Origin of the sequence: Aestuariivirga sp. (assembly GCF_046093005.1) — a bacterium.
Lineage (GTDB): Bacteria > Pseudomonadota > Alphaproteobacteria > Rhizobiales > Aestuariivirgaceae > Aestuariivirga.
Genome location: NZ_JBJTER010000079.1, coordinates 1 through 48,312, shown reverse-complemented (window position 1 = coordinate 48,312; position 48,312 = coordinate 1). Strand labels below are relative to the sequence as shown.

The window sequence follows — 48,312 nt, the reverse complement described above, 5'->3', positions numbered from 1 at the left end:
GGGATTTTGAAAAAACTCCCTCGCCCCGCGCCAGCGGGGAGAGGGTTGGGGCCCATTGCGCCAGCAATGGGAGGGTGAGGGGTGCCGCAGCCTGGGAAACGCCTTCATCACGCCACTCATGACGCGGGTCCGGTTCAGGTTTACGCCGGTCTGGCGGCTGAGCCGGTATTGTTGAGGTAGAGCGCAGCCATCAGCACGGCGAGCGAGACGAACAGCCAGATATCAGCCCCGCCATAAAGCGCCAGCGCGATCACCACCGCCGAGGGTGTCGCGAGATAGACCGCCTGCACGGTGAACACCGCGCCCTTCTCCTTGATGAGCGTGAAGAAGGCGATGCGCTCCAGCGTCCACATGGCGATGGCAAAGACCAGCGAGCCGTAAGCCGCGGCGGAGATGGGGGCCGCCGCCCAGGGCGGCGCGAACAGCAGCAGCACCGGCAGGGCGAGAAGACCGGACCAGATCGATTCCGCCACCCCGGCCGCCATGGCGTGAACGCGCGGCGGCCACCAGATGGCGGCGAACCAGTTATAGGCCGCATAGAGCACCGGCAGCAGGAACGAGGCCACCAGCCACCACGACACCTCGCCCGACAGCATGCCCTCGCGGGTGATCACCAGGATGGCGGTGGAGAGAAAACCCAGAAGGATGGCCAGCAGCCGCCGTGAAGTGGCGCTCTCCCGGCGGGTGACCAGGGCCACCAGATAGTTGACGATCGGCGCGGTGGAAATGATCAGCGCCAGCTCGGTGGGCGGCACATGGCGGGCGAACCACAGGCCCAGCCCGAACGGCACGTTCATCAGCGCCGCGCAGCCGAGCCCGAACAGCTGCAGCCGCCGGCCGCCCCACCAGTCAATGCCGCGCCACTGGCAGATCAGCGCCAGCGCCACCCCCACGCCGAGGCCGGTGATCACGATCACATGGGTGACCGCCACCCCCGCCTCGCCCCAGTAGCGGTAAAGGCTGGGGGACATGCCCCAGAACAGGCCAAGGGCGACGAACAGGCTCAGGTGCCGGGGGGTGGTCATGCCGCCTCTTAGACAGGAGTCTCATTGCAGGCTATAGATCATGCCGTCAGAAGACACCCCAAATTCGGCATGTCTGGGAGGAATGCGCCTATGTCCGAGAAAGTCTATCCGGTCCCGGCCTCGTGGAAGAAGAAGGCCTATGTCGACGATGCCGCCTACAGGAAAATGTATGCGGACTCGGTCAAGGACCCCGCCAAGTTCTGGGCCAGGCACGCCCGGCGCATCGACTGGTTCAAGGCCCCCACCAAGATCAAGAACACCAGCTATCAATATCCAAACGTGTCCATCAAATGGTACGAGGATGGGGTTCTCAACGTCTCCTACAATTGCATCGACCGGCACCTGAAGAAGCGCGGCAACCAGGTGGCCATCATCTGGGAGGGCGATGACCCCTATTACGACAAGAAGATCACCTACAACGAGCTTTACGAAAATGTCTGCCGCTTCGCCAATGTGCTGAAGAAGAACGGCGTCAGGAAAGGCGACTGCGTCACCATCTACCTGCCGATGATTCCGGAAGCCGCCTATGCGATGCTGGCCTGCACGCGGATCGGCGCCATTCATTCGATCGTGTTCGGCGGCTTCAGCCCGGATTCGCTGGCGAGCCGCATCAACGACGCCAATTCGAAGATGATCATCACCGCGGATGAGGGCCTGCGCGGCGGCCGCAAGGTGCCGCTCAAGGCCAATACCGACGAGGCGCTGAAGCGCTGCGCGGGCAACGAGAAAGTGCTGGTGGTGCGCCGCACCGGCGGCCAGGTGGCGATGACCCAGGGCCGCGATGTCTGGTATCACGAAGAGGCCGCCACGGTTCCCGCCGAATGCAAGCCCGAGAAGATGAAGGCGGAGGATCCGCTGTTCATCCTCTACACCTCGGGCTCGACGGGCAAGCCCAAGGGCGTGCTTCATACCACCGGCGGCTATCTGGTCTTCGCCTCGATGACCCACCACTATGTCTTCGACTATCACGACGGTGACATCTACTGGTGCACGGCGGATGTGGGCTGGGTGACCGGCCACAGCTACATCGTCTATGGGCCGCTCGCCAACGGCGCCACCACGCTGATGTTCGAGGGCGTTCCCAACTATCCCACCAATTCGCGGTTCTGGGAGGTGATCGACAAGCACAAGGTCAACATCTTCTACACCGCGCCCACCGCCATCCGCGCGCTGATGGGCGCGGGCGAAGGCCCGGTCGCCAGAACCTCGCGCAAGTCGCTGCGGCTGCTGGGCTCGGTGGGCGAGCCGATCAATCCGGAAGCCTGGGAATGGTATCACCGCGTGGTGGGCGACGGCCGCTGCCCGATCGTCGACACCTGGTGGCAGACCGAGACCGGCGGCATCCTGATCACGCCCCTGCCGGGCGCCACCAGGCTCAAACCCGGGTCCGCGACGCGGCCGTTCTTCGGCGTGAAGCCGGCGCTCGTCGACGACAAGGGCCAGATTCTCGAAGGCGCCACGGCGGGCAATCTGGTGATCCTCGATTCCTGGCCGGGCCAGATGCGCACCGTCTATGGCGATCATGACCGTTTCGTGCAGACCTATTTCTCCACCTACAAGGGCATGTATTTCACCGGCGACGGCTGCCGGCGCGACGCCGATGGCTATTACTGGATCACCGGCCGCGTCGATGACGTGATCAACGTCTCCGGCCACCGTCTGGGAACCGCGGAAGTGGAATCAGCACTCGTGGCGCACCCGAAAGTCTCGGAGGCCGCGGTGGTCGGTTACCCGCATGACATCAAGGGCCAGGGCATCTACTGCTATGTGACGCTGATGGCCGGCGAGGCGGGCGGCGACGATCTGCGCAAGGACCTGGTGGCCCATGTGCGCAAGGAAATCGGCCCCCTTGCCACGCCCGACAAGATCCAGTTCGCGCCGGGCCTGCCCAAGACGCGCTCGGGCAAGATCATGCGCCGCATCCTGCGCAAGATCGCCGAGGATGATTTCGGCGCGCTGGGCGACACCTCGACGCTGGCCGATCCGTCGGTCGTCGACGATCTGGTGGCCAACCGGCAGAACAAGAAGGGTTAGCGACCCGCCCGGTTGCATTTCGTTCACCACTTGCCGTTATCATCTCCCCCTGAGGGAGACATGGTTGGTAAATGGTGAACACAACCGCGCCACGCCACTGGGGTTTGTTCTGGATCGCCGCCGCCATGGCATTGCATGCATTGGTGGTGGGCGGGATGCTGCAGAGCCTGTTCTTCCTGATGGCCTTCTTCTGGGGCTGGGTCGCCGTGGCGGCGCTCAGGGACAAGCTCGAGGCGGCGCAGGCGATGGCGGTGGTGATGACCGCCCTGCTGCTGGCCGCCGCCGGCCTTTCGCTTCAGCAAGGCGGCGGCGGGCCAGCCGATGTCGCCTATTACACTTTCGCGCTCTACCCGGCGCTGGTGAGCTGGGTGTGCGTGTTCTTCTACATCCGCTTCCTGATCACCAAGGACAAGGCTCCAAAGCCGTCAGGCGCGGCGCGGGGGCCGAGGCCTCGGACCGCGAGGCCGTCTCAGTCCGCGCCCGCGGCGGGTGCATCGCCGCCTTCCACGTCGCCGGTGCGCCAGGCGCGCAGCAATTCATAGGCGACGGCGAGCAGCGTCGGCCCGACGAACAGGCCCAGAAAGCCGAATGACATGAACCCGCCGAACACGCCGAGCAGCACGAGGATGATCGGCAGTGTCATGCGCGCGCCGATGAGCATGGGCTTCAGCGGACTTTCGATGAAGACGACCAGCAGGCCCCAGACCACCACGAACCAGAACGCCAGCCCCATGCCCGACTGGGAATAAACCCACCAGGCGGCACCGCCCCATACGAGATTGATCAGAATGCTGCCAACCTGGCTGAGGGCCAGGATCAGCGTCACGAAGCCCAACGGCGCCGCCGCCGGTACGCCGGCCATGAACAGGCCGATCATCATCAAGAGGCCCTGCGCCGCCGCGGTGCCCATGATGCCATAGAACACGCCGCGCACCGCGTTGGCCGCCACATCCATGAGGCCCGCGAGATTCCGCCCGCCCAGCTGCGTCAGGCTCGCCGACATGACCCGCGCCATCTCATCGCCGCTGGCCCAGAAGGTGGTCGCCATGAAGACGGCGATGCCCAGGTTGATCAGGCTGCTGGCAAGCTCTTCGGCCGCCGCGATCAGGAACTGCCGCGCCGCTTGCGCATAGGGCGCCACCACCGACTTGGCATCTGCGGTGCTGTTGAGAAGCGTATGCCAGGTGGAAGCAATGCTCTCGCCAACCAGCGGCAGGCCGGCAAGCCAGGCGGGCACCGGTGGCGAGGACTGAACCCAGACTTCAACACGCTCGGTGACCCTCTTCACCTCCGCCGCAAGGTCCGGTGCTGAAACAAAGACCGGCACCAGCACAACCAGCAACAAGGTGAGCAGCAGCAAACCGGCGGCCAGTTTCGGCGACAACCCCCTCGCCACCAGCCGGCTCCGGATGGGCCAGGTGGCGATGGCCAGAATGCCGCCAAACACCAGCCCCAGCACGAACGGCTTCAGAACGAGATAGACGCCCAGCAGCAAGAGGCTGAAGAGCACCAGAAGCGCGAATTTCTCGATCAGCGGGGCATGGCCCCGCTCAGCCCGCGGTGCATCATTGGCGTCGTTCATGCTCTTCACTCCTCCCGTGGCGCAAAACCACGTTAGCACGAAAGGAAGAGTGGAGATATGCCGGCGTCCGGCCTGTTTCGGATTGCCGGGTTGCCGCCAGCCAGGCGGCGCTTCAGTTAGGACCCTGTTTCCCGTCCCCCCGCCTCGCGATCGCGGAGTTCACCTGCTCCAGATTGTCGGAGATATCTTGCCAGCCGCGCTTGCGAGATTCCTCCATGAGGAAGTTCACCAGGCCCCTGAAGAGCGATAGCATCGAAGCGTCGGGCACCGCGCCCAGGTCATCCTTGTCTGTCATGCCGCTATTCCCAAGCCAGAGATCCGGGTCGTCAAGATTCCCGTCCTCCCGGATCGTTCCTACAGAGTCCGGCCGGGCAGCGACACGGGTAGAAATACTGATTCCCCGTCCATGTTGGGAATCCGAGATTGGAGCGGTCATTGCCAGCCCCTCTGTCTTTCCGCCAGACTCCAGTTTGGCCGGTTCTGCTTCCTGCAGGATGGTCATGTTGTCCCTCGTTCAAGCCCCAGTTCTAGACGACCCCGGTTTTGCATGAAGCGCCCTGACAGCTTGCTGATAATCCGGCGTCTGACGTTCACGCCCTCACAGTTTTGGCGGCACGATAGTATCAAACGCGCAGGAAAATCAGTTTCAGGTTGCACCGAGAATTCTAATACAACTTATAAGCCAGTGTGCGCAGCCATGAACGGCCTTCAGGCCTCCTGCCGCGCGAGTCCGCGCGGCAGGAGCACCGGGCAGCCATTTTGTGAATCTCAAATTACGCAAGGCTCATCATGCCCGGACGTGATGCGGGCCTCCTTTTGCCGCCGCCACGAAGAGGCTTGCCCGGTCGCGCCGGGCAATGATGAAAGGTTTGCCTGGAGCACCCGAGTTCAAGTCATCGCCCGATGCCCTGATGCCCGGGCTTCTGGCGCCGGCGTCCGCAAACCAAAACGCCCGCAGCCCCAGAGCGAGGCCATGTTGACATGGCCTGGCGTCAAGTTCTCACCCCCCGCGCTGAATGCGTTGTGGCCAAGCCGCGGTCAGGGCGGAGATTTTTCCCAGGGAATGCCGTTCCGGCCCATCTCGAAGCCCAGCTCATAAAGGGCCTTCATGTAGGCGGTGTCGAACGGGCTGGGCTCGGTCTTGGTGAAACTTTCGGGAATCCAGATGGCGCGGAAGGCGATGCCGTCGCGCTGGGCGTTGGCATAGAGGCGGTAGAGATCGCCAATACCCTGGGTTTTGATCAGTGTGCTGATCGACCGCGAGACGATCGAGGCCAGCCTTGGCTTCACCTGGGTGAATTCCGGCGTCACCTTGCCGTTGCGGATCACGAACAGTTCGCGCTTCAGCTTGCCGCGGTTGAACCGGCGGTCGTTGTCCTTGACCGAGAAATTGGACGGAAACAGAAACGCCTGGTTGCTCGTGCCGCCATCGACATGCATTTCGTCGAAAGTCTGGCCATCGGCCACAACCTTGATCTTGACCGGCGGAAACGCGCCCGGCACCGACGCCGAGGCGATCAGAATGTCCTGGATCAGCTGGCGGCGGCTGGCCTCGCCGCTGCTGGCGATGGCTCCGATATCCCAGATCACGGGACGTCCGGCGTCGAGATTGGTGGTGCCGACCAGCAGGCGGCGGCCACGCTTATGTTCGCGCGCGACGTCGGCCACCATCTGGTCGGTCACATAGAGTTCCACCATATGGCGGAGCGGGGTGTTGTCGGCGACGGAGTCCGAACTGACAAGGCCGAGAAAACCTCTTTTGCGGTAGATGTCCTCGCCTGAAACCCGGGTATAGGCCTTTGTCAAGTTGCTGTCGTACGGCGGCCCCAGAAACGCGAAGGTGGCGATCAGGGCGCCGGTGCTGACCCCGGTGACGATGGCGAATTCGGGCCGCGTTCCTGCCTCCGTCCAGCCAGTCAGCAAGCCCGCGCCGAAGGCGCCGTTGCTGCCGCCGCCGGAGATGGCAAGAAAGCTCCGCTCCGGCGACGTCATGCCCGCCGCCTTCTGCTGGGCGAACACTTCGGCCACCACGTCCGGCGATATGCTTTCATCCGTATCGCCCCAATAACGTATGCGGCTGTAGCCCGGAACGACCGTATTGTTCACCAGCGGCTCGGGCACCGGGTCGCGCAAGGAATCGACCGTGGGCCCGGCGCACGACAACAGCGCCAGGCTCACCGCCATCAACAGGAACATCTGAACGCGCTTCAAGAAGAGGAATGCCTTTCTCTGACCGGGCTGAAATTTCGGCCTAACATCATGTCTCGGCGGCCATGCCCGCGATCAGAACTGGAAGACCGCGGCCATCACCGGCCCTTTTTCGACGACATCGTAAACGAAACCGTCGCCGCTGTAATCAACGCTCGCCGCCCGGTAGCCGGCGAACACCGAGACGTTATCCGTGAATTTGTAGCCGGCCCCGGCCATCACGTCCCACATCAGATCCGATCCGACGCCGAACCCCCCGATGAAAGCCCAACCCGTGGCATAGATATCGGGCGTCAGGTTCCAGCGCAGTTTGGCGCCCGCCAGGGGGTCGACCCAGCTGGCCCCGTCATCCGCCTCAATGCCGTCGAGCAGACCGCCGTTCAGGGCGAAATCATTCTGCACGGACCACAAACGCCCGCCGGCAAACAAATCGATGCCCAACTCATCCGTATCGAGCACGGCATAGCCGGCCGCGCCCGTCACCATCCACGAGGTGACCGTCACATCGACCGTCTGGGCCAGAATGCCGAACGGGGTTGCGGGGTCGGCGCTGAGCTTGCTGTAGGTCACGTCCATTCCCAGCACGAACGGGCCCTTGCGCGCCTCGCCAATTCCCATGATCGCGAAATCCAGTTTCTCCCAGATATCGGCGAAACTGATGTCTACGTCCTGGGGCGGAAACCCGAATACCCCGGTCTGGCCGCTGAGACCCGTGGCCCAGAGATAGGCGCTTGCCGTAAACCTCCAGTCGGATGACGGCTCCGGCGGCGCCATATCCGCCGCCCTGGCGGGCGGCGGCTGGGCGGCGGCCGCAAGCAGCGCGATGGCAAGAGCGGTGATCGTTGCCTTCATTTTCCGAATCTCCTTACCAGTCACGGCCAATACACCATGGCCGCGCTGGCGGGAACATGTATCCAGCTGCAATCCTTTGGGCCCCCAAGACCGCCAGGAGAAGTGCTGGCCGGGCGGGCCCAGGTCTGGAAATTGCCATGTTTCACGTCTATCTCTGGTTTAACACCAAGGAGGTCATCATGACGCTTCGGTATGCACAAATAGCCATTGCCTCCGCTCTGTTGATTGTTGCCGCCGGCTCCGGTCAGGCCGGTCAGCGTTCACCGGCGGATCAAGCACTTTATCAAAGAGCCATGAAAGACTGCAGCAGTCCCAAGTGGCCTGATGGCGCGCGCCCGCACATCAATTATGCTGGCGGCTGGTACCGTTGCGTCGAACCTAAACGGGGCTAAATACCGGCCTATCATGCAGGCGCCATTCACGCCGCTCGTCGAAACGCTCCCGTCTTCGGTGCCCTTCGTGGGGCCGGAGGCGCTTGAGCGGCGGACCGGCCTTCTGTTCCGCGCCCGGCTCGGCGCCAATGAAAGCGTTTTCGGCCCCTCGCCCAGGGTGGTGGACGCGATGCGCGCGGCCGCCCCGGAGATGTGGCGCTACTGTGACCCGGAAAACCATGAGCTGCGCCACGCCCTGGCGCGGCACCTTGGCGTGGCGCCCGCCAATGTCATGGTGGGCGAGGGGATCGACGGGCTGTTCGGCTATGCCGTGCGGCTGTTCGTCGAGCCGGGGGTGACGGTTGCCACCTCGCGCGGCGCCTATCCCACTTTCAATTTCCATGTGCAGGGCTATGGCGGCAGGCTGGTGATGGCGCCCTATGTCGAGGACCGCGAGGACCCCGCCTCGCTGCTCGATCTGGCGCGCCGCGAGAACGCCCGGCTCATCTATTTCGCCAATCCCGACAACCCAATGGGCGGCTGGTGGAACGCGGAGGCAATCTCAACCATGATCGCCGGCTTGCCGGCCGGAACGCTGCTGATGCTGGACGAGGCCTATGGCGAGTTCGCGCCGCCGGGCACGCTTCCGCCTCTGGATGTCGAAAACCCGCAGGTCTTGCGGTTCCGGACCTTTTCCAAGGCCTATGGGCTGGCCGGCATGCGGCTGGGCTATTGCATCGGCCATGCCGGCGTGATCGGCGCCTTCGACAAGATCCGCAATCATTTCGGCATCACCCGCATGGGGCAGGCCGCGGGCGTGGCGGCACTCGCCGACCAGGACTATCTGCAACAGGTGGTGCGTCAGGTGGCCGAGGCCCGCGAGGAGATTGCGGCAATCGCCCGGAGCCTCGGGCTCACGCCATTGCCCTCGGCGGCCAATTTCGTGGCCATTGATGTCGGTCGGGACGGGGCCTATGCCCGCCGGGTGCTTGAGGCGCTGGCCGCCGCCGGCATATTCGTTCGCATGCCAGGGGTGGAACCGCTCAACCGCTGCATCCGCATCACGGCGGGTTCGGCGGCGGACTTGCGCATCCTCGCCGCCGAACTGCCGCGTGCCTTGAAGGCCGCGCTGTAGCCGCGCCTATTTCCTGGCCAGCTTGGCGGCGATTTCCGCCACATGACGGCCCTGGAAGAGGGCGCCGTCAAGCTCATGCTTTGCAGGCTGGCGGCTGCCGTCGGAGCCGGTGACCGTCGTGGCGCCATAGGGTGAGCCGCCGCGGATCTCATCAACGCCAGACTGGCCGGCCCAGCTATAGGGAAGGCCGACCACCACCATGCCGTGATGCATCATGGTCGGGATGAAGCCGAGCAAGGTTGATTCCTGGCCGCCATGCTGGGTGCCGGAAGAGGTCATGGCCGAGCCGACCTTGCCGAGCAACGCCTGTTTCGCCCACAACGCGCCGGTCTGGTCGATGAAACTGCGCATCTGCGAGGCCATGGTGCCGAACCGCGTGCCGCAGCCAAAGATGATCGCATCATAGTTGGCGAGCTCCTCGGGCGTGGCGACCGGCGCCTTCTGGTCGAGCTTGAAGTGATAGGCCTTCGCGACCTCCTCGGGCACGAGTTCGGGAACCCGCTTCACATCGGCCTCGGCGCCCGCTTCCCTGGCGCCTTCAGCGGCGGCATAAGCCATCTGCTCCATGTGGCCCCAGGAAGAATAGTAGAGCACGAGCACTTTCGTCATCATTGTTTCCTTTCCGTTTGGGTTTTGAGAAGATCGTCAAGGTCAAGCCGGCGCGTGAACATGGCGAGGCTGCCATCCGGGTTTCGCGGCCACTGGCTCTCCGGCCTGTCCCAGTAAAGTTCGATGCCATTATGGTCGGGGTCGTGGAGATAGAGCGCTTCCGACACGCCATGGTCGGCGGCGCCGTCGAGCGGCAAGCGGTGGGCAATCAGCCGGGCCAGGGCGGCGGCCAAGTCGGCGCGCTCCGGGTAGAGAATGGCCACATGAAACAGGCCGGTGGCGCCGGGCGGCGGCGGCGCGCCACCCGCGCTCTCCCAGCTGTTGAGCCCGATGTGATGGTGATAGCCGCCAGCTGACACGAAGGCCGCCTGAGCGCCATACATCTGCTGCAGATCGAAGCCCAGCACGCCACAATAGAAATCCAGCGCCCGCTGGACGTCCGAAACCTTCAGGTGAACATGGCCGATGCGGGTTGCGGCCGGAATGGAACTATTTCCGGACATGGCGCTCCTGGTTGCTGGAGAATAGTGAGCGCTGAAATAGCGATTGCGGCATGGCCATACAAGCAATGGCTTGAACCGAGACCCTAAATCAGTGGATGGCTGCCGTGCAGGCTTGAATTCCCCGGTCTCATTCCGCAAAACAGCGGGCGGGTCCAGAAGGAGACATGTCATGGCCGAGGCAGCGCTTCCGAAAACGCTCGTGGTGGTGGACCACCCGCTGATCCTGCACAAGCTGACGCTGATGCGCGACAAGAACACGCCGTCCGCCGTGTTCCGCCAGCTGCTGCGGGAGATCAGCCTGTTGCTGGCCTATGAGGTGGCGCGCAACCTGCCGATCACCACCCAGACCATCGAGACGCCGCTGGCCGAGATGGAGGCCCCGATCCTCAAGGGCAAGAAGCTGGTGATCGTCTCGATTCTGCGGGCCGGCAATGGACTGCTGGAAGGCATGCTCGATCTGATGCCCTCGGCCCGGGTGGGCCACATCGGCCTTTACCGCGACCCCAAGACCCTGCAGCCGGTTGAATATTACTTCAAGGTGCCGGCCGATATCGGCGAACGCCCGGTGATCGTCGTCGATCCGATGCTCGCCACCGGCAACTCCGTCGCCTATGCGATCAAGAAGCTGAAGGACCGCGGCGCCAGGGACGTGCGCCTTGTTTGCCTGCTGGCGGCGCCGGAGGGCATCAGGCGGGTGGCGGCGGAACACCCCGACGTGCCGATCTACACCGCGGCCGTGGACAGCCATCTCAACGATCATGGCTATATCGTGCCGGGGCTTGGCGACGCCGGCGACCGGATGTTCGGCACCAAGTAAAAATTTACCAACCGGGCGGCGGCCCGCCGGGCCCACACCAATTAAAAACCTTTCGCCGCTAGCGTCAGAATCCGGCAGAAACGGATCGGATCTGATGATGGCGCCACCGGCGGCGAGCAGTGCAAGCGCAGGACGGACTTCGCTGAAGCTGCTTGGGCCAGATGGGCGGCGCCCGAGGCTTCTGCTCGCCGAAGACTGCGACCCGGTGCGCATCGTCACCGGCGCCATGCTGAAGGGCATGGGCTGCGACGTCGACATGGCGATCCACGGCGAACAGGCGGTGAAGAGCGCCGCTGAAAACTCCTTCGACGTTATCGTGCTCGACATCGAGATGCCGGTGATGGATGGAATCACCGCCGCACGCTCAATACGCAGGCTTGGCGGGCCCTCGGCGGCCGCGCCGCTGATGGCGCTCTCGGCATTTCTCGCCGATTCGATGCGGGCCGGGGACTGGCGCGAGACCTTCGACATCGCGCTTTCGAAGCCCGCCAACCGTAACGAACTGCATCAGGCGCTGGCCAGCGCGCTGGCCCGGATCAGGGCCAGGCCCGCGGTGGATCTGGTTCCGCCCTTGTTCGACGAATTGCGCTTCGCGGAGCTGCGCCGGGGCCTTGACGAGCAAGTGTTTCGGCAGCTTGCTGAAATCGCTTGCAGGGATATCGAAACCGGTATTCGCCAGATCGAATACGCGCGCGCTAACCGCCGGGAACATGCGCTGTTGGGCCATGCCGCGAAACTGGCGGGCGTCGGGCGGGCCTTTGCAATGACCAGGCTGGTGTGGATGGTACGGGCGCTTGAAGCTGCGCGTTCGGAAGCGGAAATCTACGAGGCGCTCGGCCCCATGCTGGGCGCCGCCCGTGAAACGGTCAGCTTTCTTCGCGGTTAGCGCGCCGCAGGCTTCGCTTCAAGCGACTTCAGCAGGTGCAGAAACTCGCGGAGCTCGGGGCTTACCGCGGCCGGCTTGCGCTCCTCCGGCTTGGTCTGTGTGCTTTGCTGAACAGGCATGAAAACTTCCCCTGACTCCTGGAATTGGAAACTCATTGTGAATGGCCGCGCTTAAGGACTTGCTAATTGCTCTTATAGGCGCGGCCTGGGGCGGTCTGTTGGCCCGATAGAGGCGGTTCCGTGACGGGGCGGCGGCAAAAAGCCGATGGAAAGTTGCCCGCATAAAGTTTAAGGTTTGATGATTCAGATGTTCTGCAGACAGGAGAGAGACATGGGTTTCAAATCGCTTTCGACACTGGTGACGGCGGGTGTGCTCGCTCTGGCCTTTGGCTCATCCGCCATGGCTGAAGCCAACCCGATCGAGGCCCGCCAGGCCTGCATGAAGGCCAATGTCAAGATGATGAAGGTCATGGTGCCGGTCCTGAAGGGCGAGAGCGCCTATGACAAGGCGGCGATCGACGCCGCTGTCGCGGAAGCCGAACAGGCCTGCGCCGGCTGGGACAGCTGGTGGGGCCAGGACACCAAGCCAGGCGGCGCCGTGAAGACCGAGGCGAAGGCAGAAATCTGGACCGACAAGGCCGGCTTTGATGCCGCCGCGGCGGACTATGTGAAGGCCTTCACGGCGGTCAAAGCATCGGCTGACGAAGCATCGTTCAAGGCGGCCTTCCCGGCGCTCGGCGCAACCTGCAAGAGCTGCCATGAGAAGTTCCGCCAGGCGGATTAGGCAGCAAGATTTTTCGCGTTGCAGGCTCTTGCGGACATGGTTTGCGCATGATGCAGACCGTGTCCGGGAACACAGTCATGCCGTGAAATCAGCTGTCTGCCACGAGTGAGAGGTCGCGGCCGTCTATTTCGCCTCGCTTCAGCCCGTGGCGCCGATGGCGCTCCTCCAGTCCGGCTTGAAACCCAAGACCATGGAGGAATTCGGAATGTTCCGGTTGAAGGCGCGGGCGTGCCACAGGCTGAATTCGCGGTCTTCATCGCCAGCGGGGAGCTGGCGGACTTTGGCGAACATCCTGTAACTTTGATTATACTGAGAGAAGTCGAGCAGCACTTCCTTAAGCTTGACCATCCGCGTCGCCAGTTCTGATCCCGGCGCGAATACGGCGGTCATTTCATCCCGGAACAGCTCCGGCAGCTGATAGAACTCGCCCGCGAAGTAGCTGACCACCGCATTGCGGGTCTGGTTATGGTCGGGCGTCTTCTGAACCTGGAAGCGCAGGAAGGCCAGAGACGGGCCCGCCTCTTCCGGCACCAGCAGTAGCGTCAGGGCAGGAGCCAGAACCTCGCCCTTCCGCGTGGAAACCCGGGGGCGCATGGCAGGCATCGGCATGCCTTCATGATTGCGCACCGCCATCTGCCGGATACGGCATTGCCATCCGACAAACTCCTGCTGCAGTGCAGTATTGTTCAATTGCCGCATGCTTTTCCGTCCAAAAGCCACTTTACAGATTGGTATAGAGTTCGCCTAATATGGTTGCAATTGGTTTCCCCGCTTCCGGGCAGACCATCAGCTTGGGAGGATTTCCATGACGCGCGTAGCAGTAATCGGAGCTGGCCCGTCGGGCCTTGCGGCGCTGAGGGCTTTTCAGTCAGCCAAGAAGAAGGGCGCCAAGATTCCGGAGGTGGTGTGCTTCGAGAAGCAGGACGATTGGGGCGGGCTTTGGAAATATACCTGGCGGACCGGGCTCGATGAATATGGTGAGCCGGTGCATTGTTCGATGTACCGCTACCTGTGGTCCAACGGACCAAAGGAGTGCCTCGAATTCGCCGACTATACGTTTGAGGAACATTTCGGAAAGCCGATCCCCTCCTATCCGCCGCGCGCCGTGCTGTGGGACTACATCGCCGGCCGCGTCAAGAAGGCTGGGGTGCGCAAGTGGATCAGGTTCAACACGCCAGTGCGCATGGTGAACTGGAACCAGAAGAAAAAGAAGTTCGAGGTCACCGTCCATGACCGCCCGAAGGACAAGATGTGGACGGAAGACTTCGACTATGTGATCTGCGCCTCCGGCCACTTCTCGACGCCGCATGTGCCGTTCTTCGAGGGGCTCGACGGGTTCAACGGCCGCGTGCTGCACGCCCACGATTTCCGCGACGCGCTGGAGTTCAAGGGTAAGAACGTGCTGATCGTCGGGCGCAGCTACTCGGCGGAGGACATCGGCTCGCAATGCTGGAAGTACGGCGCCAAGTCGGTGACGACCACGTACCGCTCGCGGCCGATGGGCTTCAAATGGCCCAAGAACTTCGAGGAGCGTCCTCTGTTGCAGAGGATTGTCAACAAGACGGTTCACTTCAAGGACGGCAGCACCAAGGAGGTCGACGCGATCATCCTGTGCACGGGCTATCAGCATTACTTCCCGTTCCTGGCGGAGGAGCTGCGGCTCAAGACCACCAACCGTCTGTGGCCCGCCAACCTCTACAAGGGCGTGGTCTGGCAGAACAATCCGCGGCTCTTCTATGTCGGCATGCAGGACCAGTTCTATACCTTCAACATGTTCGATGCCCAGGCCTGGTATGTGCGCGACATCATCATGGGCCGCATCAAGCTGCCCAAGACGGACGCGATGAAGAAGGACTGGACCAAGTGGCTGAAGCGCGAGGAAAAGCTTCAGGACGCTGAGCAGATGATCTGGTTCCAGGGCGACTATGTGAAGGAGCTGATCGCGGCTACCGATTATCCGGACTTCGACATTGAAGCCGTGAACAAGACCTTCATGGAGTGGGAACACCACAAGATGGAAGACATCATGGGCTTCCGCAACCACGGCTATCGCTCGGTGATGACCGGCAACATGGCGCCCAAGCACCACACGCCGTGGAAGGACGCGCTCGACGATTCGATGGAGGCCTATCTCGCCGTGAAGTGAAGCGGCGGCCGCTAGGAGCGGGGCCGCAGCTTGTCCGGATCGTAGTGCGGGAAGCGCACGATCCGGGCCGGCAGGCGCTTGGCATGGCCGTCCAGCTTGCCGATCTCCACTTCGGTGCCGATGGCGGCGTTCAGCGCATCGGCGCGCGCCAGCGCGATGGTTTTGCCGAGCAGCGGTGAGCGCATGCCGCTGGTGACGATGCCCACCTGAGCCCGGCCCATATGCACGCAGTCGCCATGGCCCACCGCCTCATTGGCGTCAATCTCGAGCCCGACGAGCTTCCGGCGGGGATGCTCCTTGCGCTCAACCAACGCTGCGCGGCCGATGAAATCCTCGGTCTTGCTCTTGAGCGGCACGGTGAAGCCGATGCCCGCTTCGAACGGATCGGTCTCGGAGTTGAACTCATAATTTGCGAAGATCAATCCGGCCTCGATACGGACCATGTCCAGCGCTTCGAGGCCCATGGGCCTGATGCCGCGCGTCTGGCCGGCCTCCCACACGGCATCGAACACGGCACTCGCGTCCTTCGGGTGGCAGAAGATCTCATAGCCCAGCTCGCCCGTGTAGCCGGTGCGGGACACGACAACCGGCGGCCCTTCGAAATGGCCGATGCGGCCGATGCAGAAGCGGAACCATTCCAGTTCGCCGATGGCCGTCTGCGCCGGCGATGTCCAGATGATTTCCTTCATCAGCTCGCGGCTTTCCGGGCCCTGCACGGCAATGTTGTGCAGCTGGTCTGTGGATGACCGCACCCAGGCCTTGTAGCCCATCTTCTCCGCCTGTTCGCGCAGCCACACGCCGCCGTAGTCATCGCCGCCGATCCAGCGGAAATTGTTGGCGCCAAGGCGGAACACCGTGCCGTCGTCGATCATGCCGCCATTGGGATAGCACATCGCGGTGTAGACCACCTGGCCCACGCCCAGCTTGCGGATGTCGCGCGTCAGGCAATACTGCAACAGGGCTTCGGCATCCGGCCCCAGCACCTCGAACTTGCGCAAGGGCGAGAGATCAAGCACCACGCATTTCTGCCGGCATGCCCAGTATTCGTCGATGGCGCCACCGTTGGTGAAGCGGCTCGGCAGCCAGTATCCGCGATACTCGACGAAGTTCCGCGTCATCGCGGAAAGGCGCGGGTGAAAGCCGGTTTCCTTGGTCATCTGCGGGTCGGCATCGGGTGTCATGCGATAGGCCACTGCTCTGGAGAAGGTGTTGTCGGCGCCATAGGTGCGGACGTGAATGTCGGTGGGGTTCCAGCCATTGCCGGGGTCGACATCGTCCGGGCAGGAAGAACTCACACAGACGAGATCGGTCAGCGCGCGGAGCAAAACATAGTCGCCCGGGCGCGACCACGCCTCGTCCGAGACGATCTGGTCGGCCGCGTCCATGCGCGTATTGTAGAAAAAGTTGAGCGCTTCCCAGCCCCGGCGCCTGGCGATGCCGTAGGGCTCGAGCGCGCGGTTGAAATTCTCGGTGCAGTTCACATGGCCCGGATAGCCGATATCGTCATAGTAGCGGGCGTTACAGGCGGTGGCAAACGCGTCATGGCGGCCCACCGTATCCTGGACGACCTCCACAAGCGGCTCGAAATCAAAGCCAAAAGCCTTGGACGGAAGCCCTGGCACGGGAAGCGCCCGGCCGGTGAGCGTGCGGGTAACGGTGGCATCAAGCGCGTTCTCAATTCCCTTGTCCAGCTTGCGGGCTGAGAAGCACTGGAAATCCGTCATCTGGCGCCCGTCGACATCGATGATCTGGATGAATTCGCCGGCCTTGACGGTAAATGCGCGGGCGGTTGCCGCCCTCACGCGGATGTCCTGCAGCGGATCACGCAAGGGCTCGGGCAGGGGCGTCAGGCCCGACTTGTATTGAACCGGGTTGGCGCGCACGACGAACAGCAGAAGGCCGGTTGCCGTGTCCTGGCGGGCGAGGTCCATGGCGCTGCCGGGAGCGGAGACCCTGAGCAGCCCGTCGCGCTGGACGGTGAATTCGCAGGCCTCGCCGGCGGGTCCGCTGCCGAACACCCGCAGCATGGGCTTGCCACCCGGCACGCCCAGAATGGCGCAATCAGCGCTGCCATCGCCACCCGTTGCCACCAGTTCGGCGGGTTGCAGGCCTTCGATGTCGACAAGTTTGAGCCGGTCTCCCGCGGCAATCCTGACAGCCAGGGAACCGCCGCCTTTCACCACATAGCGCTCGGTGCCGAAGGGCAGGCTGCGCAGCCCTGGACGGAGGATCGTGCTTGGGCGCGGCGGCGGGAGAATGGCCAATTCGCTCATGTTTGAAGCCTATGGTCAAAAGCAGGCGGGGACAAGGTCAAATTGGGCGAAAGCGGTTGCGAATGGGTGATCTGGACACCCGCCGCAATCATTATGATGTTGCGGTGCAGCATAAGCGGATGATGACTGAACTGAAGCCTAGGATATCCAATTTCAACCAATGCAAAGCCACTTGACGACCTTTCCCCGTCATCTCACTATCCGGCGCAGCCTTGGGATGGGGCGGCAGAGGGGACAATCATGCAGGCGAACGGGCGCAGATCCGGCGTGGCGTGGATGGGCGATGTGGGGCGCATGCCGCGGATGGCGGCGAACTTCTCCCTCGAAGCAATCATAAAAAAACTGAACTTTGGAGGAGATGCTTATGTCTGACAACGCAAATTCGCGCGAGCTGGTGCGCGCGCTCGACTGGCGGGGGGCCTTCTGGGTCGCCGCTGGCGTGCCGCCGCTGGTGCTGTTCTCGATCGGCGGTATCGCCGGCACCACCGGACAACTCGCTTTTGTCGTGTGGATCATTTCCATGACGATGGGCTTCCTGCAGTCCTTCACCTACGCCGAAATTGCCGGCATGTTCGGCAACAAGTCGGGCGGCGCCTCGGTTTATGGCGCTACGGCCTGGCTGAGATATTCAAAATTCATCGCGCCGCTGTCGGTATGGTGCAACTGGTTCGCGTGGAGCCCGGTGCTGTCGCTCGGCTGCGCCATCGCCGCGGGCTACATTCTCAATGCGCTGTTTCAGATCCCGGCGGCGGATTCGCAAGCGGTCGTCGACTGGGTGGCGGCCAATGCCAGCCAGTTCACAGCGCAGACCCAGTCGGTGATCGATTATATGGCCGCCAATGCCGGCATTGCGGAGGCTGATGCCATCAAGGCGGTGGCCACCCAGGCTGGCGTTGAGGCGCTCACCCCGGCAATCCGCACTTGGTATCTGTTCAAGCTGGAAATAGCCGGTTTCGGAACGCTACAGCTGAATTCCGTCTTCTTTATCGGCGTCATCCTGATGCTGATCATCTTCGCCATCCAGCATCGGGGCATCGCGTCAACGGCCACCGCGCAGAAGTGGCTGGCCATCATCGTGCTGGTGCCGTTGCTGCTCGTCGGCCTGGTGCCGATCCTGACGGGATCGATCAATTCCGCGAATGTCTTGGGTTTTGTGCCGCCCACCGCCGCCTATTCGGGCGTCGATGCGACGGCCTGGACGCTGGGCGGATTGACCTTGTTCCTTGGCGGCCTCTACATCGCCGCCTGGTCGACCTACGGGTTCGAAACCGCGGTGTGTTACACGCGTGAGCTCAAGAACCCGAAGACCGACACCTTCAAGGCCATTTTCTTCGCTGGGCTCCTTTGCTGCGTGTTCTTCTTCCTGATCCCCTTCTCCTTCCAGGGCGTGTTGGGCTCAGCTGGCATGATCGCCCCTGGCATCGTGGACGGCACCGGCATCGGCGAAGCGCTCGGCAACATGCTCGGCGGCGGCAAGGTGGTCACCCAGATCTTCGTGATCCTGATGATCCTCGCCCTGTTCCTGGCCATCATGACCGCCATGGCGGGATCGTCGCGCACCCTCTATCAGGGATCGAAGGACGGCTGGCTGCCGCGCTACCTCACCCAGGTGAACGAGAATGGCGCGCCAACCCGCGCCATGTGGACGGACCTCGGCTTCAACGTCTTCCTGCTGGCGCTGGCATCCGACGTGACGGGATACTTCTACGTGCTGGCGATTTCTAACGTCGGCTACATTGTCTTCAACTTCCTCAACCTCAACGCCGGCTGGATGCATCGCGTGGACTCAGGGCACGTGGCGCGTCCGTGGAAGGCGCCTACCTTCCTGATCGGCCTCAACACCGTGCTCGCTTTCGTCAACGCCCTGTTTCTGGGCGCGGGCGCCAAGGTCTATGGAACGGGCCACGGTACGCTTTCCCCCTTGTGGGCAGGGCTGATCTTCGCGGCTCTAATCATCCCGGTGTTTATCTTCCGTCACTATGTTCAGGATGGCGGCAAGTTCCCGAAAGGCGCGCTTGAAGAATTGGGATTAAAGGAGGGCGACCTTGGCGAGCGCAAGGCCGGCATGTGGCCCTATGTGACGCTGATCGCCGGAGCAATATTGGTGCTCTGGGCGAACTGGTTCTTCGTCTTGCCATCCTAGGCGGCGGCGCCAGACAATCCGAACCGGCGGGACCAGTTCCCGCCGGTTTGCATTTGGGGCGCGGTCGTGGAAGCCTTCACCTGAAACGGAACGGGAGAACAGCAATGCCTAAATCGAAAAGCTGCCGCGCGGCACTTGCCAAAGCGCTTGACGCGCTCAAAGCGGATGTTGTGCATGTGGGCGTCTTCGATTTTGGCGCCGCGTTCCGCGAGCGGCGGCTGCGGCGTGAAGAGCTGCTGGCCGGCGCGGATACGGCGGTGTTTGCCAATGTTCCGCCGAAATGGGACCTGGCGGAATCGATCCTCTTCCCCGGCCCCTACCGGAGCGAGACGGTGCGCTACGACATCGCGTCGCTCAGGCCCTATCCTTTCGAGGCCAATGCCGCCGCGCTGGTGGCGGATTACAGTGGGCCTCAAGCCGGCATCATGCCGCGGCGGCTGCTGGCTGCCCAGGCTGAGAAGGCCGCCGCCATGGGCTATGACATCGCCGCGGCTACCGAATTCGAATTCATCGTGCTGAATGAGACGGCAGAAAGCCTGCGCGCCAAGAACTTTTCAAATCTCGCCCAATTCGCGCCGGACAATCGCTGCTGGTCCGGGCAGACGGCCGCGGTTCACGCCGGTTTCGTGCGCGATCTCGAAGCCTGTCTTGCGGCTGCCGACATAGACCTGTTCTCGCTTTCCGCCGAACTGGGGCCGGGCTGTTTCGAGGCCACGCTGAAGCACCGTGATGCCATGCGTGCCGCCGACGATGCCGCTTTCTTCCGCCTCTTCACCAAGGCCTTCTGCCGGCAGAGGAACCTTACAGCCTCGTTCATGTCGCTCACCGGCGCCGGTTTCCCGGGGATCGGCGGGCATATCAATCTCTCTCTGCGCGACCGCGCTTCGGGCCGGAACGTGTTCGGCGCTGCGGATGATCCGAATGGCCTTTCGGCCACCGCCAAGTCATTCCTGGCGGGCGTCATCGAGACAGTGCCGGAGCTGTTCCCGATGATCGGCAACACGGTCAATGCCTATCGCCGCCTGGCGCCCGGAAGCTGGGCGCCCAAGACCGTGAGCTGGGCGCCCTACAACTATGCCGCCGCGGTGCGGACGGCCGCCGAGACCCCGGAAACGACGCGGCTGGAATTGCGCCTTCCTGGCTCCGACATGAACCCGCATCTGGCGATGGCGGCCATGCTGGGCGCGGGTCTCGATGGCGTGCAACGACGCCTCAAGTTGAAGACGCCCGCCATCACGTCCGGCGGACCCAACGAGATTCCGGAAGGGGCCGAACGCCTGCCGCTCGACCTGCTCTCCGCTACCAACCGCTTCCGGGCGAGCGCCAGGGCGCGGGCTCTGTTCGGCGATCCGTTCGTCGATCACTATGCGGCGATCTGCGAGGCCGAGGACGCGGTGTTCCGCCGCGTGGTGAGCGCATTCGAGGTGCAGCGCTATCTGGAGGCGGGTTGATCCAGCCAGCCGGGACGAATCTCCGGCAGCGGAATGCTGTCGATGAGGGTACGGGTGAAGGCGGTCTGCGGCGCGGCGAAGACACGCGCGGTGTCACCGGTTTCGATGATCCCGCCCTCGCGCATGATGACGACTCGGGCGCACAGGTGCCGCACCACCGACAGGTCGTGGCTGATGAAGGCGAGCGCCATGCCCATGTCGGCGCGCAAGCTCCGCAACAGATCGAGCACCTGCGCCTGGGTTGAGACATCGAGGCCAGAGACGATCTCGTCGGCAACCACGAAATCGGGTTTCAGAGAAATGGCGCGTGCAATGCCCACCCGTTGCCGCTGGCCGCCGGAAAGCTGGTGCGGATAGCGGGTCAGCGCGGACGCTGGAAGCCCGACGCGGTCGAGGATGGCGCTTAGAGTCCTGCTATCCGCCGGAAGCCCGTGCAGGCGAAGCGCGGTGCTTAGGATGCGGCCCACAGTCTGGCGCGGGTTGAGCGAGGACTGGGGATCCTGAAAAATCATCTGCATGCGTCGCCGCAGCGGCTTTAGTCTGGCGGGATCTTCATGGGTGATGTCCGCCCCGTCGAACAGCAGCCTGCCTTCGCCAGGCTCGTGGAGGCGCAGCAGCGTGCGTCCCAGCGATGTTTTGCCGGATCCCGACTCACCTGCGATGCCAACGGTTTCTCCCTTGGCGATGCTCAGTGACACATTGCGCAGGATGCGCAGCCTGCGGCGCGCGCCAAACACCGCCCGGTGGTTCATATCCGGCACATCGAGCGAGATATTGCGGGCTTCGACGAGCATCAGCCAGCGATCTCCCGCTTGAGTTCCAGGATAAGTTCTTCGGGCACTGGTTTCAGGCTCTGCTCCGGCATGTCATAGCGAGGGCTGGCAGCCAGCAGCGCGCGCGTATAAGGATGCTGCGGGGCCCGCAGGATGGCCGCCGTTGCGCCCTGTTCCAGCACTTTCCCGCCATAGAGCACCGTCATGCGGTCGGATATCTGGGCCACCACGCCGAGGTCGTGGGTGACGAACAGCAGCGTGGTGCGGTGCTGGCGCTGCATGTCACGGATCAGGCGAAGAACCTGCTTCTGCACGGTTACGTCCAGCGCGGTGGTCGGTTCGTCGGCAATAATCACATGGGGGTTGAGCGAGAAGGCCTGCGCGATCAGCACACGCTGGCGCATGCCGCCCGACAGCTCATGCGGATAGCGGCGCAGCACAAGCTCCGGCTCGTGAATGCGGACGTCGTTCAATAGCTCGGAGGCCCGCGCCATCGCCGCTGACCGGCTCAGTCCGGCGCGCAGCCGCAGTCCGTCGGTGAGCTGATCGCCGATGCGGCGGGCCGGATTGAGCGAGGTCTGCGGATCCTGTGGGATCAGCGCGATGCGCACGCCGAGCAGCTCGCGCAAGGCTTTGGCCGGCAGCGCCAGCAGGTCCTCGCCTTCAAAAATGATCGTGCCTGAGGTGACCGTGATACCGGCGGGCAAGATGCCCAGCACCGCCTTGGCGATGGTGGACTTGCCGGCACCGCTCTCGCCCACCAGCGCCATCACCTCACCCGCATTGACGCTGAGCGAGACGCCGCGCAGAACGGGCCCCGCGGCGGAGCGCGCCGAAAGACCGCGGATGTCGATGACCGGCGTCATCGCTTCAGCACCGGATCAAGCCATTCGCGCAAGCCGTCACCCAACTGGTTGAAGGCGAGAACCGTGAGGAACAGCGCTGCCAGTGGAAACACCAGCACCCACCAGGCCTGATAGATGATCTGGCGGCCTTCGGCGATCATGCCGCCCCAGGTTGGTGTATCAGTCGATACCGAAAGGCCCACGAAGGACAGGATCGCCTCGACGATCACCGCGATGCCCATCTCGAGCGACAGCAGCACCAGCACGACGGGAAGGACATTGGGCAGAATTTCCCGCAACAGCACGCCGAAACGGCCCATGCCAAGCGCCACGGCGGCCTCGGCATATTCAAGCTTCGCCTGCTGCATGGTTTCAGCGCGCACCACGCGGGCAAAGCGCGTCCAGTCGATGACCACGATGGCCACAATCACCGAATGCAGCCCCGACCCGAGCACCGCGACGAGCAGGATCGAAAGCAGCACTGGCGGAAATGCCATCCAAACGTCGATGAGCCGCGAAACCAACGCGTCGAGCCAGCCGCCGAAATAACCGGCCAGCAGCCCCAGCGCCGTGCCCAGCACGCAGGCGAGGATGGCGGCCACCAAGGCAACAGTGAGCGCGATCCGGGTGGCGTAGATCATCCGTGACAGCACGTCCCGCCCAAGGCTGTCGGTGCCGAGCCAGTGGCCGGGTTCCTGGCCCGGCCCGATAGTCGCCAGCATCAGGTCCTGTTCCAGCGGATCGAAAGGCGCAATCAGCGGAGCGAAGACTGCCGCGAGAAAAAGCAGCAGGATGAAGCCGCCGCCCAGCCAGATGCGCGGGTCGCTAGGCATGGCGCAGCCGCGGATTGAGCCAGGCGGTCATCGCGTCCACGGCCATGTTGACGATGATGAAGATGATGCCAAATGTCAGCACGAGGCCCTGAATGAGCGGCAGGTCGCGGTTGATGACGGCATCGATCGCCAGATTGCCGATGCCGGGATATGAGAAGATGCGTTCGGTGATCACCGTGCCGCCGATCAGGAAGGTGAACTGCACGCCGGTCAGCGCGAGCGCCGGCACCGCCGCGTTGCGCAGCGCCTCCTGCAGCAGGATGCGCGGACGCGACAGGCCCTTGATACGGGCGAGCAGGATGTAGTCCTGCACCATCACGTCGGTCATGGTGTTCTTGAGCACCCGGCCGATGACGGCTGCGAGCGGAAAGGCAAGTGCGCAGGCCGGCAGAAGCATGTGCCGCAGCACATCCCAGACGAAGGCGAACCTGCCGCGCAGCAGGCCTTCCAGGATGAAGAATTGTGTCGAAAGTCCCGGATCGACCAACGGATCGCTTCTTCCTGAAATCGGGAAAAGTGGCACGAGTACGCCGAACAGCAGCACGAAGGTGAGGCCCCAGATGAAGTCGGGAACCGCCAGCATGATGCCATTGAAGTTATCGATCAGGCGCTCGGCGATTGTGCCGCGCCACGCCGTGGACAGCAGCGCGATGAACACGCCCCACAGAACCGCCATGATGAGGGCCATCATGGCCAGTTCGAGCGTGGCCGGAAGCCGGTCGGCGATGATGGCCAGCACGTTCTGCTTCATTGAGATTGATGTGCCGAGATCGCCGCCCAGTACCTGCCGGAACCAGACCCAGAATTGTTCCCAGATGGGCAGGTCGAGGCCGTACAGCGCCCGCAGCGCCGCGATGTCGGCCTCTGATGCGCCGGGTGCGATCATCATGGCGATCGGGTCTCCCGGCACCACGCGCACCAGAACGAACACCACCACCATGACGCCGAAGAGCGTGGCGATGGCGGAGAGCGCGCGCGATATGATCAGGGCAAGGGGCATGGGTGGTCCCGCAAGCATAGAGGCCCGGCAGAGCCGGGCCTCGCAGCTTGAAGGCGTGATCTCAGGCCGGTGACATCTGCGCAGGCTCCGGAGAACCGGCGACGTTCGGCGTGACCTTGATCGACTTTTTGAACAGGATCGGCTGCTGGTACTGGATCAGCGGGATGACATAGGCATTCTCGGCGATGTACTTATCCACCGCCTTCCAGCCGTCGATGCGTTTGGCCTCGTCGGCCTCACCCCACAGGGGCCCGATCATGCCGTCCAGATCGTCGGTGTTCCACACCGAATGCGGGCTCGGCCCGAACATGGCGAAGCCCGTCGATGTGGTCGGATCGCCGATCGCGTTGCCCCAGTTGTAGAAGGCCGCGGGGGCCAGCTGATCGGCGGCGCGCAGCTCATAGTGCTTGGCGATTTCGTAGACCTCGATTTCAGCCTCGATCCCCACCTTGCGCCACATGCCCACGATGGCCTGCACCATCTCATAGTCCTTGGGCTTCAGGCCGCGGGTGGTCTGGATCTTGAACTTCACCGGATTCTCGGGGCTGAAGCCGGAGGCCTTGAGCAGTTCCCTCGCCTTGTCGGGGTCATAGGGAACGGCGATCGAGGGATCGAAGGCGGTGTATTCCGGCGCCTGCAGCGTGCTGATGGGCGTGGCGTAGCCGCGCAACAGCTTATCGACGATGGCCTTTTTGTCGATCGACATGGCGGCCGCCATGCGGACATTCTTGTCCAGCATCGGGCCCTCGTTGTTGAGGAAGATCATGCCGATGTCCGAGATCGGGGTGACGGCGCCTGAAAGCCCGTCCTTGTCCTTCAGGCGGTCATATTCCTCGAAGGGCACATCGACGGTAACGTCAGAGGAGCCGGATTCGATCTCCGCCACGCGGCTCGTGGCATCGGGCACGAACTTGAACACCACCGTCTCGAAGGCCGGCTTGCCGCCCCAGTAATCCGGATTGGCCTTGAGGCGCACGAAGGCGTTGCGTTCGAACTGATCGACCATGTAGGGGCCGGTGCCAATCGGCTTGGCCTCGAAGCCTTCCGCCCCCACCTTCTCGTAATAGGCCTTTGGCATCACATAGCCGGTGAGGAAGGCCATCCACTTGAACAGCGTCGGCTCGAACTGCAGCACATCGGCGGTGATCCTGTTGCCGTCGATCTTGAAATTGCCGATCTTGGACCAGATGAAGGCAATCGGATTGCCGCCGTCCATCTTGCCGGCGCGCTCGAGCGACCACACCACGTCCTCGGCCGTGAAGGGCGAGCCGTCATGCCACTTCACCCCCTCGCGAACCGTCATCCACACCTGTTTCTTGTCGTCGCTCCAGCCCCAGCCGGTGAGCAGGCCCGGCTGGAATTCAAGCGATGGCTTCTGGCCGATGAACTGGTCGAACACCGAGCGGTAGATCGCCTGGATAGTCGGGTTGACCGCGGATAGTCCGGTGGTCGGGTCCCAGGATGGCAGGTTGACGTTATAGGCGATGGTCACCGTGCTGCCTTCGGCATGCGCGGAACCGATCGCAAGGCCATTGCCAATGAGCAGCCCGGCCGCTCCCAGCTGGAGCAGCTGGCGTCTCGATAGATGGGTCATGAAACTCCTCCCTTTTGCCCGTTCGCTCACGCTGGCGACGGCGTCAAAAAGCATTTTGGGCCTCCGGGAAAGAAATATTCAAGTGCATTTTTCAGTGGCCTCCCGGACGCCACCATGGCGCCCGGACCGGTCTTGGCAGATCCATCATCAGCCTGATTATAGTTGCAAATTCCGGGATCGGAGATCACTATTGCAGCAGTGTTCGGCGGGCTTTTGGACCGTAAGCGCCGCTGATATATGAATTTGGATAGAAATCGGCAGAACAGGACATGGCTGAGCGGTCATTCGCGCGTGAAGTTGAGGATCTTCGCCTCGGTGCGGGGCAGGAGTTCCGTGGTGAAGGCATTCTGGCCATCACCAAAGCGCTGCTCCAGTCGGGCGTATCCTATGTCGGCGGCTACCAGGGCTCGCCGATTTCGCATCTGATGGACGTGCTGGCCGATGCCTCGGACTACATGGCCGAGCTCGGCGTGCATTTCGAATCCTCGGCCTCGGAAGCGACGGCGGCCGCCATGCTGTCGGCCTCGGTCATGTATCCCATCCGCGGCGCGGTGACCTGGAAATCGACCGCCGGCACCAATGTGGCGAGTGACGCGTTGTCCAATCTGGCTTCCGGCGGTGTCAATGGCGGCGCTGTCATCATCATCGGCGAGGATTACGGCGAAGGTTCCTCGATCATGCAGGAGCGCAGCCACGCCTTTGCCATGAAGTCGCAGATTTGGCTGGTCGACCCGCGGCCCGATCTCGCGGTGATGGTGCGGATGGTCGAGAAATCCTTCGCGCTTTCGGAGGCCTCGAACACGCCGGTGATGGTCGAGGTGCGCATCCGTGGCTGCCATGTCCATGGCCGCTTCATCGCCAAGGATAACCGGAAGCCGGATTTCACCCTGAAGCAGGCGCTTGAGAATCCGGTGCGCGACGTCAATCGCATCGTGCTGCCGCCGGCCTCCTTCATCCATGAGAAGCTGAAAGTCGAAAAACGCTGGCCCGCCGCGGTGAATTTCATCCGCGAAAATGGGCTTAATGAGTTTTTCGGGCCGGTCGATGCCGACGTGGGCATCATCCTGCAGGGCGGCATGTACAACGGGGTGATCCGCGCCCTGCAGCAGCTTGGTCTGTCGGACGCCTATGGCAACACCCGCGTGCCGCTTTATGTGCTGAACGTCACCTATCCGCTGGTCGATGAGGAAGTGTTGTCCTTCTGCGCCGGCAAGTCGGCGGTCGTGGTCGTCGAGGAGGGCCAGCCCGAGTTCATCGAACAGGTGCTCAACACCATGCTCAGGCGGCGTGATATCGCCACTCGCATCTCCGGCAAGGATGTCTTTCCTCTGGCTGGCGAATACACCGCCGTGGTGATGCAGGAGGGTCTGCTCGGCTTTCTTGAGAAACATGCGCCGCGCTTGCTCGGCAACCGCCCGCCGCTCCCTGATCCTTCGGCGGTGCTCAACAGCAAAGAGGTACAGGCGCTGGCCACCACCGTGCCGCCGCGCCCGCCTGGCTTCTGCACCGGCTGCCCCGAGCGGCCGGTCTTCGCGGCGATGAAGCTCGTCGAGAAGGAACTGGGGCCGCATCACGTATCAGCCGATATCGGTTGTCACCTGTTTTCCATTTTGCCGCCCTTCAACATCGGCGCCACCACCATGGGCTATGGCCTCGGACCCGCCGCCGCCTCCGCCTTCAACGTCAAGGCCGGCAAGCGTGTGATCTCGGTGATGGGCGATGGCGGCTTCTGGCACAACGGACTCGCTTCATCGGTTGGCAACGCCGTGTTCAACAAGCATGACGGGGTCATGCTGATTGTCGACAATTTCTATTCCGCGGCCACCGGTGGCCAGGACATTCCCTCGTCGCGGGCTGAGAACGCCAAACGGACAACCAATAATTCGATCGCCGATGCGGTGAAGGGGGTAGGCGCCAAGTGGGTCCGCCAGATCGACCGCACCTATGACGTAGGCAAGATGCGCGATACGCTGCGCGAGGCGCTGACCACGGATGAGCCTGGCCCCAAGATCATCGTCGCGTCCTCGGAATGCATGCTCAACAAGCAGCGCCGCGTGAAACCGCTGATGGACAAGGCCGAGAAGGCCGGCGAACCCGTGCTCCGCCAGCGTTTCGGCGTCGATGAGGATATCTGCACGGGCGATCATGCCTGCATCAGGCTCTCCGGCTGCCCTTCGCTTTCGGTGAAGCAGCTTGACGATCCACTGCGTGACGATCCGGTGGCCACGATCGACAACAGCTGCGTGGCCTGCGGCAATTGTGGCGATGTGGCGGATGCCGCGGTTCTCTGTCCCTCTTTCTACCGCGCCGATGTGCTGCGCAACGCGTCGTCATGGGAGCGGTTCAAGAGCCGTTTCCGTGCATCCGTCATCTCCTTCCTGCAGCGGCGGCGGGAAAAGCGCCGGCTGCTGTTTGGCCGGGCGGCGGCGTGATGTTCGATCAGCCTGCCATGCGCGAGAAGCCGCTGTCGATCGCCGTTCTGGCCATGGGCGGGCAGGGCGGCGGCGTGCTGACAGATTGGATCGTTGCCGTGGCGGAGGCCAATGGCTGGCACGCGCAGTCAACCTCGGTGCCGGGCGTGGCCCAGCGCACCGGCGCTACGCTCTACTACATCGAGATGTTGCCGCCGCGTGGCGGCCAGGCGCCGGTCTTGGCCCTGATGCCAACGCCGGGTGACGTTGACGTGGTGATTGCGGCTGAATTGATGGAAGCCGGACGTTCCATCCTGCGTGGCCTCGCCACGCCAGACAAGACGCTGCTCATCGCCTCCACCCACCGCGCCTATGCGGTGGCAGAGAAGGAAAAGCCCGGCGGGTCAATCGCCGATCCCCGGACCGTCAATGCCGCTGCAGGCATTGCAGCGCGCCAGGTCATTGCTTTCGACATGGAACAGACGGCGCGGGAGAATTCCACCGTCATCTCAGCCCCGCTGTTTGGCGCTCTTGCGGGGGCGGGCGTGCTGCCGTTTCCGCGTCCGGGCTTCGAGGCGGTGATCGCCGCCGGTGGCAAGGGCGCCGCCGCCTCGCTCGCCGGGTTTGCCAGGGGCTTCGCCGCGGCTGGCCGCAACGATCTGCCGCAAGCCGCCGCCAGGCCGCGGGTTCGCGTCACAGTCCTGCCGGACAGCCTCGGTTCCGCTACGCTCGATCAGCGGCTGGCCCGGCTGCGGGCGCTTCCGCCGCAAGTGCGGGCCATGGCCCTTGCCGGTTTCAGGCGTACCGTCGACTTCCAGGATCTTGGCTATGGCGATGAATATCTGAGCCGGCTGGAAGCGCTGGCCGCTCTCGACGCCGCGCACGGCGGCGGCGCCCGGGACTTCGCGTTCACGGCAGTGGCCGCAAAGTATCTGGCCAATGCCATGGCCTATGACGATGCGATCGGGGTTGCCCATCTCAAGACGCGTTCGGCGCGCTTCGCGCGCATCGCTGATGAGATGAAGGCAGGCGATGATCCGCTCACCATCACCGAGTTCACGCATCCGCGCGCCGCGGAAATGGTGAGCCTGATGCCCGCCGGCCTCGGCCGCTGGGTTTCCGCCAAGCCGGGGCTGATGGCGTTCATCGACCGGCGGGTCAATCGTGGCCGCCGGATCGAGACGTCGAAACTGAGCGGGTTCCTCCAGCTCTATATGGTGAGTGGCCTGCGGCGCTGGCGGCGCGGACTGCTGCGCCATCACCAAGAAACGCGGCATATCGAAAACTGGCTCGGACTGGCGACGCGGACGCTTCCCCGGAACTATGATCTCGCCCGCGCCGTTCTGGCGGCGAGGCGGCTGGTGAAGGGCTATTCGGACACCCATGCGCGGGGACTCTCGAAGTTCGACCGCGCGCTTTCGGCGGCACCGTTGCTGGAAGCGCGTGCCGATGGCGGCGCCTGGATGGACCGCCTGATCTCGGCCGCCCTCAAGGATGAGAACGGTGAAGCGCTCGACGGCGTTCTGAAGACGATCCGCGAGATGTAGTCTCAGCCGTCGCCGCCGCCTGGGCCGGCCGGCCTGATGTTGCGCAGGATGCGCTGCAGGGTGGCGACGAGCTGGGAAAAATCGTCCTCGCTTATGCCCCGGAACATCTGCTGGTAGCGGCCGAACATGAGAGGCCAGAAGGTATCGAACAGGGCGCGGCCGGCGGCGGTGATTTCCACCTCGCGCACCCTGAGGTCGCTCGCCCGGGGCTTGCGCCTGACGAGGCCGCGGCTCTCAAGCGTGTCAAGCGAGCGGCTCATGGTCGATTGCTCTGTCACCGTGAGGGTGGAGAGTTCGTTGATGGTGAGGCCGGAATTGATGCCGAGCACCGCCAGCGCCCGCATTTGCGGCGTCGTCAGATCGAACTTGCGGAGTTCATCCGCGAGTTCGGCGTTCCAGATGGCGGCAATGCGGTTGAGCAGATAGGGAACGAAATGATTGAGCCCAATCTCGGCGAGCGACGGCATTGAGGTTTCGGCATCCGTCTCGCGGTGCAGCACGTTGCGCAGAAAGGCGAGATTGTCCGTCATGCAAGGCTGTTGGCCAGCAGGAAACCGGAGCCGCCCCCGAGTCCTGGCCCGGGATGGGTGGAAGCACCGATATGGTAGAGGCCCTTCACCGGCGTCTCATGGTTGACGGTGCCGCGCAGCGGCCGCCACAGGAAGAACTGGTCGATGCTGCAGGCTCCGCCATAAGGGTCGCCGCCCACCAGGTTGATGTTCATCGCCGCGAGATCGGCCGGGGAATAGCATCGGCGGGCTAGAATCAGGCTGCGGAAATCAGCGATGTGGCGGCAGAGCGTCTCTTCGATGCGGTCCGCATAGGCTTCCCGCACCTCTTCTGTCCACTGACCGTCCGGGGGCGCGGCGATCTTGCCCGCGGCGTCGCCCTTGATATGGCGGGGTGCTTCGGGAAGCTGCAGCCAAAGGATGGCCTTGCCGGGCGGTGCGCGTGACGGATCGAAAGCAGTGGGTTGGCCAACGCAGATTGTGGGCTCTGCCGGCAGCATGCCGCGCTCGGCCTCGTTCACGGCTTTCGATACCCCGTCGAGTCCTGGCGTGAGATGCAGCAGAGCCACCTTGCCGAGGTCCCCGTGCCGCCATTGTGGCGGCGCCGCAAGGGCATAATGAATCTGCATGTTGCCCTTGCCATGCGCGAAGCGCCTGGCCTCATCGCGGAGACTGTCGGCCCCGCGCCAGTCCTTGAGCAGCCGTCCATAGAGCTGCGCAGGTGTCATGGAGCAGATCACACCCTGTCTGGCGGCGATGTCAGCGCCCGAAGCCAGCCTCACGCCGGCGGCGCGTCCCGTTGCATCGACGCTCACCGCGGCAACGTCTGCATTGGTTCTGATTTCGCCGCCGTGATCGGTGATGAGCCGCGCAAAGGCCGAGACAATGTTCGACGCGCCGCCTTTGACGACAGGCGCCCCCGCCGCCTCCAGCGCGAAGGCGATGACTCTGGCCATCTGTCCGGAATAGGCGCTTTCCGGGCCAAGCCCGGTGTGCAGCACCCATGGCGCGAGAAGCGCATGAAACAGGTCGGAGGAATAGGAAGGCTGCAGCCAGTGGCGCGCCGGCTGCAGCGCGGCGCCGAAAAACGACGAGAGGCCGCTTGGCCCGCGCCGCCATGCCTCGGCGGCGATGGTCTTCGCCATGCGCCATGACCACAATTTTCCACCAAGAAGGGCGAACAGAAATGGCGCATCGGCGCCGAGCTTCTGCATGTCGGCGGAATATTGCTGGCCGTCACCGGGCGCAAGGGCGTCGAAGGCGGCAATATTGGCTCCGCGGTCCCGGCGCAGCAGCAGGTGCGCCCCGTCCGGCCGCAGGACGCCGGTCGGTATCTCCGGATGGGCGAATGCGAGGCCGCGCTTTTCCAGTTCCGGCCCCAATACTCCGTAGGCCGGCGACAGCAGGAACAGCACGAAGGTCGTCGCCATCACGTCATGCGTGAAGCCGGGGAGCGTGGCTTCTTCGGTGCGGATGCAGCCGCCGATCTCAGGATTACGCTCGAGGACGAGAACCTTTCGCCCCTTGAGGGCCAGGAGCGAGGCGGCCACCAGCCCGTTGATGCCGCTTCCGGCAATCACATAATCGGTCATGGCGGCCGCCTCTTCCGGACCGGTTATTTCCCGACCAGCGCCAGCACCCGCAACGGGCTGCCGGTGCCATGCTTGATCTTGAGGGGCGCTGCGATGATCACCGCGCCCTTGGGCGGCAGCCGGTCGAGATTGCACAGCGAGGCGAGACCGTAGCGGTTGTTCTTGTGCATCAGATTGTGCGCCGGGAAGGGCGGCGTCATGCCGCCGGCCGAGCCGGCGTCGGTTCCGACCGTTTCCGAACCCCAGCCGATCACACCCTTATCGATCAGGTATTGGATCGCCTCGGCGGTTGGCCCCGGCGAGTGCGGTCCGTTCTCGTCGGCATTCAGGAAGGCCGCTTCGCTGCCATTGCGCTTGTACCAGTCGCTGCGCATCACCACCCACGAGCCTTGCTCGATGGCGCCGTGCTTGGCCTCCCAGGCCTTGATGTGGTCGACGGTAAGCAGGAAATCCGGGTTTTTCGCAACCTCGGCGCTGCAGTCGATGACGTTGAGGGGACCTACGAAATTCTTGACCGGAATGGTGTCGGTGGCGCCATCCGGATAGTCCTTGCCGGTAATCCAGTGCTGCGGCGCATCGAAATGGGTGCCGGAATGCTCACCCAGCTTCAGCCAGTTCCAGGCCCAGAACGGGCCCTTGTCGTCATAGTGCGAAATGGTGTGGATCTCGACCGCGGGTGTGTTGAGTCCGATGGACGGCGGCAGCTTGATGAGCGGCGTCTCGGGCCCGAGTGTCGCTGTGATGTCGATCACCTCGACGCGGCCCGCAAGCAGCGCTGCGGCGAGTTCGGTGACGGCGGTGGTGTGTGGCGTGGCCATGGCTTTTCCCCGTGCGGTTGGATCGTGAAACCGTATTTCATTTCCATGAAAACGCAAGCTTCTAGGGCCTCATAGCCGTGATCGCAAAGCCAAACTCCATGCGAACGCAATGAGAAGCCGGCTCAGGCGCCGGCCAGCTTACGCCCCAGCAGGTAGCCGGATCCCGCGCCGGTTCCAGCACCGGGCCAGGTCGCGGCCCCGCACATGTAGAGCTGCCCGAGCGGCATCTTGTAGCGCGAATAGCCGGGGGCGGGACGGAACATGAAGTTCTGGTCCAGCTGGTGGCTGCCCGAGAGATTGTCGCCGCCCACCAGGCAGGCGTTCTCGGCCTCGAGATCGTCGGGCGAGAACACCGCGCGGCCGAGGACATGCGTGCGTATGCCCGGTGCATGGGCTTCGATGAGATCGATGACGCGCTCGGCATAGGCGTCCTTGATCGCTGCCCAGTCCTTGCCGGTGATGCTGCCAGCGGCATCGCCATTCACGTGTTTCGGCAGCACCCGCACCTGAACCCACAGGATATGTTTTCCTGCCGGCGCGCGTGAAGGGTCTATGGCGGTCGGCTGGCCGACCACCAGAACGGGAGCCTGCGGCAGCAGCCCGTCCATCGTTTCCTCATAGGCGCGGCTCATGTAGCCGAAGCCTGGCGCGATGTGGACATAGGCGAATTGGGCAAGCTCCGCGCCGGCGGTCCATTGCGGCAGGCGATCGAGCGCCACATGCAGCATCATGGTCCCGGGCCCCGGACGGAAGGCCCTGAGCCTGGCATCGGCCGCCTTGTTGCCGGAGCCGCCGGGCAGCAGGGTTCCAAACAGCAGGCCCGGCGTCACATTGGCGATGACGGCGCGGCGCGCCGCGATGACGCGACCATCGGCAAGCCGGATGCCGCTGGCGCTGCCGGCACTTTGCATCACCTCTTCCACGGGCGCGTTGAGATGGATCTCGCCCCCCAGTTCCGCGAGATAACCTGTCATCGCCCTGATCATGGTGTCCGCGCCGCCCTGGCCGATCACCATGCCGAAGGCCTGATTGGCCATCGACTCCAGATAAGGAAACAGGGCGCCGCCTGCGATATCGGGTGGAAAGTCGAGGTGCATGCCCCAGGCGGCCAGTGTCGCCTTCACCCGTGCATCCTCGAAATGGGAGTCCGCCCACACGCGGGTCGAGGTGGCAAGAAACCGCAGCATGTCCAGCGTCCAGGCCGTGCCGTTCTGCCGCCACGCTTTCCAGATCACCCTGGCCGCCGCCAGGGATGGCATTTCACTGCCGAGCAGTCCGAAGATGTGCGGCGCATCCACGCCGAAACGGGCGAGCATGGCCCGCCAGGATGCCGCGTCATGCGGGTTCATGGCCTCGAGGCGCGCCGCCGTGACATCGGGGTCCCTGGAAACGCCAAACCAGCTGCCATCCGGAAACACCGAGGCGAAGCAATGCGCGGCGGGCGCGAAGGCCAGGCCGTGCCGGGCCAGGGCCGCGCCATGCTCGCGCAGGAACGGCGAACCGGCGAACATGCTAAGGTTCATCGCCGCAACGTCGTGGCGGAAACCCGGCAAGGTGAGTTCGCGCGTCTTCACGGCTCCCCCAGGCTCGCCCTTTGCCTCGAACACGCCGACTTTCCAGCCGTGCCTTGCCAGGTGAATGGCGGCTGCCAGCCCATTGTGGCCCGCGCCGATCACGACCGCATCGTAGGAAACATCCGCTGCCATTGAACTGCCCCGCGCGATGCTCCCGTGTCAGCGGATCATGTAGACCTTGCGTACGGTCTCATGCACCCGGCAGGTGCCCCTCCAGTCTTGCGGGAAGAACGCCACCGTATCCGGAACAATCTCGATCACTTCGCCGGACTCATGCGTATAGGTGCAGCGCCCGAGCAGAAAGTGGCAGAATTCATCGCGCGTCACATGGCAGGCCCAGTATCCCGGCGTGCAGATCCAGATGCCGGTTTCGCTCTCGCCGTTCGGGCCCTTGTGGAGTACGACGCCGCTGGTGTGCGAGGCGCCCTCGATCATGGTTGGGATCACGCCCCAATCCTTGAACGGGCCGGCATAGCCGGCGGGGTTGGAGAGGTGCGGAGCCGAAGATTGCAGCACGAGGGTCATGACCTAACTCAGCATATAGACGTTGCGCATGGTTTCGTGGACGGTGCAGGTGCCTTTCCAGCCGGCCGGGAACAGCACCAGCGTGCCCGGCGAGATGTCGATCCGCTCGCCTGACTCATGCACATAAGTGGCGCGGCCAGAGACGAAATGGCAGACCTCGTCGCGCGGAATGGCCAGCGGCCAGGTGCCCGGCGAGCATTGCCAGAGGCCGACCTCCGGCTGGCCACCCGGCCCCTTATGGAGCAGGATGCCGTCGCTTTTTGAATGACCGGCGATCGGGTCTGGCTGGTGGCCCCAGTCGCGGAGCGGCCCGGCATAGCCGGCCGGGTCGTTGAGATGCGGGGCGGAGGAGTCGAGCCTGGTTGGCATCAGCCAAGCTTCCGGCGGGTGAGCGCGTCGATGACCTTCGCGGCCTTGGTGGGCCCATGATGGGCCTTCATCTTGCGCGAGGTCTTCTTCAGCCGGGCCTTCATCTTCTTGTCGGTCAGCATGGCCATGATCTTCGCCTGCATCTCCTCGTCCGACCATTTGTAGCGGTCGAGCTTGAAGCCATGGCCCGTCTCCTCGACGCGGGTGGCGTTGTCATGGCCGTCCCACACATAGGGCATGATGATGGCGGGCTTGCCGAAATAGAGGCATTCGGTGAAGGAGTTGTTGCCGCCGTGGTGAATGACGGCATCGACCTGCGGGATCACCGAAGGCTGCGGGAACCAGCTGTCGATGATGACGTTGGGCGGCACATCCGCATACTGGTCCTTGTAGTCGCCGACATTGACCAGCGCGCGCACCGGCATCTTGCCCAGGGCGGCGATCAGCCGCTTCAGCAGATCGACATCGCCCGCGCCGAGCGAACCGAAGCTTACATAGAGAAGCGGCTTGCCGTTGTTCGCCTTGAATCGCGGCACGTCATAGGGCTTCTCGCGGCGCACGCAGCCTTCAAGGTACTGGAACTGGCGGGCGGGCAGCTTGTGCCGGCGCCTGAACTTCACCGCGCTCGGATAGAGCAGGATATTCATATGCGGGCTTGCCTCGAAGAACTGGCCGAGCGGATATTTGCGTTCGCCCACCGAGGCGAGGAAGCGGTTGAAGTCCTCGTGGATCGGCTTGATCACCTCGCGGAAGCGCTTGCGGTAGGCGGCCTGGGCCTTCCTGTCCCTGGCGCCGGCGCCGGAAAGATGCGGCGGAATATCGGGGTCCTCGATCTCGTTCTCCGAGCAGGAGATGATGCGCACCCACGGCTTCCTGTTCTTCTTCGCATAGCGCTTGATGGCCGGAAACAGGATGACGTTGTCGACGCAGATCACGTCGGGCTTCACCTTGTCGAGTACGCCGGGCAGGTCCTTCTCGGCCCATTTGGCCGTCTCGACGATCATGCTCCAGCAGTCCTTCACATAATTGTCGATCTGCTCGAAGGGCGTCTTGCGGAAGTTGGGGATGTGGCCGTTGATGAAATCGACCCAGAACTTGGCCATCTGCTCCGGCGGCAGGGGTTCCGAGAGGTTCACCGGGTGGGCCTCGAAGCCATAGTCCTTGTAGACATCCAGAAACCCGGGGTCGGAGAGGAATACCACCTTGTGCCCCAGTTTCTCCAGCGCCTGGCCGATCCCAACCGAATTGAGCGCCGGACCGAAGGCCGCCTCGGGAAAAAGCGCGATCACTTTCTTCTGCCTGGCGCGCGTCACGGCTTTGCGCGGCGCTGGCGCCTTCTTGCGAGCTGTCTTTGCTGCCATGGCGGTTCTCCCTTCCCCGGACTATATCAGAGCTTTCATGCCGCAGAAACAAGGCCCTTGTTGAGCCGCTGGGCGGCGAGGATCATCACAAAGCTCGCCAGCATCACCAGGCTGGCCATGGCGTTGATCTCGGGCGTCACGCCGAAGCGGATCATCGCATAAATCTGCATCGGCAGCGTGGTTGATGACTGGCCGGCGCCAGCGGTGAAATAGGCGATGATGAATTCGTCGATCGACAGCGTGAAGGCCAGCAGCCCCGCAGCGAGCACCGCCGGGCCGATGAGCGGCAGGGTGATGCGCCGGAATGTGGTGGCGGCGCCGGCCCCGAGGTCGCGCGAGGCTTCATTCAGCGACCAGTCATATGATCTGAGCCTCGCCCGCACCACGGCGCAGACAAAGGCCAGGTTGAAAACCACATGCGCGATGACGATGGAGTGCAGGCCGAGCGTGAACTTGACCAGCGTGAAGAATGACAGGAGAGCGATCGCCAGCACGATATCCGGAACGATCATCGGGGCGAACAAAAGCGCCTCGCGGCTCGCGGAAGGCCTTGCGCGCTCGACGCCCAGTGCCAGCAGGGTGCCGAGCACGGTGGCAATCGCCGTTGACCAGAAGGCGACGACAAGCGAATTCCACGCTGCCGCGGCAATCTTCGGGTTGGCGAATAACGCGCCATACCATTCCAGCGAGAACCCGCCCCATGAGGTTGGCAGGCCCGAGCGGTTGAAGGACAGCACCATGAGGATGGCGATGGGCAGATAGAGAAAGCCATAGATGGCGGCGAGCCAGGCGTTAAGTGCGCGCATGCTCGCCTCTGGCGTGGCGGGATAGGATAGCCTGTGCGAACAACAGCACCATCATGATTGCGATGAGCAGGGCCGAGAGCGCGGTGCCGAACGGCCCGTCCCGCGCCGAAAGGAACTGGTCGTAGATAAGATTTCCGGCCATCTGGAACTTGCCGCCGCCCAGCAGATCGGGCGTCACGAAATTGCCGATGGACAGCACGAAGACAAACACGGCGCCAGCGGCGACACCCGGCGCGGTGAGCGGCAGGGTGATGCGCAGAAAGGTTTGCGCCGGTCCCGCGCCGAGATCGCGCGAGGCCTCGGCATAGGCGGGGTCGAGCCGCTGCAGGGCCGAATAGACGGCGAGAATGACGAAGGGCGTGTAACTGTAGACAAGTCCCAGCACGACGGCGGACGTGTTGTAGAGCAGCGGCAAGGGCTCGTTGCTGAGGCCGGTCGCCAGCAGGGCCGAATTGATGAGGCCCGCCGGATTGAGCAGCACGATCCAGGCATAGGTCCGGATCAGATAGTTGGTCCAGAACGGCAGGATGGCGAGAAACAGCAAAGCCGTTTGTCGCGAAGGCTGCGCCCGGGCGATGGCATAGGCGGCGGGATAGCCGATGAGCAGGGCGATCAGCGTGGCGGTGCCCGCCACCACGGCGCTGTCGAAAAAAATCGACAGATAGAGCGGATCGAACACCCGCCGGATGTTCTCGAAGGTAGGCGCCGCCCAGTCGATGCCGCCATAGACGCCGCGCTCGAAGAACATGAGAATAAATACGAGGAGGCAAGGCAGCACCATGAGCAGCCCGAGCCACACAAGCCCGGGCGCCATGAGAAGCCAGGACGAGGCGCGCGGCGTCATCGCAGCGGAAGTCCTCTCCCGCTGGGGGCGGGAGAGGTGCGTTGCCGCATCACTTGGCGGCCATGATCTCGGAGACGGTCTTCGAGAAGGCCTTCATGCCGCTGCCCAGGTCGCGCAGCTGCTCGAACTTCAGGAGTTCGGCCGGCGGGATCGCCATATTCGGGTACTGGGTGAACATGGCCTTGTCGACGGCTTCCATGCCGGCCTTGTTGGGCGTCTTGTACATGATGTTCTCGACCACCCATTTGCCATTGTCGGCATTGAGCACGAAATCGATGAACTTATGCGCGGCTTCCGGGTTTTTAGAAGCTTTGGTGACGACAATTGTGTCGACCCACAGATCAGAGCCCTCCTTGGGGATCACATATTTGATCTCGGGCTTCTCCGCGATGCCGTAGTTGCACCAGCCGTCCCAGGCTTCGACCAGGGAAGCCTCGCCGGACACCAGCTTGGAATAGAAGGTCGTGTCATCATAGGCCAGCAGCTGGCGCTTGGTTTCGATCAGCTGGTCGCGCACCTTGTCAAGCGAGGCCTGGTCGGTGGTGTTGACCGACATGCCATTCGCGAGAAAGGCCGGCGCCATCAGCCAGCGGTCGGTCGAGAGCATGGTGATCTTGCCCTTAAGATCGTCGGCGGGTTTCAGCAGGTCGTTCCAGCTCTGCGGCTCGGCTTTGACAAGGTCTGAACGGTAGCACAGGCCGGTGGTTCCCCATGTGTAGGGCACGGAGAACACATTGCCCGGATCGTGCTTGAGCTGGGACGCCTCGGGATAGAGATTGGCCAGATTGGGGATTTTTGCGTGATCGATGGGCGCCGCAAGGCCAAGGTTGTTGAGCGCCTCGGCGAAAGGCGACGAGACGAAGAGCACGTCATAGCCCTCGCCGCCGGAGGCGGTGACCTTGCCCATGATTTCTTCATTGGTCGCGTGAACAGAGATTTCGAGATCGATTCCGGTAGCGGCCTTGAACTTCTCCGCCATGTCTTTCGGCATGTAACCGTCCCAATTGGAGATGACCAGCTTTTCCGCCATTGCGGCGGAAGAAGCGGAGACCGTCAGGACCGCGGCGAAAGCCCAGGCCCATGCGTTGCGATGTTTCATGTGTTTCCTCCGGGTTATTGTGGTTGGAATTGGCGTTGAGCCTAGCGGAAACCGGGCCGCCGGTCGAGGGCCGGGCGGCCGCGAGTTGCCCGTTGCGGGAGCTGGCGGCGCCATATAGACCATGTCGCGGGAACATGATGGCGGCTGGAAAGCAGATGCCGGAAATCGGAATTGGCCTGGTTGGCGGAGGCTACATGGGCAAGGCCCATGCGGTGGCGCTGTCGGCCACCGGCGCGGTATTCGGCACCACCCTGCGGCCGCGCCTCGAGTTGATCGCTGCCAGCAGCGCCGCGTCCGCCGAACGCTACCGGCAGGCCTACGGGTTCAATCGTTCCGCCGCCACCTGGCAGGCGCTGGTCGCCGACCCGCTTGTCGATGCGGTGGTGATCGCCAGCCCCCAGGAAACCCACCGCGCCATCGCCGAGGCGGCTTTTGCCAGTGGCAAGCATGTGTTCTGCGAAAAGCCGCTCGGGGCCTCGCTCGCCGATGCCGAGGCCATGACATTGGCGGCGGAGGCCTCCGGGCTTGTTCACATGGTGGGTTTCAACTACGTCCGCACCCCGGCAACCCAGTTCGCCCGCAAGCTGATTTCCGAGGGGGCCATCGGCAGGGTGACGTGGTTTCGCGGCGAGCACACGGAAGATTTTCTAGCCGACCCCGCGCTCTCCGCCAGCTGGCGCACCCGCGGCATGGCCAATGGCGTGCTGGGCGATCTTGCGCCGCACATGATCAACTGTGCATTGGCGCTGATGGGCCCCGTAGCATCGCTCTCCGCCATGGTGGAAACGGTGCATGCCAGGAGGAATGGCCCTTCCGGCCCCGAGGCGGTGACCAACGACGATCACACCCAGCTGATGTGCCGCTTCGCCAATGGCGCCATGGGGCACCTCTATTTCAGCCGCATCGCGACTGGCCGCAAGATGGGCTACGCCTATGAGGTTTACGGAACGGCGGGCGCCATCCGTTTTGACCAGGAAGACCAGAACGCGCTGTGGCTTTACCGCGCCGAAGGGCCGGAGGCGGAGCGCGGTTTCCGCAAGATCCTGACCGGCCCCACCCATCCGGACTATCTCGCCTTTTGCCAGGGCCCCGGCCACGGCACCGGCTATCAGGATCAGATCATCATCGAGGCCAAGGATTTTCTGGCCGCCGTCGCAGCGGGCCGGCCGTCCTGGCCGCGCTTCCAGGACGGTTTGGCGGTTTGGCGCGTTGCCGATTCGGCCGCGCAGTCCGCCAGACACGGCCGCTGGATCGAACTGTCCGCCAATCCATAACCGCTTCAACGGGAACGCATATCATGACGAAACTGAACTGGGGGCTGATCGGCGGCGGGGAAGGAAGTCAGATCGGCCCGGCGCATCGCCTGAGCGCCGCGGTGGACGGCGAATTCGACTTCGTTGCCGGCACCCTCGATCACCGTCCGGCGGAGGGCCGGGCCTATGGCCACAAGCTTGGGCTGGCCCCGGAGCGCAGCTACGGCGACTGGCGGGAGATGCTGGCAGGCGAATCTGCGCGCCCGGACCGGGTTGATCTGGTCACGGTGGCGACGCCCAATTCCACCCATTTTGAAATTACCCGCGCCTTTCTCAAGGCCGGCTTCCATGTGCTCTGCGAAAAGCCGATGACGGGGACGGTGGCCGAGGCCGGGGAGATCGTTGGACTTGCCCGCGAGACCGGCAGGATCTGCGCGGTCAACTACGGATACACGGGCTATGCGCTGGTGCGCCACATGCGGGCCATGGTGGCGCGCGGCGATCTCGGCCGGGTGCGGCTGGTGGTGGCGGAGTTCGCGCATGGCCACCATGCCGACGCGGCCAATGCCGACAATCCGCGGGTGCGTTGGCGCTATGATCCCGCGCAGGCCGGAATCTCCGCGCAATTCGCCGATTGCGGCATCCATGCGATGCACATGGCGAGCTATGTGACGGGCCAGGAGGTGGAGCGGCTGTCAGCGGACATCGTATCGCTGATCCCGTCGCGGCAGCTTGAGGACGATGCGATGGTGAATTTCCGCATGTCTGGCGGAACCGTGGGGCGGCTGTGGACGTCCTCGGTCGCCATCGGCCGCCAGCACGGGCTCACCATCCAGCTGTTCGGCGAGAAGGGCGGGCTGCGCTGGGCGCAGGAGCAGCCGAACCAGCTTTTCTGGATGCCGCTGGGCCAGCGCCTGCAGGTGATCGAGCGCGGCGAAGGCAACCTCTCGCCCGAGGCGGACCGCGCCAGTCACGTAACGGTGGGCCATGCCGAGGGCATGCCGATGGCTTTCGCCAACATCTACCGCGACCTGGCGAGCGCCATCCGGTCCCGCGCCGCGGGCCACGCACCCGATCCGGTGGCCGATCAGTACCCCAAGGCGGAGGACGGGCTTCGCTCGATGGCCGCCATTGCCGCAGTGGTCGAGTCGGGCAAGGCCATGGGCAAATGGGTGGACGCCCGCCCGCCGATGTTCCGCTGAATTGCCGGATCGCCGATCCCGGCGGCTTTGGTGACAAATCGGGTATTATCGGGTATTACCGGGTATCGGATTGGGTATTCGAATGGTGTTCCGGTGAAAGAACCCAACATCGTCCTTGCTGCCGATCTCGTCAAACTCATTGCCGAGATCGACGAGTTCAAGGGCCGCTGGGAAGCCCTGAGAACGCTGTCGCCGGACCGCTTGGGCGCGCTCCGGAAAGTTGCCGCGATCCAGAGCATTGCGTCGTCAACCCGTATCGAGGGCGCAAGGCTTTCCGACGCCCAGGTGGAGACGTTGCTCTCCAATCTCGACATCCGGCGCCTGGCCACGCGCGACGAGCAGGAGGTGGCCGGATACGCCGAGGCGATGGACCTGGCGTTTGACGCATTCACGGAACTGCGCCTCACCGAAAACCACATCCGGCAGCTTCATCAGACACTGCTGCGCCATTGCACGAAAGACGCGCGCCATCGCGGCTCCTACAAGACGTTGCCCAACAATATTGCCGCCTTCGACAGCGAAGGCCGGGAGATTGGCATTGTATTCGAGACAGCGGCGCCATTTGATACGCCCCGTCAGATGGAGGACGCCGTCGCCTGGACGCGCAAGGCCATTGAGGAGGAGACGCTGCATCCGCTCCTGATCACCGCGGTTTTCATCGTGATGTTTCTCGCCATCCATCCGTTCCAGGACGGAAACGGACGGCTCTCGCGGATTCTGACAACGCTGCTGCTGTTGCGCGCGGGCTATGACTATGTTCCCTACGCCTCTCTGGAGCGCGTGATCGAGGACAACAAGGACCTTTATTACAATGCTCTGCGCCGCACCCAGAAGACGCTGGCGTCGGCCGCCCCGGACTGGGAACCCTGGATCGGCTTCTTCTTGCGTTGCCTCAAGAAGCAAAAAGACGGGCTTGCCGCCAGGCTTGAGCGCGAGCGTTCGGCGCGGCAAGCTGAATCGGCGCTACCCGCCCTGGCGCTCGAGATCATCAAAGCGCTGCGGGAGCGCCAGCGCCTCTCCATCGCGGAACTGGCGGATATTACCGGCGCCAACCGGAACACCCTCAAGCTGCGGCTCAGGGAGCTTGTTGCCTCTGGCATGATCCGCCAGCAAGGCCGTGCGCGTGCCACTTGGTATTCGTTGCCCGGATAGCAACGCGGCCGGGCCAGCTGATCGCCAGAAACGACCGCGGGGACGCGGTTCATTTGTCGCTCGCGTAATAGAAGGCGATCGCCTGCGAGCGGTTCTTCAAATTGAGCTTGTCGTAGAGGTTCCGCAGGTGGAACTTCACGGTATTGATGGAAATGTTGAGCTCGGCGGCAAGCTCGGTGTTGGTGCGGCCCCTGGCCAGCGCCGCGAGCATCGCCTTCTCGCGCTCGGTCAGCGTCTCGCGCGGATCGCGCTTCAGGCTCCGCACATCCATATAGGGAAACACCATCCGCCCCGTTGAGACCGACAGCGCGATCTCCAGCAGCTGCTGTTCGGGGGCATCGCGGGTGCAGAAGGCCGCCGCCCCCGCCGCCATGGCGCGGCGCGGCACGTCAGGGTCGCCATCCGAGGCGAAGACGATGATGCGCGGCGCGTTCGGACGGTCGCGCAGGATGCCGAGCTGCGGAATCCCCCAGTCGACGATGCCGATATCAACCGGGACCCTGAGGCAGCTTTCCAGAAAGCCTTCCGCCGTCTTCGAGGTGGCGACCAGGCTGAAACGCGGATCGCGCTCGAACAGGTCTGACAAGGCCTGGAGCATGATGGTGTTCGGATCGGCAATGATGATGCTGCGCGAAACCGGCATGAAACTATCCTATAGGGTGGGAAATTGGCTGACAAGCATCATTTACAGTATGAATGGGTAGGCGAAAAACCACCCTTTTAGACGCCACAAGGCTGGTTTTTCGAGTGTTTTCAGATCTTGCCCGCCCGGCCATAAGAGGCACCATGCGGTCCGGAACGGTCCGGGCACGACAACACAATGGGAGATCGCCAATGCCGGGAACAAGGGGTTTATTCATTCCGGGACCGACCAACGTTCCGCAGGCGGTGCGCCTGGCCATGGACATCGCCATGGAAGACCAGCGCGCCCCGGACCTGCCGTCCTTCACGCTGCCGCTGTTCGAAGACGTGAAGAAGGTGTTCAAGACGCGGAGCGGCCAGGTGTTCCTGTTCCCGGCTTCCGGCACCGGCGGCTGGGAAGCCGCGATGACCAACACACTCTCGCCTGGCGACAAGGTGTTGATCGCCCGCTTCGGCCAGTTCTCGCTCCTGTGGGCCGACATGTGCCAGCGCATGGGTCTTGAGGTGGACATCGTTGACGCGCCGTGGGGCGAGGGCGTGCCGGTCGAGATTTTCGCCGACAAGCTGAAGGCTGACACGGGCCATAGCTACAAGGCGGTGCTCGTCACCCACAATGAAACCGCAACCGGCGTCACCAGCGACGTCGCCGCCGTGCGCCGCGCCATGGACCACGCCAATCACCCCGCGCTGTTGTTCGTCGATGCCGTGAGCTCGCTCGCCTCGATCGATTTCCGCATGGACGAGTGGGGCGTCGACATCTGCGTGTCGGGTTCGCAGAAAGGCTTCATGATGCCGGCCGGCCTCGCCATCCTCTGCGTGTCGGAGAAGGCGCTGGCGGCGCGCAAGCAGGCGAATTCGCTCCGCTGCTACTTCGATTTCGAAGACATGATCCGCACCAACAAGGACGGCTTCTTCCCCTACACGCCGCCCCTCCACATGCTGCGCGCGCTGCGGGCGGCCACGGATCTGCTGCTCGCCGAAGGCCTGGATAATGTGTTCGCCCGCCATTACCGGCTGGCTGAAGGCGTGCGCCGCGCGGTCTCCGCCTGGGGCCTCAAGCTCTGCGCGCGCGATCCCAAATGGCATTCCGATACGGTGAGCGCCATCCTGCTGCCCGAGGGCTATGACAGCGCCGCACTCGTCCGCCATGCCTATACCCGCTACAACCTGTCGCTCGGCATGGGTCTCAACAAGGTGGCTGGCAAGGTCTTCCGCATCGGCCATCTGGGCGATCTCAACGAGATCATGTGCCTCACCGCGGTAGCCGGCTCCGAAATGACGATGCGTGACCTGGGCGTTCCGGTGGAAGCCGGTTCGGGCGTTGCCGCGGCGATGGAATACTATCGCGCGCAGGGTGCCGCCGCCGCTCTTAAGAACGCGGCCTGAGGAGCTTCATCATGGACATTCATGAATACCAGGCCAAGGAAATCCTGAACCGCTTCGGCGTGCCGGTGCCCAAGGGCGCTCTTGCCTATAGCCCCGAACAGGCTGCCTACCGGGCGCGTGAGATCGGCGGCAAGCTTTGGGTGGTCAAGGCGCAGGTCCACACCGGCGGCCGCGGCAAGGCTGGCGGCGTCAAGCTGTGCCGCAGCGAAGACGAAGTGATGGAGGCCGCCGACGATCTTCTGGGCAAGAAACTGGTGACGCACCAGTCCGGCCCCCAGGGCAAGATCGTCTATCGTCTCTATGTCGAGGGCGGGGTCGCCATCGCCAAGGAGCTCTATCTGGGCTTCGTGCTCGACCGCAAGTCGGAGCGCGTGATGGTCGTCGCATCCTCCGAGGGCGGCATGGAGATCGAGGAGATCGCAGCCGAGAAACCTCAGTCGATCGTCAAGGTGAGCGTTGAGCCGGCTGTCGGCATGCAGGCCTTCCAGGCCCGCGAAGTCGCCTTCGCGCTCGGTCTCAAGCCCTCGCAGATCCAGTCCGCCGTCAACGCCATCCTGGGCTGCTACCGGGCTTTCGAGGAACTCGACGCGACCATGGTGGAGATCAATCCGCTGATCGTCACCGAGGACGACAATGTCATGGCGCTCGACGCCAAGATGACCTTCGACGACAATGCGCTGTTCCGCCACCCGGCTGTTGCAGAGCTCCGCGACAAGAGCCAGGAAGACCCGCGCGAGACGCACGCCAATGACCGTGGCCTCTCCTATGTGGGGCTGACCGGCAAGATCGGCTGCATCGTGAACGGCGCGGGCCTTGCCATGGCCACCATGGACATGATCAAGCTTGCCGGCGGCGAGCCCGCCAACTTCCTCGATATCGGCGGCGGCGCCACGCCCGAGCGCGTGGCCAAGGCCTTCAAGCTCGTCACCATGGACAAGAACGTGGAGGCCATCCTCGTCAACATCTTCGCGGGCATCAACCGCTGCGACTGGGTCGCGGAAGGCGTGGTGCAGGCGCTGGAAAAGAACCCGGTCAACATGCCGGTCATTGTCCGCCTGGCCGGAACCAATGTCGAAGAGGGCCGCCGCATCCTGGCCCGCTCCGGCCTTCCTATCATCCGCGCCAACACGCTTGCCGAGGCGGCCGAGCGCGCCGTCGCGGCATGGAAGAACAATCCCAACACGATGGGCCTCAAGGTGGTGAACGCATGAGCATCCTTCTCGACCGCACAACTCCGGTACTGGTGCAGGGCATCACCGGCAAGATCGGCTCCTTCCACGCGAAGGACATGATGGACTACGGCACCAACATCGTTGGCGGCGTAACACCCGGCAAGGGCGGCAGCAGCCAGCACGGCATGCCGGTGTTCGACACCATGAAGGAGGCCGTCGAGAAGACCGGGGCCACCGCCTCGATCGTCTTCGTGCCGCCGCCGTTCGCCGCCGACTCGATCATGGAAGCCGCCGACGCCGGCGTGCGCCTGTGCGTGGCCATCACCGATGGCATCCCCGCCCAGGACATGATCAGGGTCAAGCGCTACATGCGCCGCTACAAGGCGGAAAACCGCATGCGTCTTATTGGCCCCAACTGCGCCGGCGTGATCTCGCCAGGCAAGGCGCTGCTCGGCATCATGCCCGGCAACATCTATCTGCCCGGCCATGTCGGCATCGTCGGACGCTCCGGAACGCTCGGCTATGAAGCCGCCGCGCAGATGAAGGAACTGGGCATCGGCGTTTCGACCAGTGTCGGAATCGGCGGCGACCCGATCAACGGATCGTCATTCAAGGACATCCTCGAACTTTTCGAGGCGGACCCCGAAACCCATGCGGTGGTGATGATCGGTGAGATCGGCGGTCCGCAGGAGGCGGAGGCCGCGGAATACATCCGCGACCACATGACGAAGCCCGTGATCGCCTATGTGGCCGGCCTCTCGGCGCCGAAAGGCCGCAAGATGGGCCACGCCGGCGCCATCATCTCGGCTTTTGGCGAGGGCGCTTCCGAAAAGGTCGAACTCCTGCGCGACGTGGGCGTGGCAATCGCGCCAACCCCCGCCGAGATCGGCGACACGGCCCACAAGGTCCTGAAGGCGGCGTAACCATGGCAATGACCTATCCGCTCGAAGCGCCACTGCGGCCAAGGCGCAACAGCCCGGCGTCCAGCACCATCAGCATCGTGCCGGACCTCCGCAGCTTCCGCTACGATCCCAAGCCGGCCCGCCTTTCGCCGATGCAGATGCTGGTGGTGCAGCTGGTCTGCTGCGGGCTGGCCGACAAGGAAATCGCCTTCCTTCTCAGCGTCAGCAGCGCCACGGTGAAGGCGCACATGTCGCGGGCCATCCGCGACATGGGCCTCTATCGCCGCCATCAGCTGGTGCGCTATGTGTTCGAGAACGGCCTGTTCGACCCGGAGGCCGCCCAGACACAGCTGCTCCGCCGCCGTACCGCTTCCGCAAAGGACATGACATGAGCTTTCATTCGATCGAACAGGCTCCCGCGCGCCTCAACCGCAGCGAACTGGCGGTGCCGGGCAGCCAGCCGCAGATGTTCGAGAAGGCGGCGAAATCCGCGGCCGATGTCGTGTTCCTCGATCTGGAGGATGCGGTGGCGCCTGACGACAAGGCGCAGGCCCGCAAGAACATCATCCAGGCCATCGGCGATATCGACTGGGGCAAGAAATCCCTCTCGGTCCGTATCAACGGGCTCGATACCCACTACATGTATCGCGATGTCGTGGATGTGCTGGAACAGGCCAGTGACCGGCTTGATCTGATCATGATCCCGAAAGTCGGCACCGCATCGGACGTCTATGCGCTCGACATGCTGGTGACCCAGATTGAAACTGCGAAGGGCCGCAAGAAGCGGATCGGGTTCGAGATGATCATCGAAACCGCGCTCGGCATGCAGAACGTCTCCGAAATCGCGGCGGCCTCGAAGCGCAACGAATCGCTGCACTTCGGCGTCGCGGACTATGCGGCTTCGACGCGCGCCCGCACCACTTCGATCGGCGGCGCCAATGCCGACTATGCGGTGCTGACCGAGCCGCTGAGCGACGGCGCCCGCGAAGTGCACTGGGGCGACATGTGGCATTATGCGATCGCCCGCATGGTTGTGGCGGCCCGCGCCAACGGCCTGCGCCCTGTTGACGGCCCATTCGGCAACTTTTCCGATCCGGATGCCTTCCGCGCCGCCGCGCGCCGCGCCGCGGTGCTGGGCTGCGAGGGAAAATGGGCAATCCACCCGTCGCAGATCGCGCTCGCCAATGAGGTGATGAGTCCATCGGAGGCCGAGGTCACCCGGGCGCGCCGCATCCTGGAGGCGATGAAGGAAGCAGAAGCGCAGGGCAAGGGCGCCGTTTCGCTC

At 63.7% G+C, this 48,312-nt stretch carries 47 protein-coding genes; 21 read left to right on the top strand and 26 right to left on the bottom strand.

Going from position 1 to position 48,312, the window contains the following annotated elements; translation table 11 throughout:
* Positions 1-140: 140 nt before the first annotated feature.
* Complete coding sequence (locus ACKOED_RS06520; protein WP_408915772.1) at positions 141-1,025, bottom strand: hypothetical protein; 885 nt, start codon at positions 1,023-1,025, stop codon at positions 141-143.
* Between the two features lie 90 nt (positions 1,026-1,115).
* Here ACKOED_RS06520 and acs point away from each other — a divergent pair, with 90 nt between their 5' ends.
* Together acs and ACKOED_RS06510 are read left to right on the top strand one after the other, a co-directional pair.
* Complete coding sequence (acs, locus tag ACKOED_RS06515; RefSeq protein ID WP_408915771.1) at positions 1,116-3,059, top strand: acetate--CoA ligase; 1,944 nt, start codon at positions 1,116-1,118, stop codon at positions 3,057-3,059.
* Positions 3,060-3,130: 71 nt separating this feature from the next.
* Positions 3,131-3,601: a hypothetical protein gene (locus ACKOED_RS06510; RefSeq protein ID WP_408915770.1), complete on the top strand. Its 471-nt coding sequence runs from the start codon at positions 3,131-3,133 to the stop codon at positions 3,599-3,601.
* Here the strand turns inward: ACKOED_RS06510 and ACKOED_RS06505 are convergent.
* The 4 genes from ACKOED_RS06505 to ACKOED_RS06490 all read right to left on the bottom strand — a co-directional run bounded on the left by ACKOED_RS06505 (position 3,529) and on the right by ACKOED_RS06490 (position 7,701).
* On the bottom strand, positions 3,529-4,641 hold the full coding sequence (locus tag ACKOED_RS06505) for an AI-2E family transporter (RefSeq protein WP_408915769.1): 1,113 nt from the start codon (positions 4,639-4,641) through the stop codon (positions 3,529-3,531). The two genes, ACKOED_RS06510 and ACKOED_RS06505, sit on opposite strands and share 73 nt — an antisense overlap.
* A gap of 112 nt (positions 4,642-4,753) precedes the next feature.
* Positions 4,754-5,143 carry a hypothetical protein gene (locus ACKOED_RS06500; RefSeq protein WP_408915768.1) on the bottom strand — a complete coding sequence of 130 codons (390 nt, stop codon included), beginning with the start codon at positions 5,141-5,143 and terminating at the stop codon, positions 4,754-4,756.
* A gap of 536 nt (positions 5,144-5,679) precedes the next feature.
* Positions 5,680-6,852, bottom strand: a complete 1,173-nt coding sequence (locus tag ACKOED_RS06495; protein ID WP_408915767.1) for a patatin-like phospholipase family protein — start codon at positions 6,850-6,852, stop codon at positions 5,680-5,682.
* Positions 6,853-6,924: 72 nt separating this feature from the next.
* Positions 6,925-7,701, bottom strand: a complete 777-nt coding sequence (locus tag ACKOED_RS06490; protein ID WP_408915766.1) for a hypothetical protein — start codon at positions 7,699-7,701, stop codon at positions 6,925-6,927.
* Positions 7,702-7,838: 137 nt separating this feature from the next.
* Here ACKOED_RS06490 and ACKOED_RS06485 point away from each other — a divergent pair, with 137 nt between their 5' ends.
* Together ACKOED_RS06485 and ACKOED_RS06480 are read left to right on the top strand one after the other, a co-directional pair.
* Complete coding sequence (locus ACKOED_RS06485; RefSeq protein WP_408915765.1) at positions 7,839-8,093, top strand: hypothetical protein; 255 nt, start codon at positions 7,839-7,841, stop codon at positions 8,091-8,093.
* Between the two features lie 13 nt (positions 8,094-8,106).
* The gene (locus tag ACKOED_RS06480) at positions 8,107-9,207 is read left to right on the top strand and encodes a pyridoxal phosphate-dependent aminotransferase (protein WP_408915764.1); all 1,101 of its coding nucleotides are present in this window, start codon (positions 8,107-8,109) and stop codon (positions 9,205-9,207) included.
* Positions 9,208-9,213: 6 nt separating this feature from the next.
* Here the strand turns inward: ACKOED_RS06480 and wrbA are convergent, their stop codons facing one another.
* Both wrbA and ACKOED_RS06470 read right to left on the bottom strand, forming a co-directional pair.
* Complete coding sequence (gene wrbA, locus ACKOED_RS06475; protein WP_408915763.1) at positions 9,214-9,816, bottom strand: NAD(P)H:quinone oxidoreductase; 603 nt, start codon at positions 9,814-9,816, stop codon at positions 9,214-9,216.
* Positions 9,816-10,319, bottom strand: a complete 504-nt coding sequence (locus ACKOED_RS06470; protein ID WP_408915762.1) for a VOC family protein — start codon at positions 10,317-10,319, stop codon at positions 9,816-9,818. Before ACKOED_RS06470 ends, wrbA begins: the two co-directional genes overlap by 1 nt.
* 169 nt (positions 10,320-10,488) lie before the next feature.
* On the opposite strand from ACKOED_RS06470, the gene upp reads away from it, so the two are divergent.
* Positions 10,489-11,136: a uracil phosphoribosyltransferase gene (gene upp, locus ACKOED_RS06465; RefSeq protein WP_408915761.1), complete on the top strand. Its 648-nt coding sequence runs from the start codon at positions 10,489-10,491 to the stop codon at positions 11,134-11,136.
* A 94-nt stretch (positions 11,137-11,230) separates the two neighbouring features.
* Positions 11,231-12,022 carry a response regulator gene (locus ACKOED_RS06460; RefSeq protein WP_408915760.1) on the top strand — a complete coding sequence of 264 codons (792 nt, stop codon included), beginning with the start codon at positions 11,231-11,233 and terminating at the stop codon, positions 12,020-12,022.
* Here the strand turns inward: ACKOED_RS06460 and ACKOED_RS06455 are convergent.
* Entirely contained in the window at positions 12,019-12,141 is a 123-nt protein-coding gene (locus ACKOED_RS06455; protein ID WP_408915759.1) for a hypothetical protein, read from the bottom strand. The two genes, ACKOED_RS06460 and ACKOED_RS06455, sit on opposite strands and share 4 nt — an antisense overlap.
* 211 nt (positions 12,142-12,352) lie before the next feature.
* Between ACKOED_RS06455 and ACKOED_RS06450 the strand changes: the two genes are divergently transcribed.
* On the top strand, positions 12,353-12,805 hold the full coding sequence (locus tag ACKOED_RS06450; protein WP_408915758.1) for a c-type cytochrome: 453 nt from the start codon (positions 12,353-12,355) through the stop codon (positions 12,803-12,805).
* A 138-nt stretch (positions 12,806-12,943) separates the two neighbouring features.
* Here the strand turns inward: ACKOED_RS06450 and ACKOED_RS06445 are convergent, their stop codons facing one another.
* Positions 12,944-13,408: a hypothetical protein gene (locus tag ACKOED_RS06445; RefSeq protein ID WP_408915757.1), complete on the bottom strand. Its 465-nt coding sequence runs from the start codon at positions 13,406-13,408 to the stop codon at positions 12,944-12,946.
* Between the two features lie 202 nt (positions 13,409-13,610).
* Here ACKOED_RS06445 and ACKOED_RS06440 point away from each other — a divergent pair, with 202 nt between their 5' ends.
* Positions 13,611-14,951, top strand: a complete 1,341-nt coding sequence (locus tag ACKOED_RS06440) for a flavin-containing monooxygenase (RefSeq protein WP_408915756.1) — start codon at positions 13,611-13,613, stop codon at positions 14,949-14,951.
* Between the two features lie 11 nt (positions 14,952-14,962).
* Here the strand turns inward: ACKOED_RS06440 and ACKOED_RS06435 are convergent, their stop codons facing one another.
* Positions 14,963-17,224 (bottom strand): DUF1989 domain-containing protein, encoded by a 2,262-nt coding sequence (locus tag ACKOED_RS06435; RefSeq protein ID WP_408915755.1) that lies wholly within the window; start codon positions 17,222-17,224, stop codon positions 14,963-14,965.
* A 240-nt stretch (positions 17,225-17,464) separates the two neighbouring features.
* On the opposite strand from ACKOED_RS06435, the gene ACKOED_RS06430 reads away from it, so the two are divergent.
* From ACKOED_RS06430 to ACKOED_RS06420, 3 genes are all read left to right on the top strand, one after another.
* On the top strand, positions 17,465-17,596 hold the full coding sequence (locus ACKOED_RS06430; protein ID WP_408915754.1) for a hypothetical protein: 132 nt from the start codon (positions 17,465-17,467) through the stop codon (positions 17,594-17,596).
* The gene (locus ACKOED_RS06425) at positions 17,589-19,367 is read left to right on the top strand and encodes an APC family permease (protein ID WP_408915753.1); all 1,779 of its coding nucleotides are present in this window, start codon (positions 17,589-17,591) and stop codon (positions 19,365-19,367) included. The genes ACKOED_RS06430 and ACKOED_RS06425 overlap by 8 nt, the downstream gene beginning before the upstream one ends.
* Before the next feature lie 104 nt (positions 19,368-19,471).
* Positions 19,472-20,818: a hypothetical protein gene (locus ACKOED_RS06420; protein ID WP_408915752.1), complete on the top strand. Its 1,347-nt coding sequence runs from the start codon at positions 19,472-19,474 to the stop codon at positions 20,816-20,818.
* Here the strand turns inward: ACKOED_RS06420 and ACKOED_RS06415 are convergent.
* The 5 genes from ACKOED_RS06415 to ACKOED_RS06395 form a co-directional block, all read right to left on the bottom strand.
* Positions 20,800-21,612 carry an ATP-binding cassette domain-containing protein gene (locus ACKOED_RS06415; protein WP_408915751.1) on the bottom strand — a complete coding sequence of 271 codons (813 nt, stop codon included), beginning with the start codon at positions 21,610-21,612 and terminating at the stop codon, positions 20,800-20,802. The genes ACKOED_RS06420 and ACKOED_RS06415 overlap by 19 nt on opposite strands.
* Positions 21,612-22,457, bottom strand: a complete 846-nt coding sequence (locus tag ACKOED_RS06410; protein WP_408915750.1) for an ABC transporter ATP-binding protein — start codon at positions 22,455-22,457, stop codon at positions 21,612-21,614. Before ACKOED_RS06410 ends, ACKOED_RS06415 begins: the two co-directional genes overlap by 1 nt.
* Positions 22,454-23,269, bottom strand: coding sequence for an ABC transporter permease (locus ACKOED_RS06405; RefSeq protein ID WP_408915749.1), 816 nt, complete (start codon positions 23,267-23,269; stop codon positions 22,454-22,456). Before ACKOED_RS06405 ends, ACKOED_RS06410 begins: the two co-directional genes overlap by 4 nt.
* Complete coding sequence (locus ACKOED_RS06400) at positions 23,262-24,269, bottom strand: ABC transporter permease (RefSeq protein WP_408915748.1); 1,008 nt, start codon at positions 24,267-24,269, stop codon at positions 23,262-23,264. Before ACKOED_RS06400 ends, ACKOED_RS06405 begins: the two co-directional genes overlap by 8 nt.
* Positions 24,270-24,330: 61 nt before the next feature.
* Positions 24,331-25,863, bottom strand: a complete 1,533-nt coding sequence (locus ACKOED_RS06395) for an ABC transporter substrate-binding protein (RefSeq protein WP_408915747.1) — start codon at positions 25,861-25,863, stop codon at positions 24,331-24,333.
* Between the two features lie 269 nt (positions 25,864-26,132).
* Between ACKOED_RS06395 and ACKOED_RS06390 the strand changes: the two genes are divergently transcribed.
* Together ACKOED_RS06390 and ACKOED_RS06385 are read left to right on the top strand one after the other, a co-directional pair.
* Positions 26,133-28,295, top strand: coding sequence for a thiamine pyrophosphate-dependent enzyme (locus tag ACKOED_RS06390; RefSeq protein ID WP_408915746.1), 2,163 nt, complete (start codon positions 26,133-26,135; stop codon positions 28,293-28,295).
* The gene (locus ACKOED_RS06385; RefSeq protein WP_408915745.1) at positions 28,295-29,821 is read left to right on the top strand and encodes an indolepyruvate oxidoreductase subunit beta family protein; all 1,527 of its coding nucleotides are present in this window, start codon (positions 28,295-28,297) and stop codon (positions 29,819-29,821) included. Before ACKOED_RS06390 ends, ACKOED_RS06385 begins: the two co-directional genes overlap by 1 nt.
* Positions 29,822-29,823: 2 nt before the next feature.
* On the opposite strand, the gene ACKOED_RS06380 is transcribed toward ACKOED_RS06385, so the two are convergent.
* From ACKOED_RS06380 to ACKOED_RS06335, 10 genes are all read right to left on the bottom strand, one after another.
* Positions 29,824-30,351, bottom strand: a complete 528-nt coding sequence (locus tag ACKOED_RS06380) for a MarR family winged helix-turn-helix transcriptional regulator (RefSeq protein WP_408915744.1) — start codon at positions 30,349-30,351, stop codon at positions 29,824-29,826.
* A complete protein-coding gene (locus ACKOED_RS06375) occupies positions 30,348-31,922 on the bottom strand; it encodes a phytoene desaturase family protein (protein WP_408915743.1) in 1,575 nt (524 codons plus the stop codon). Before ACKOED_RS06375 ends, ACKOED_RS06380 begins: the two co-directional genes overlap by 4 nt.
* A 23-nt stretch (positions 31,923-31,945) precedes the next feature.
* Positions 31,946-32,740 carry a cyclase family protein gene (locus ACKOED_RS06370; RefSeq protein ID WP_408915742.1) on the bottom strand — a complete coding sequence of 265 codons (795 nt, stop codon included), beginning with the start codon at positions 32,738-32,740 and terminating at the stop codon, positions 31,946-31,948.
* Positions 32,741-32,862: 122 nt separating this feature from the next.
* On the bottom strand, positions 32,863-34,446 hold the full coding sequence (locus ACKOED_RS06365; RefSeq protein ID WP_408915741.1) for a phytoene desaturase family protein: 1,584 nt from the start codon (positions 34,444-34,446) through the stop codon (positions 32,863-32,865).
* Positions 34,447-34,473: 27 nt separating this feature from the next.
* A complete protein-coding gene (locus ACKOED_RS06360; protein ID WP_408915773.1) occupies positions 34,474-34,749 on the bottom strand; it encodes a cupin domain-containing protein in 276 nt (91 codons plus the stop codon).
* A 93-nt stretch (positions 34,750-34,842) separates the two neighbouring features.
* Complete coding sequence (locus ACKOED_RS06355) at positions 34,843-35,208, bottom strand: cupin domain-containing protein (RefSeq protein ID WP_408915740.1); 366 nt, start codon at positions 35,206-35,208, stop codon at positions 34,843-34,845.
* Positions 35,208-36,569, bottom strand: coding sequence for a nucleotide disphospho-sugar-binding domain-containing protein (locus ACKOED_RS06350; protein WP_408915739.1), 1,362 nt, complete (start codon positions 36,567-36,569; stop codon positions 35,208-35,210). Before ACKOED_RS06350 ends, ACKOED_RS06355 begins: the two co-directional genes overlap by 1 nt.
* A gap of 35 nt (positions 36,570-36,604) precedes the next feature.
* Complete coding sequence (locus tag ACKOED_RS06345) at positions 36,605-37,375, bottom strand: ABC transporter permease (protein ID WP_408915738.1); 771 nt, start codon at positions 37,373-37,375, stop codon at positions 36,605-36,607.
* The gene (locus tag ACKOED_RS06340) at positions 37,362-38,219 is read right to left on the bottom strand and encodes an ABC transporter permease (protein WP_408915737.1); all 858 of its coding nucleotides are present in this window, start codon (positions 38,217-38,219) and stop codon (positions 37,362-37,364) included. Before ACKOED_RS06340 ends, ACKOED_RS06345 begins: the two co-directional genes overlap by 14 nt.
* Positions 38,220-38,268: 49 nt before the next feature.
* A complete protein-coding gene (locus ACKOED_RS06335) occupies positions 38,269-39,318 on the bottom strand; it encodes a spermidine/putrescine ABC transporter substrate-binding protein (RefSeq protein ID WP_408915736.1) in 1,050 nt (349 codons plus the stop codon).
* Between the two features lie 155 nt (positions 39,319-39,473).
* On the opposite strand from ACKOED_RS06335, the gene ACKOED_RS06330 reads away from it, so the two are divergent.
* The 3 genes from ACKOED_RS06330 to ACKOED_RS06320 all read left to right on the top strand — a co-directional run bounded on the left by ACKOED_RS06330 (position 39,474) and on the right by ACKOED_RS06320 (position 42,925).
* Positions 39,474-40,592, top strand: coding sequence for a Gfo/Idh/MocA family protein (locus tag ACKOED_RS06330; protein WP_408915735.1), 1,119 nt, complete (start codon positions 39,474-39,476; stop codon positions 40,590-40,592).
* A 23-nt stretch (positions 40,593-40,615) separates the two neighbouring features.
* Positions 40,616-41,773: a Gfo/Idh/MocA family protein gene (locus ACKOED_RS06325; RefSeq protein ID WP_408915734.1), complete on the top strand. Its 1,158-nt coding sequence runs from the start codon at positions 40,616-40,618 to the stop codon at positions 41,771-41,773.
* A 93-nt stretch (positions 41,774-41,866) separates the two neighbouring features.
* Positions 41,867-42,925 (top strand): Fic family protein, encoded by a 1,059-nt coding sequence (locus ACKOED_RS06320; protein ID WP_408915733.1) that lies wholly within the window; start codon positions 41,867-41,869, stop codon positions 42,923-42,925.
* Positions 42,926-42,974: 49 nt separating this feature from the next.
* On the opposite strand, the gene ACKOED_RS06315 is transcribed toward ACKOED_RS06320, so the two are convergent.
* A complete protein-coding gene (locus ACKOED_RS06315; RefSeq protein WP_408915732.1) occupies positions 42,975-43,568 on the bottom strand; it encodes a response regulator transcription factor in 594 nt (197 codons plus the stop codon).
* A 191-nt stretch (positions 43,569-43,759) separates the two neighbouring features.
* Here ACKOED_RS06315 and ACKOED_RS06310 point away from each other — a divergent pair, with 191 nt between their 5' ends.
* The 5 genes from ACKOED_RS06310 to ACKOED_RS06290 form a co-directional block, all read left to right on the top strand.
* Positions 43,760-44,953 carry an aminotransferase class V-fold PLP-dependent enzyme gene (locus tag ACKOED_RS06310; protein ID WP_408915731.1) on the top strand — a complete coding sequence of 398 codons (1,194 nt, stop codon included), beginning with the start codon at positions 43,760-43,762 and terminating at the stop codon, positions 44,951-44,953.
* Between the two features lie 11 nt (positions 44,954-44,964).
* A complete protein-coding gene (locus ACKOED_RS06305) occupies positions 44,965-46,164 on the top strand; it encodes a malate--CoA ligase subunit beta (protein ID WP_408915730.1) in 1,200 nt (399 codons plus the stop codon).
* Positions 46,161-47,048, top strand: a complete 888-nt coding sequence (gene sucD, locus ACKOED_RS06300; RefSeq protein ID WP_408915729.1) for a succinate--CoA ligase subunit alpha — start codon at positions 46,161-46,163, stop codon at positions 47,046-47,048. The genes ACKOED_RS06305 and sucD overlap by 4 nt, the downstream gene beginning before the upstream one ends.
* A gap of 2 nt (positions 47,049-47,050) precedes the next feature.
* Positions 47,051-47,419, top strand: coding sequence for a response regulator transcription factor (locus tag ACKOED_RS06295; protein ID WP_408915728.1), 369 nt, complete (start codon positions 47,051-47,053; stop codon positions 47,417-47,419).
* The coding region (locus ACKOED_RS06290) for an HpcH/HpaI aldolase/citrate lyase family protein (protein WP_408915727.1) at positions 47,416-48,312 on the top strand (897 nt) is incomplete at its 3' end. The genes ACKOED_RS06295 and ACKOED_RS06290, both read left to right, overlap by 4 nt.

Bases quoted from the DNA above. Each gene is read 5' to 3' on its own strand.
- ACKOED_RS06355 (WP_408915740.1), bottom strand. From the start codon at position 35,208: ATGCCAACCAGGCTCGACTCCTCCGCCCCGCATCTCAACGACCCGGCC.
- ACKOED_RS06330 (WP_408915735.1), top strand. From the start codon at position 39,474: ATGCCGGAAATCGGAATTGGCCTGGTTGGCGGAGGCTACATGGGCAAG.
- ACKOED_RS06315 (WP_408915732.1), bottom strand. From the start codon at position 43,568: ATGCCGGTTTCGCGCAGCATCATCATTGCCGATCCGAACACCATCATG.
- ACKOED_RS06325 (WP_408915734.1), top strand. From the start codon at position 40,616: ATGACGAAACTGAACTGGGGGCTGATCGGCGGCGGGGAAGGAAGTCAG.
- ACKOED_RS06395 (WP_408915747.1), bottom strand. From the start codon at position 25,863: ATGACCCATCTATCGAGACGCCAGCTGCTCCAGCTGGGAGCGGCCGGG.
- ACKOED_RS06385 (WP_408915745.1), top strand. From the start codon at position 28,295: ATGTTCGATCAGCCTGCCATGCGCGAGAAGCCGCTGTCGATCGCCGTT.
- ACKOED_RS06485 (WP_408915765.1), top strand. From the start codon at position 7,839: ATGTTTCACGTCTATCTCTGGTTTAACACCAAGGAGGTCATCATGACG.
- ACKOED_RS06420 (WP_408915752.1), top strand. From the start codon at position 19,472: ATGCCTAAATCGAAAAGCTGCCGCGCGGCACTTGCCAAAGCGCTTGAC.
- ACKOED_RS06425 (WP_408915753.1), top strand. From the start codon at position 17,589: ATGTCTGACAACGCAAATTCGCGCGAGCTGGTGCGCGCGCTCGACTGG.
- ACKOED_RS06470 (WP_408915762.1), bottom strand. From the start codon at position 10,319: ATGTCCGGAAATAGTTCCATTCCGGCCGCAACCCGCATCGGCCATGTT.
- ACKOED_RS06310 (WP_408915731.1), top strand. From the start codon at position 43,760: ATGCCGGGAACAAGGGGTTTATTCATTCCGGGACCGACCAACGTTCCG.
- ACKOED_RS06455 (WP_408915759.1), bottom strand. From the start codon at position 12,141: ATGCCTGTTCAGCAAAGCACACAGACCAAGCCGGAGGAGCGCAAGCCG.
- ACKOED_RS06405 (WP_408915749.1), bottom strand. From the start codon at position 23,269: ATGCCTAGCGACCCGCGCATCTGGCTGGGCGGCGGCTTCATCCTGCTG.
- ACKOED_RS06435 (WP_408915755.1), bottom strand. From the start codon at position 17,224: ATGAGCGAATTGGCCATTCTCCCGCCGCCGCGCCCAAGCACGATCCTC.
- ACKOED_RS06360 (WP_408915773.1), bottom strand. From the start codon at position 34,749: ATGATCGAGGGCGCCTCGCACACCAGCGGCGTCGTACTCCACAAGGGC.
- ACKOED_RS06345 (WP_408915738.1), bottom strand. From the start codon at position 37,375: ATGCGCGCACTTAACGCCTGGCTCGCCGCCATCTATGGCTTTCTCTAT.
- acs (WP_408915771.1), top strand. From the start codon at position 1,116: ATGTCCGAGAAAGTCTATCCGGTCCCGGCCTCGTGGAAGAAGAAGGCC.
- ACKOED_RS06375 (WP_408915743.1), bottom strand. From the start codon at position 31,922: ATGACCGATTATGTGATTGCCGGAAGCGGCATCAACGGGCTGGTGGCC.
- ACKOED_RS06365 (WP_408915741.1), bottom strand. From the start codon at position 34,446: ATGGCAGCGGATGTTTCCTACGATGCGGTCGTGATCGGCGCGGGCCAC.
- ACKOED_RS06520 (WP_408915772.1), bottom strand. From the start codon at position 1,025: ATGACCACCCCCCGGCACCTGAGCCTGTTCGTCGCCCTTGGCCTGTTC.
- ACKOED_RS06340 (WP_408915737.1), bottom strand. From the start codon at position 38,219: ATGACGCCGCGCGCCTCGTCCTGGCTTCTCATGGCGCCCGGGCTTGTG.
- ACKOED_RS06350 (WP_408915739.1), bottom strand. From the start codon at position 36,569: ATGGCAGCAAAGACAGCTCGCAAGAAGGCGCCAGCGCCGCGCAAAGCC.
- ACKOED_RS06505 (WP_408915769.1), bottom strand. From the start codon at position 4,641: ATGAACGACGCCAATGATGCACCGCGGGCTGAGCGGGGCCATGCCCCG.
- ACKOED_RS06450 (WP_408915758.1), top strand. From the start codon at position 12,353: ATGGGTTTCAAATCGCTTTCGACACTGGTGACGGCGGGTGTGCTCGCT.
- sucD (WP_408915729.1), top strand. From the start codon at position 46,161: ATGAGCATCCTTCTCGACCGCACAACTCCGGTACTGGTGCAGGGCATC.
- ACKOED_RS06490 (WP_408915766.1), bottom strand. From the start codon at position 7,701: ATGAAGGCAACGATCACCGCTCTTGCCATCGCGCTGCTTGCGGCCGCC.
- ACKOED_RS06370 (WP_408915742.1), bottom strand. From the start codon at position 32,740: ATGGCCACGCCACACACCACCGCCGTCACCGAACTCGCCGCAGCGCTG.
- wrbA (WP_408915763.1), bottom strand. From the start codon at position 9,816: ATGACGAAAGTGCTCGTGCTCTACTATTCTTCCTGGGGCCACATGGAG.
- ACKOED_RS06295 (WP_408915728.1), top strand. From the start codon at position 47,051: ATGGCAATGACCTATCCGCTCGAAGCGCCACTGCGGCCAAGGCGCAAC.
- ACKOED_RS06430 (WP_408915754.1), top strand. From the start codon at position 17,465: ATGCAGGCGAACGGGCGCAGATCCGGCGTGGCGTGGATGGGCGATGTG.
- ACKOED_RS06440 (WP_408915756.1), top strand. From the start codon at position 13,611: ATGACGCGCGTAGCAGTAATCGGAGCTGGCCCGTCGGGCCTTGCGGCG.
- ACKOED_RS06400 (WP_408915748.1), bottom strand. From the start codon at position 24,269: ATGCCCCTTGCCCTGATCATATCGCGCGCGCTCTCCGCCATCGCCACG.
- ACKOED_RS06480 (WP_408915764.1), top strand. From the start codon at position 8,107: ATGCAGGCGCCATTCACGCCGCTCGTCGAAACGCTCCCGTCTTCGGTG.
- ACKOED_RS06445 (WP_408915757.1), bottom strand. From the start codon at position 13,408: ATGCCTGCCATGCGCCCCCGGGTTTCCACGCGGAAGGGCGAGGTTCTG.
- ACKOED_RS06415 (WP_408915751.1), bottom strand. From the start codon at position 21,612: ATGCTCGTCGAAGCCCGCAATATCTCGCTCGATGTGCCGGATATGAAC.
- ACKOED_RS06500 (WP_408915768.1), bottom strand. From the start codon at position 5,143: ATGACCATCCTGCAGGAAGCAGAACCGGCCAAACTGGAGTCTGGCGGA.
- upp (WP_408915761.1), top strand. From the start codon at position 10,489: ATGGCCGAGGCAGCGCTTCCGAAAACGCTCGTGGTGGTGGACCACCCG.
- ACKOED_RS06460 (WP_408915760.1), top strand. From the start codon at position 11,231: ATGATGGCGCCACCGGCGGCGAGCAGTGCAAGCGCAGGACGGACTTCG.
- ACKOED_RS06335 (WP_408915736.1), bottom strand. From the start codon at position 39,318: ATGAAACATCGCAACGCATGGGCCTGGGCTTTCGCCGCGGTCCTGACG.
- ACKOED_RS06390 (WP_408915746.1), top strand. From the start codon at position 26,133: ATGGCTGAGCGGTCATTCGCGCGTGAAGTTGAGGATCTTCGCCTCGGT.
- ACKOED_RS06410 (WP_408915750.1), bottom strand. From the start codon at position 22,457: ATGACGCCGGTCATCGACATCCGCGGTCTTTCGGCGCGCTCCGCCGCG.
- ACKOED_RS06380 (WP_408915744.1), bottom strand. From the start codon at position 30,351: ATGACGGACAATCTCGCCTTTCTGCGCAACGTGCTGCACCGCGAGACG.
- ACKOED_RS06510 (WP_408915770.1), top strand. From the start codon at position 3,131: ATGGTGAACACAACCGCGCCACGCCACTGGGGTTTGTTCTGGATCGCC.
- ACKOED_RS06305 (WP_408915730.1), top strand. From the start codon at position 44,965: ATGGACATTCATGAATACCAGGCCAAGGAAATCCTGAACCGCTTCGGC.